Genomic DNA, 52,807 nt, shown 5'->3' on the forward strand with positions numbered 1-52,807 from the left:
ACGGCGATCGTCATCGGCAGGTCCTCGACCCGGCCGAAGCCGACCTTGAAGGCATCCTGCTGGCCGGTCTTGGTGCGGGCGTCCTTCAGGCGGTCGATGTAGCGCTTCTCGTCACGGAACTTGAGCGGATCGACCGCCACCTCCGGCAGGGCCACGTCGAGCCAGGTTCCGTTGTCGAACATGAGCTGCAGGCGCTGGGTAGCGGAGATCCGCATGTGGTGGTTGGAGCCGGGGATCACCCACTGGTTCGCCTCCACGTCCTTGTGGAACACCACCTGGCCCGTTTCCGGGCACTTGATCCAGAGATTGTCCGGCGTCTCGCGCTTGAAGAGCGTCTTGATCTTCGGACGGACGACTTCGGAAATCCAGTTCATCGCTTCAATCCTCTCGTCATGGCCGGGTCCTGCCCGGCCATCCACGTCTGACCACGCTGGAGGCGTGGATGCCTGCCATGGCAGGGATGACGTGCCTTATGTATTAGGCCGCCGCTCGTTTTGCCACCGAGCGCACGCCTTCGCTCAATTCCTTTACCAGCTTCGTCACCGCCTCGACGGAGCCTGCCGTCGCGCGATCCTCGGCGTCGAGGGTGCCCTTCAGCGCGTCGATGAGGGCGGAACCCACCACGACCCCGTCGGCGCCCTGGGCCACCGCCGCCGCATGCGCCCCGCTCTTGACGCCGAAGCCCACGACGACCGGGAGAGGCGTGTGACGCTTGATCCGCTCCACGGCGGTCGCGACCTTGCCGAAATCAGGCGTCGCCGCGCCGGTGATGCCGGTGATCGAGACGTAATAGACGAAGCCCGCCGTGTTCGCGAGCACCGCCGGCAGACGCCTGTCGTCCGTGGTCGGGGTGGCGAGCCGAATGAAGGCGAGGCCCGCCTCGAGGGCCGGCAGGCACAGCTCGTCGTCTTCCTCCGGAGGCAGGTCGACGACGATCAGGCCGTCGACGCCGGCCTCTTTGGCATCCGCCAGGAAGCGGTCGACGCCATAGACGAAGATCGGGTTGAAATAGCCCATGAGGATCACGGGCGTGTCCTGATCTCCGGTCCGGAAGCGGCGGATCAGGTCGAGGGTCTTGACCGTGTCCTGGCCCACTTTCAGGGCCCGCAGGCCCGCCGCCTGGATCGCCGGGCCGTCGGCCATGGGATCGGTGAAGGGCAGCCCGAACTCGACGATGTCGGCCCCGGCCCTCGGCAGGCTTTTCAGGATCTCCAAAGAGGTCTCCGGATCCGGATCGCCGGCCATCACATAGGTCACCAGGGCGGCGCGGCCCTCCTGGCGGCATTGTTGAAAACGGGCTTCGATGCGCTTTGTCATGGGCTGCGTCTTTAGCATGGGATTTGCGAGATGTGGACAGGGATATCGCATTTCCGCGAAGCCGCATGTAATGGTGTTTTCGGGCCCGCGGTAAGGCGAGGCTCACCCTCTTCGCGACGCGAGATCTCCGGGAGCCGGCTCTTGGCGAGAACCACCCAAATGAGCAAGCTGCGAGCCCCCTATCTCAAGCGGATATGGCTCGATGAGGACCGCGTCCCCGATCGGAACGTCTATCCCTTTTGCCTGCCGATCTTCAGCCGCGACGAATTCTCACTCGAGTTCGACAGCCCCATCACCATCATCGTGGGTGAGAACGGTGTCGGGAAATCGACCATCCTGGAGGGTATCGCCGCTCTGGCCGGCTACGATGAAGCCGGTGGCGGGAAAGGATACATGCCCGTCGATCACTCCCGCGCGGTGGAGGCGATGGGCGGGGATTTGAGCAAGGCTTTACGCGCAAGCTGGCTGCCAAAAATCACACGAGGCTGGTTTTTCAGAGCCGAGAGCTTCTTCTCCGTCTCCCGCTATCTCGACCAGGCCGCGATGGATGCGGGACAGGCTCCGCCAGATTTCCTCTCCCATTCCCATGGGGAGGGGTTTCTGCGCTTCTTCGAGGAACGTTGCAGAAATCAAGGTCTCTACATCTTCGACGAGCCGGAATCAGCTCTATCGCCATCGCGGCAGGTGGAGTTCCTCAAGCTTTTGCGCCGCATGGATGAGGCAGGTTTCAGCCAAGTCATCATGGCAACGCACTCGCCCATGCTGATGGCCTACCCTGGCGCAAGGCTGCTTGGGTTATCAAAACATGGATTGGAGCCGATCAAGCTCGAGGAAACGCAGCATTTCCGATTGCTGCGAGAGTTCTGCCTCGATCCCGAGCTTTTCATCCAGATGATGTTGGAGGATTGAAAGGGCCCTGCAGGCAGGGCCCTTCCATGACCATGCCTCAAACGATCTGGTTGCCCAGATGCTCGGCGATCTGGAACAGGTCCTTGTCGCCGCGGCCGCTGATATTGACCACCATCAGGTGATCCTTGGGCTTCTGCGGAGCCAGTTCCATGACCTTGGCGAGCGCATGGCTCGGCTCGAGCGCGGGCAGGATGCCCTCGAGCCGCGAGCAGAGCTGGAAGGCGTCCAGCGCCTCCTGGTCGGTAGCGGAGAGGTAGGTCACGCGCCCCATCTCGTGCAGCCAGGCGTGTTCCGGACCGATCCCCGGATAGTCGAGGCCCGCCGAAATCGAATGGGCGTCCTGGATCTGTCCGTCACGATCCATGAGCAGGTAGGTGCGGTTGCCGTGGAGCACGCCCGGGCGACCGCCGGAAAGGGAGGCCGCATGCAGCTTGTCGAGGCCGTGGCCGGCCGCCTCCACGCCGTAGATCTCGATGTCCTTGTCGTCCAGGAAGGGGTGGAAGAGGCCGATCGCGTTGGAGCCGCCGCCGATGCAGGCGACGAGCGAATCCGGCAGGCGGCCTTCGGCCTGCATCATCTGCTCGCGGGTCTCGGTTCCGATGACGCACTGGAAGTCGCGCACCATGGCCGGATAGGGGTGCGGGCCCGCCACCGTGCCGATGCAGTAGAAGGTATCGGCGACGTTCGTCACCCAGTCGCGCAGGGCCTCGTTCATGGCGTCCTTGAGCGTGCGGGTGCCGGACTGCACGGGCACGACCTTGGCGCCGAGCATGTTCATGCGGAACACGTTGGGCTTCTGCCGCTCCACGTCGACCGCGCCCATATAGACGATGCATTCCAGCCCGAAGCGTGCGCAGAGCGTCGCGGTGGCAACCCCGTGCTGGCCCGCGCCCGTCTCGGCGATGATGCGCTTCTTGCCCATGCGGCGGGCGAGAAGGATCTGGCCCAACACGTTGTTCACCTTGTGGGCGCCGGTGTGGTTCAGCTCTTCGCGCTTGAAGTAGATTTTTGCGCCGCCCGATAGGCCGGAGGCCGTCGAAACCTCACGGAGATGCTCGGTCATGCGTTCGGCGAAATAGAGCGGGCTCGGACGGCCGATGTAATGGGTCGAGTAGCTCGCCATGTCGGCGTGGAAGGCCGGATCGTTCCTCGCCTCCTCGTAGGCCTTTTCCAGCTCGAGGATGTTCGGCATCAGGGTCTCGGCCACGAAGCGGCCGCCGAACTGGCCGAAATGCCCGCGCTCGTCGGGACCGGTGCGGAAGGAATTGGGTTGGGCTTGAGCTGACACGGCCTGTCCTGCCTTGAAGGTCTGATAAGCACGCCCGAACAGACGTGCCGTCCTGGTCTAGTGATGGGCAGCAGCGAATGCTGACCGGGCGGCCCGGATGAAGGCCTCGATCCTGGCCGGATCCTTCAGACCCGGACCGCTTTCCACCCCGGACGACACGTCCACCGCCCTGGGCTTCGTAAGCCGGATGGCCTCCGCCACGTTGTCGGGGGTGAGGCCTCCTGACAGCATGAAGGAAACCTTACGGTCAAGCCCGTCGAGGAGCCGCCAGTCGAAGGAGATCCCGTTGCCGCCGGGCAGAGCCTCGGCCGTGCGGGGCGGCTTGGCGTCGAGCAGGATGTGGTCGACGCCGCCCGCATAGGGGCGAAGCGCCTGCAGATCGGAGGCTTGCTCGATGCCGACAGCCTTCATGACCGGCCGCCTGACCATGGCCCGGATCTCGGCCACGCGCTCGGGGCTCTCGTGGCCATGCAGCTGGATCAGGTCGGGGTTGAGCGCCTCGATGGCCTGCGCGATCGCCTCGTCGGCCGGATCGACCAGCAGCACCACGCGCTGGGCGCGGCCCCTGGCCTGCAGGGAGAGACGGTGCCCGAGATCCAGGCTGACGTGACGGGGGCTCCTGGGGAAGCGCACGAAGCCGACCATGTCCGCACCTGCGGCCAGGGCGGCATCGAGGGTCTCGGGCGTGGAGAGCCCGCAGATTTTCACCAGATTGTCCATGAGGGCACTTTTACAACGCTTTTGCCAGGGAGCGCCATACCAGCATCGCCGCAGCCAGATCCTCCAGCGCGGCACCCACCGATTTGAAGGCCGTGATGGCTTCAGGATCGCGACGGGGCGGGGCTTGGCACAGGTCCGTCAGGGTTCCGAGAACATGGCTCTCGGGGATCGCGCCGCTCTGGAGCGACACGGCCACGTCGCCGCCCTCTGACCTGGCGGCCGGCGTGTCGATATAGACCTGCGCCCGGCGCAGGGCTTCGTCATCGGCCTCGCGCATCTTGAGATTGAAGGCGCCGACGAGATCGAGATGCGCGCCCGCCTTGAGCCAGGCGCCCTTGACGATGGGGGCGGTCGAGAGCGTCGCGCAGGAGACGAGATCAGCCCCGCGCACTGCGTCTTCGAGATCCGTCACCGCCGTGACCGGCAGACCTTCGGCCCGGAGCGAGGCGGCAAGGCTCTCGGCCTTCCGGCCGTTATGGTTCCAGAGCGCCACCTCGCGGATTGGGCGTTGGCTCAGATGGGCGCGAATGAGGAAGGGCGCCAGTGCGCCGGATCCGATCATCACCATGCGGCTCGCATCCTCGCGGGCCAGATGGCGCGCCGCCAGGGCGGAGGCGGCGGCCGTGCGCCAGACTGTCAGGCGCGTGCCGTCGAGAACCGAGACGGGCTCGCCCGTCTCGCCGTCCATCAGAAGATAGGATCCCATCACGCTGGGCAGGCCCTTGGCACCATTCTCCGGGAAGACGGACACGACCTTTACGCCGACGAACCCGTCCCGCATGGCGGGACCGGTCCAGGACGGCATGAGCAGGAGCGTGCCGGGAGCGCGCGGACGCTCGATCTCGTGATGGTGCCGCGGGGGCGCGACCATGTCGCCGCGAAAGGCCTCGGCCAGGGCATCGATCAGGGCCGGAAAGGTGAGAACCCGATCGATCTCGGCGGAGGTCACGACACGCATGGAGTTTGCTTAGAACCGGGGGCCCGGGGAGGAGGAGACGGTGGCCGGCAAGGTGGTCGTGGCCGGGGCGTTCTGTGACTTGAGGCGCTCAGTCTCGTAGCGCAGCTGCCGCGTCTCGCGCCGGAGCTGGCGCCGCGACTTCCGGTTCTTGCCCTGCGCGAGCCAGCTTGCCGTGCCGCCGATCACCACGCCGAGCATGACGGCCGCGAAGATCACGGCGAACAGGGGCAGCTGCGTGGCGAATTCCGGCGCGTCCTGCGAGAACGGATCGAGCGACAGGGTCACCGGCGCCCGGTTCGCGACCGCGAGCAAGACGATCAGGATGGCCACCGGCAGGAGAATGAGCGCCTTCAGAAAACGAATCACGAACACCTCTCAAGAATGACTTCAAGGATCGGTGGCAAGGATTACTGGGCGGCAGCGGCCTTGAGCACCTTCGGAGCCGGGGCGTTGAGCCGCTGACGCATTTCCTTGCCCGTCTTGAAGACGGGAACGACCTTTTCGGAGATGGAAACGGATTCGCCCGTGCGCGGGTTGCGGCCCGTGCGAGCGTCCCGCTTCTTCACCGAGAACGCGCCGAAGCCGCGCAGCTCGACCCGATCGCCCCTGGCGAGGGCATCGGCGATGGTATCGAGGATCGCATTCACGATCTTTTCCACGTCTCGCTGGTAGAGATGCGGGTTCTGCTCGGCGATCTTGAGCACCAGTTCGGATTTGATCATGGAATGGCTATATCTTTGACGTTGCTTTATTTTTCCAAAGGTTGCCAGACGGCCAGGAGGCCGTCAAGTTGCGCAACCTCGGCCTGAGACGATGTCCGGCGCAACGCGTCGGCCACGCGCTCGAATCCGAAGAGATCGGCCATCGTGGCGCTCATGGCGAAGAGGGAAAGATCCCGGTCGCTGCTCGGCTTCCAGTCGCGAATCGGCAGGTCCTTGGCCACGCCCTTGTTCTGCTCGAGCCAGGCGACCGCGTCGCGCTCGCCGCCGATCTTGTCGACGAGCTTCAGGGGCACGCCCTGCCGGCCGCTGAAGACCTGGCCGGTGGAGGCGGCGGCCAGTTCGCTCTCGCTCAGGCGGCGGCGGTCGCGCACCAGCGTCTTGAACCAGTCATAGGTGTCGTTGACCACCGCCTGCATGGCCGCGCGGGCTTCCGGCGAGGTCGGCTTGAACGGGCTGGGCTCCGCCTTGAGCGGCGAGGACTTCACCTCCTCCAGCTTGACGCCGACCTGGCCCATGAGGCCCGACAAGTCGGGATATTGGAAGAGCACGCCAATGGAGCCCACGATCGAGGTCTCCCGGGCAACAATGTAATCGGTGGCGACCGCCGTGATGTAGCCGCCTGAGGCGGCCGTGCCGTCGACGAAGGTGACGACCGGCTTCTTCTCGCTCAGCCGGCGGATGTTGCGGAAGAGTTCCTCGGAGCCGGTGGTGGTGCCGCCGGGGCTGTTGATGGAGATCACGACCCCGGAGACGGCGCTCGAATCGCCCACCCGCTGCATCAGGTCGGCGAGACGCTGGTTGCCGGTGATCACGCCGTCGATGGAAATGCGCGCGATCTGGTTCTGGATCGCCCCGTATCCGGCCCGGTCGGCGGCGGCATAGCCGATGGCGGCGACGGCCGCGATGAGGCCTGAAAATCCGGCGACGCGCCAGAAGGACAGCTTGCGGCGCAGACGGCGGCGGTCGGCGATGGCTTCGGCGTCGATGGACATCGATTGGTCTCTTGCTGGTTCCAAGTCGGATGAGAAGGGCAGCACCCTAGAGCGCTTTCAACGCAATTTCCAGGTGGCGAACGTGAATCCGCCCCGGCCGAAAATGCGTCCAAGCCCAAGCAGATAGGGCAGCAGGCGAGCCGGCCAACAAAAAATCTCGCGCGACGGCCCACGGGTTCTGAAAACAAAAATCCCCGGGCCTGGGGCCCGGGGATCCATCAGACTCTCGAAGACCGAGAGACCGATTACTTCTTGTCGGTGCGGGCCTTGAGAGCCGCACCGAGGATGTCGCCGAGCGACGCGCCCGAATCGGCCGATCCGTACTGGGCCATGGCCTCCTTCTCCTCAGCGACCTCGAGGGCCTTGATGGAGACGGTGACGCGACGGGCCTTGCGGTCGAACTGCGTGACGCGGGCATCGAGCTTCTCGCCGGCGGCGAAGCGCTCGGGGCGCTGGTCGGCGCGGTCACGAGCAAGCTCGTTGCGCTTGATGAAGGTGGTGAGGTCCGTGTCGACGATCTTCACCTCCAGGCCGCCGTCCTTCACCTCGAGAACCTCGCAGGTGACGATCTGGCCCTTCTTGATCTCGCCGGCTTCGGCGAAGGGATCGCCTGCAAGCTGCTTGATGCCGAGCGAGATGCGCTCCTTCTCGACGTCCACGTCGAGAACCTGAGCACGGACGATGTCGCCCTTCTTGAAGTCGTCGATGACCTGCTCGCCCGGACGGTTCCAGTCGAGGTCCGAGAGGTGGACCATGCCGTCGACGTCGTTCTCGAGACCGATGAACAGACCGAACTCGGTCTTGTTCTTGACCTCGCCTTCGACTTCGGAGCCGACAGGGTGCTTCTCGGCAAAGGCCTCCCACGGGTTCTGAAGCGTCTGCTTCAGGCCGAGCGAGATGCGGCGCTTCACCTGATCGACCTCGAGGATCACAACCTCAACCTCCTGCGAGGTGGAGATGATCTTGCCGGGGTGGACGTTCTTCTTCGTCCAGGACATCTCGGAGACGTGGATCAGGCCTTCGATGCCGGGCTCGAGCTCAACGAACGCACCGTAATCGGTGATGTTCGTGACGCGGCCCTTCAGCTTGGCGCCGACCGGATAGCGGGCGGCGATGCCTTCCCACGGATCGGCGAGCAGCTGCTTGATGCCCAGCGAGATGCGGTGCGTCTCGTGGTTGATCTTGATGATCTTCACCTTCACCGTCTGGCCGATGGTTACGACCTCGGACGGATGGTTGACGCGGCGCCATGCCATGTCGGTGACGTGCAGCAGGCCGTCGATGCCGCCGAGGTCAACGAACGCACCGTACTCGGTGATGTTCTTGACCACGCCGTCGATGACCTGACCCTCTTCGAGGTTGGCCACGAGTTCGGAGCGCTGCTCGGCGCGGCTCTCCTCGAGAACCGTACGACGCGACACGACGATGTTGCCGCGGCGGCGGTCCATCTTGAGGATCTGGAACGGCTGAGCCACGCCCATGAGCGGGGTGACGTCGCGGACGGGACGGATGTCGACCTGCGAGCGCGGCAGGAACGCCACGGCGCCGTCGAGGTCGACCGTGTAGCCGCCCTTCACCTGGTTGAAGATCGTGCCGTTGACGCGCTCGCCGGCCTCGAAGGCCTTCTCGAGCTTCACCCACGACTCTTCGCGGCGGGCCTTGTCACGGGAGATGACGGCCTCGCCCAGCGCATTCTCGATGCGCTCGACATAGACCTCGACCTCGTCACCGACGACAACCGTCTGGTCGCGGTTCGGGCCGGCAAATTCTTTCAGGGCGACGCGACCTTCGGTCTTGGCGCCGATATCGATGACCGCGACGTCCTTTTCGATCGCGACCACCTTGCCCTTCACGACCGAGCCTTCGCTGATCTCGGAGGTGCGGAAGGATTCTTCGAGCAGGGCCGCGAAATCTTCACGGCTCGGCTGTTGCAAAGCTGCAGACATAGGTTCTCCTGAATGGCCCTCGTTCAAAGGGGCAACGCCGGCGGCTCGTGTTAACGGGCCGTTTCCAGCCGCCGCTGCCCGAGGACGCCCCTTTTAGGGCCATGTCCAGGGCATGCCGCTTCATCAGCGGGCCGGCGTATCATCGACGGATGGAAACGCTTGTACCGACAAGACTTTTCGGGACGCCACAAGGGCGCGGAACACGCGCCCTACGCTTAATAAACCGTCAATGTCTTGTCGGATGAAGGTTCTCTTATCCCAATTGGGCCCGGATCACAAGGCTTTCAAGGATTTAAGCAGATCCCCGCACAGGCCGCCCGGGCCCCGGCGCTCAGCCGGGGGCGGCTCCCTGCGTGTTCACGTAGACCGCGTAGAGCGACTGGCTCGCCGCCATGAACAGCCGGTTCCGCTTGGGCCCTCCGAAGCAGACATTGCCGCAGACTTCCGGCAGGCGAATGCGCCCGATGAGCTTGCCCTCGGGCGTCCAGACGGTCACGCCGCTGTAGCCGACCGCCCGGCCTGCATTGCTCGAAGCCCACAGGTTGCCGTCCACGTCGCAGCGCAGGCCGTCGGGGCCGCACTTCACCCCGTCGATCACGCAGTCGGTGAACACCCGGCGGTTGGAGAGCCTGTTGTCGGTGCCGACGTCGAAGACGTGGATGTCGCCCTTGCCGCCGGGGCCCGTGTCGCCCGGACCCTTGCCCGTGCTCGCCACGTAGAGCCGCTTGTAATCGGGCGAGAAGCACAGCCCGTTGGGATCGGGGACCTGGTCCTCCGTCACCACGAGGTCGACGCGGCCGCTGGGATCGACACGGTAGCAGTTGGTCGGCAGCTCCCGCCGCGCCGTGCCGATGCCGGCCGGCTGGCCGAGCCGGGGGTTGAGCCGCCCGCCCGCATTGCTCGGCCCACCCTGGACGTCCGGCGCGCCTTCGTAGAGCTGGCCGCCATAGGGCGGGTCCGTGAACCAGTAGCTGCCGTCGGGATGGGCGACCACGTCGTTGGGAGAGTTGAGGCGCTTGCCCTCGAAGGAATCGGCCAGCACCGTGACCGAGCCGTCGAGCTCGTAGCGGACGACGCGCCGGGTGAGATGCTCGCAGGAGAGCTGGCGGCCCTGGAAATCGAAGCTGTTGCCGTTGCTGTTGTTCGACGGCATGCGGAAGACCGTCACATGTCCATCGTCCTCGAGCCAGCGCATCTGCCGGTTGTTCGGGATGTCGCTCCAGACGAGATAGCGCCCTTGGGCGTTCCAGGCCGGCCCCTCGGCCCAGAGCGCTCCCGTCCACAGGCGGGTGATGGCGCTGTTGGGCTGGGCGTACTGGTTGAAGAGCGGATCGACCGTGAGAATGTCCGGATCGGTGAAATAGGTGGTGGGGGCACCGCCGGGGCCGAAGTCGCGCGGGGGATTCGTCACGGTGCTGGGCGGCTGGGCGGGAGCCTGTGCGAGGGCGCTGCCGGAGCTGGCGGCAAGAGCCCCGACGCCCATGGCCTTGATGAGGCTGCGTCTGGACAGGATATCAGGATACTCGACCGACGAACGGTGCTGCGAAGTCATGGACACCTCCCTGGTTCGGCATCTTTGTCGCCCGCCGGTCAGCCGACCGCGAGCCTCGCTGCTGGGGCAGAATCCCATTTCAGCGAAGCTTGAACTGCTCTTTAGAGGAATTCAGTCAAGAGCTGACTCGGAAGAGTTATCGCCGCGTCATCGCGCAGCACGATCGTCCTGACCCGACGGCTGGAAAAACATTCACCCCCGCTTTGCGCAAAGCGGGGGTGAGAAGGTTCGAGCGATGGCAGCGAAGAGGCCGCCGGTCTTCAGTCCTCGTGAATGAGGCTGTGCTCGCGGGTGTCCCTCATTCGCAGGTACACGATGAGCGACAGGCCGATCATGCCGGTCACATACCAGAAGAAGCCGTATTCGATGCCCGCCTGCTTGAACCACAGGGCCACGTATTCGGCCGTGCCGCCGAAGACCGTGTTGGCGATGGCGTAAGGCAGCGCGACGCCGAGCGCCCGGATATGGGCCGGGAACATCTCGGCTTTCACCACCGCGTTGATGGAGGTGTAGCCGGTGACGATCACGAGCGCCGCAAGGCAGAGGGCGAAGGCCATGGTCGGGTCCTTTGTGCCTGCGAGCGTCGAGAAGATCAGGTAGGTGAACAGCACGCCGAGGATGCCGAAGCCCACCATCAGCGGCTTGCGGCCGATCCTGTCCGACAGGGCGCCGGCCACGGGCTGCAGCAGCATGAAGACGAACAGCGCCGCGGCCGTGATCTGGCTTGCCGACTCCCGGGAGAAGCCCGAGGTGTTGACCAGGAACTTCTGCAGGTAGGTGGTATAGGCATAGAAGGCGAGCGTGCCGCCGGCGGTGAGCGCGATCACCGTGAAGGCCTCGCGCGGATATTGAGTGAAGAGCGCGAAGCCGCTGGAGCGCGGGGCGGTCGTGCCTTGCGCGTTCTTGTAGGATTGCGTCTCGGCAAGGCCGCGGCGGAGATAGAAGACGATCACCGCGAGCACGCCGCCGATGGCGAACGGGATGCGCCAGCCCCAGGCTTCGAGATCCCGCTCGGGCATGACCTGCTGCAGGATCAGAAGCACGGCGAGCGCGAGAAGCTGACCCGAGATCAGCGTCACGTACTGGAAGCTGGAGAAGAAGCCGCGGCGGCTCTTGCCGGCCATTTCGCTCAAGTAGGTGGCGCTGGCGCCGTACTCGCCGCCGACGCTGATGCCCTGGAGCAGGCGCGCCAGAACCAGGACGATCGGCGCAAGCACGCCGATGCTCTCGTAGCCGGGCGTGACGGCGATCATCAGCGAGCCCGTGCACATGAGCGTGACCGAGAGGGTCAGGCCTGCCTTGCGGCCCCGGCGATCCGCGTAGATGCCCATGATCCAGGCGCCGATGGGGCGCATGAGGAAGCCGACCGCGAAGACGGCGGCGGCGTTCAGGAGCTGGGCGGTCTGATCTCCCTTGGGAAAGAAGATCGGCGCGAAATAGAGGGTGAAGGCGGAATAGACGTACCAGTCGTACCACTCGACCATGTTGCCGGCCGATCCGCCGAGGATCGACTTGAGGCGGCCCTTCTGGTCGGCGACACTGTTTTTCATCAACATCATGCGTTTCGTTTTCCAACGGGGGCACGCGCCCCGGCGAGGGAGCGCATGGCTTTACGGAGAGGATGGAAGGATGTCGGAGGGGGCGGCAGCGATTGGCGTCCCGCTGCGGCCTTATATGTTTGCGCCCGACATAGGGCCCGCTTGACCTTGGGTCAAACCGGCCAGTCCGAGCGCCGCGCCTGGGCGACGGCCCAGTCGAGGGCCTGTTCGAGCCGGTCGTTGCCCCAGAACATCTCCCCATCCTCGGTGAAGAAGGTGGGCGCGCCGAAGAGACCGCGGGATTGGATCTCGTCGCCCATCCGGCGCAGGCGCATCTTGTTGGCATCCGCCTGCGCCTCCGCGAGGATCGCTTCGGCCTCGAGCCCCAGCCCCGTCAGGATCCCGGACAGCACCGCCGGATCGGCGATGTCGCGGCATTCGCCGAATTCGGCCGTGTAGACCGCCTTGGTGAAAGCCGGGGTCCAGCCGCGCTCGACGCCGAGGAGCGCGACGCGTGCCGCCAGAAGTCCGTTCTGGGGAAAGGTCTTGGGGCGGTAGAAGGGCAGCCCGAGCCGGGCCGTCTCCCGCTCCATGTCCCGCCACATGTAGCGGCCCTTGACCGGATAGGCCGCGAAGGGCGACGTCTCCATCCCCTGGGCCTTGAAGATCGGCCCGAGCAGGAACGGGCGCCACAGGAGCGCCACGCCGGCCTCGGCGGCCGCCTTTTCGATGCGCATGGCGGCGAGATAGGAATAGGTGGAGGCGAATTCGTACCAGAATTCGAGATGCGGCTGACGGATCATGAGCGCCTTTCACTGCCGGCGACCTGGAGGAAGGAACGGGCCAACTCCCAAAGCCGGCTTTCGCTCCATGATGCGGCCTATCCTATTCCATAGGGTTATGGCAGTTCCTGGCTTTCCGATCAGGAATGCAAGGGAAGCATGCCCTTCGATCCAAGCGAAAGTGGCTTCCCCTTTCGGGTCCGATGTTCTAAGTCGCGAGCACCCTTATCTACGGAACCCTTGCTATGGCTGAGAAGCGCGTGAACAAGGTCGTGCTCGCCTATTCCGGCGGCCTCGACACCTCGATCATCCTCAAATGGCTGCAGACCACCTATGGCTGCGAGGTGGTGACCTTCACGGCCGATCTCGGCCAGGGCGAGGAGCTCGAGCCGGCGCGCAAGAAGGCCGAGCTTCTGGGCATCAAGCCCGAAAACATCTTCATCGAGGACCTGCGCGACGAGTTCGTGCGCGACTACGTGTTCCCGATGTTCCGCGCCAACGCGCAGTACGAGGGCCTTTATCTCCTCGGCACCTCCATCGCCCGCCCGCTGATCGCCAAGAAGCAGATCGAGATCGCCGAGAAGGTGGGCGCCGACGCCGTCGCCCACGGGGCCACCGGCAAGGGCAACGACCAGGTCCGCTTCGAGCTCGGCTATTATGCCCTGAAGCCCGACGTGACCGTGATCGCCCCCTGGCGCGAATGGGACCTGCGCTCCCGCGAGCAGCTCATCGCCTTCGCCGAGCAGCACCAGATCCCGATCGCCAAGGACAAGCGCGGCGAGGCGCCGTTCTCCGTCGACGCCAACCTCCTGCACGCCTCCTCGGAGGGCAAGGTGCTGGAGGACCCGGCCATGGAAGTGCCGGACTACGTTTATTCGCGCACCGACGGCCCGGAGACAGCCCCCGACAAGCCGACGGTGATCAAGATCGAGTTCCAGAAGGGCGACCCGGTCGCCATCGACGGCAAGAAGCTCGGGCCCGCCGACCTGCTGGCGAAGCTCAACGAGCTCGGCAAGGTCAACGGCATCGGCCGCCTCGACCTCGTCGAGAACCGCTTCGTCGGCATGAAGAGCCGCGGCATGTACGAGACGCCCGGCGGCACGATCCTTCACCTCGCCCATCGCGGCATCGAGTCGATCACCCTCGATCGCGGCGCGGCTCACCTGAAGGACGAGCTGATGCCGAAATACGCCGAGCTCATCTATAACGGCTTCTGGTTCTCGCCCGAGCGCGAGATGCTCCAGGCGCTGATCGACAGGTCGCAGGAATTCGTCACCGGCGAGGTGACGCTCAAGCTCTACAAGGGCGGCGTCCACCTCATCGGCCGCACCAGCCCCTACACGCTCTACGACCAGGACCTCGTGACCTTCGAGGAAGGCGCCGTCGCCTACGACCACCGCGACGCCGCAGGCTTCATCAAGCTCAACGCGCTTCGCCTACGCACGCTCGCCCAGCGCAAGAAGAAGTTGGGGCTGTAAGCGAACAGAAGAAAAGCAGCTGCATCATGGCCGGGCATGTCCCGGCCATTTTCCTTTTCGGCAAGCGCCTCCCGCGTGCAGCCAATCCCGATCGTCTCGCGTTGATGTGAGGCTGCCCTTTGGAGGAGAATGGGGAACTTAAGGGAAACTCAGCCGTAGAGATAAAAATCTCAACGTCCGACGGAGGCCCGATGCCGTTGCCCCATGTTCCGTACGCACCATCGAAAGCCGCGATCGCCGGGCATACGATCCACCGGCTGCTCGCGTCGTTTCCCGTCGCATGCTTCACGCTCGCGCTCGCAACCGACATCGCTTATTGGCGCACGTCGAACCTGATGTGGCTGGAATTCTCCGCCTGGCTCCTGCTGGCGGGCATCACCGTCGGCGTGGCGGCCGCCCTGTTCGGCGCGATCTATTTCCTGGTTCGCTTCGGGATCCGCGCCGTGAGGTTCGGCTGGCCCGCCGCCCTCGGAACCCTCGTCGTTTTGATCCTGGCTTTCTTCAACAACCTGGCCCATGCGGTGGACGGCTGGACGGCCGTCATGCCCTGGGGGTTGACCCTGTCGGCCCTGACGGTGCTGGCCATGCTCGTCACGCTGTGGCTCGGCGCTTCGTTCGCCTATGGTCCTGCCTTGGGAGTGCGCAATCATGTCTGACCGCTTTCGCCTGCAACGGGCCTCGGCTTTGACGGGAACCTGCCTCCTGGCCCTTGCGCTCGCCGGCTGCACCGACAGCGACACGGGCTTCGACATCTCCAGCCAGATCGGCCCCGATCCGGTTCTGCCGGAGCCCAGCACGGAACTCATGCCCGATCTGAAGGTCGCCGAGGTCGTCGGCTGGAAGGACGGTCAGACGCCGAAGGTCCCGCAGGGCCTGACGGTGACGCTCTACGCCAAGGACCTCGTCAGCCCGCGCATGGTGCGCACGCTGCCGAACGGCGACGTGCTCGTCGTCCAGTCGCGCGCCCCGGAGGGCAAGCCGCTGCCGCGGCCCAAGGACGTCATCCGCCAATGGGTCATGGCGATGGCCAAGGGCGACACCGGCGGGCCGCAGAAGGAAAGCAACCTGATCACGCTGCTGCGCGACACGAACCGCGACGGCACGGTCGACGAGCGCCACGATCTGCTCAAAGGACTCAACTCGCCCTTCGGTGTCGTCTGGCACGAGGGAACGCTGTACGTGGCGGCGGCCGATGCGATCCTGGCCTATCCCTACCGGCTCGGAGAGACGGCGATCGCGGCCGCGCCCAAGATGCTGGCGCCGCTGCCGGGCGGGCCGATCAACCACCACTGGACCAAGGATCTGGCGCTGAGCCCGGACGGCCGGTTCCTCTATGCCTCGGTCGGCTCCAACTCGAACGCCGCAGAGCGCGGGCTCGAGGCCGAGAAGGGCCGGGCCGCGATCTGGCAGGTGGATCGGGCGACCGGCATGTCCCGCCTCTACGCCTCGGGCCTGCGCAATCCCAACGGCCTGACGTTCCATCCCGAAACCGGCGTTCTCTGGACCGTGGTGAACGAGCGCGACGAACTCGGCCCCAATCTCGTGCCGGACTACCTGACCTCGGTGCAGGAGAACGGCTTCTACGGCTGGCCGTGGAGCTATTTCGGCAATCACGTGGACGAGCGCGTGCACCCGCCGCGCCCGGAGATGGTGCAGAAGGCGATCAAGCCCGACTACGCGCTCTCGAGCCACGTGGCGGCGCTCGGCCTGACCTTCTCGATGAACGCGTCGCTGCCTGAGCAATACAGGAGAGGCGCGTTCATCGGCCAGCACGGCAGCTGGAACCGCAATGCCTTCAACGGGTACAACGTGGTCTATGTCCCGTTCGAGAACGGCCGGCCTGCCGGCAAGGCTCAGGAGGTTGTCACCGGGTTCCTGGAGGGCGACCAGGCCCGCGGCCGGCCAGTCGGCGTCACCATCGACGGCACCGGCGCGCTCCTCATCGCGGACGATGCGGGCAACGCCGTGTGGCGCGTGGCGGCGAGCGGCCCGGTTCCGCCGAGCCAGTGACGACAGGATGAACCAGCAAGGAAGGACCGGCCGATGGCCGGTCCTTCCTTGCTGTCGGAAATCATCGATGTCTTACGATCAGCTCTTCGGGGTCATCTGAAGGCGCTCGCTTGCAGCCCTTTCCACCGCCTCCCGGGAGTAGAGCAGCGGCACGTAATCGCCGGTCGCCCAGAGCGGCGCGAGGTCGCGGTAATGCGGGCTGTAGGGATTGCCGGACTGGCCCGGCGTGTTGATCGCGCGGCTATCGTCCCAGTTGCCGACATCAAGCACCATGCGGAACGACGCACCGGACGTCACCTTGAACGTGGTCGGGCTGTAGCCCGCCGCGTGGGGCACGTTGTTGCCGCCGCCCATCACGAGCGGCCCGACGGTCATCTGCGCCTGGGTCGCCTTGTCGGCGAGGGGCTTCAGGGCATGGTTGAACTCCGCCTGGTGCAGGTTGCCCCATTTCCATTGCGCCATGTCGTCGCCCAGCAACTTGCCCACCTCGTCGGCCGCGGCCGAGAGGCTCTGGAGCAGGATCCTGTCCCGCGCGGCCGCCTGATCGGCGCCCAGCGCCTGGTCGGGCTTCTCGAGGTAGTCGACCACGGCCGAGAGGCTGCCGTTGCCGATGATAGCGCGCGCTGCCTCTGGCGCCGTCGCGGCCACCGTCGCCCGGCCCAGATGCTTGCTGGTCCAGACTTCGAAGAGCGCGGCGCCGGCGCTGTCGGCGGTCTCCCGCGCGTCCCAATTCTGCAGCAGTTCGAGCGCGGCCCGCTGCTTCGGATCCTCCGAGCGGAGCGGCTTGAGCAGGGCGATGAGCCGGCGGCCGAGCATGCTCGTGTCGTCGTTCTGCAGGTCCATGGCATCGGCCAGGGTGAACTTCGGCTTCGATTGCAGCACCTCCGTGATGCGCTGGAACCGCGAAGGATCGGCCCATTGGTCGAAGCCGATCTTGCGCTCGTTCACCGGATAGCCGGGAGGCAGGTTGTTCTGGTTCGCGGTCGCGAAGAAACCCTGGGACGGATTGTACTCCCGCGGCAGGTCCGACATGGGGATGAACCCCTCCCACTCGTAGCGTCCGTCGCCGGGCACGGGCGTCAGGCCGTCATAGCTCACCCGCCTGGGCGTAAGCCCGCCCGGGATCCAGCCGATATTGCCGTCGGTATCTGCGTAGACCTGGTTCTCGGAGGGGGCGCCCCAGCGGTCCATGGCCTGCGAGAACTCGTTCCAGCTCTTGGCCGTCATGTAGTCCGACGAGCCGAAATAGGCGGAGGTGCCGGGATCGAACCAGACCGAGCGCATGGCGAAGGCCCGTCGCCCGGCGTCATCCTTGGACAGCACCGGCCCATGACGGGTGAAGAGCAGGTCGACGTTGCGCGGCTCTCCGCCTTTGACCTCGATGGTCTCCCGCACGACCCTCATGTCTTCCCAGCCGTCGCGGAACCGGTACTGGTTGGGGTTGCTCGGATTGAGCTCGTAGACATAGAGGTCCTCCTGGTCGATCGCGAAGATCGTCAGGCCGAAGGCGATCCGCCCGTTGTGCCCGATGGAGATGCCCGGCAGGGCCGGCTCGCCCGCTCCGATCACCGACATGCCGGGCGCATTCAGATGCACGATGTAGCGTAAGGACGGCACGCCGTGGGCCCGGTGCGGATCGTTCGCCAGGATCGGCCGGCCCGTCGCCGTCCGGGAGCCGGCGACCACCCAGTTGTTCGATCCGATCCGGTCGATATTGGCCATGGCCTCGTTGAGGAAGTCCTCGTGCGTGTCCAGGGAGGCTTTCTTCTGCGGCGCCGTGAACGAGACGTCCTTCGTGCCGAGCTCGTAATCCTTCAGAACATCCTTCGGGATCGAGCATGGGTCGAGGCCGGCCGGAACCTTCGTCTGCCATTCGGGCTCGAACTTGGTGCGCAGGCGGTCGGCATCGAGACCGGCCGCGCACGCGACCTGCGCGCGCCGGACTTCGGACGCCACGTTGCGGGTCAGGCCATGGCTGCGGATGCGCACCACATCCTCCGGCTTCCACAAGTCGGGCTGCGTCCCGGCGATCTTGAACTCCGCCGGTGCGGGACGGGTGCCGTCCCGCACCTCCTGCACGAACGCATTCACGCCCTCGACGAAGGCTTCCGTGTAGGTCTTGGCGTTGGGTCCATAGGCGGCCCATTCCTTGTCCATGTCGCCGCGATAGAGGAACATGCGGGCGGCGCGGTCCTGCTCCGCGTAATCGGGGCCGAAATCCTTCGCGAGCAGGCCGAGGCCGCGCTTGCGCCAAAGGTCGATCTGCCAGAGCCGGTCGCGGGCCGCATTGTAGCCCTGCATGAAGAAGGCATCGTGCTGGTTGGCCGTGTAGATATGCGGAATGCCCCAGTGATCGACGATGATTTCAGCCGGAGCCTGCAGCCCCTTCACCGGCTGCGACGCGGTTCGAACGGCACTCGACATGTCGGCGGAGGCCGGAATGGCCGTGCTTGCGAGCAGAGCACCCACATATGGCACCCATCGTGCGGTTCTGGACAAAGCTCTCATCGCGTTCTCCTCCCTTGGCGAATGCGATCATTCCCTTGTTCTCCAGGATCGGAGTGGCGTTCGGGAATCGATCTCACCCGATGCTCGGTCTTTCGTCGGGCGATGGACAATTGCATTCCTGACGGGGCAGCCATCAGGTGGCGGAACTTGTCGCCTCGGGCGTCCACGCTATCTGTGCGCGCTTGCGAACCGCATCGACCACAAGGCCAGGCCTCATCGGGATGAAGGCTGCAGCCGTTGCGATCCAGATTCCGGAAGACGAAGGGTTGCGCGATGCGTCGGTTACGTCGCCGCTGCGGCGGGCTCCCGCGCATCGTCCGCATCGCCCAGCGGAATGTCCATCAGGCACACGACGCCGGCGGGCGCATAGGTGAGCTGAACGTCGCCTCCGATATCCTGCGCCAGGCTGCGCTCGATCAGCCGCGTGCCGAAGCCCCTGCGGGTCGGCACGGTCACCAGAGGGCCGTCCTGCTCCTGCCATTTCAGCACCAGGCGCGGAACGTTGCCGTGTATCACCGTCCAGGTGATGACGACGCATCCCGAGGGGACGGAGAGCGCTCCATATTTTGCCGCATTGGTTGCGAGTTCGTGGACCGCCATCGCAATGGCCAAGGCCGTTCGCGGAATGAGGCGAAGACGTGGTCCTTCGATCTCGAGGTGCTTCGTCTTCTGCCTGAGATAGGGCTCGACGACTTCGTCGATGATCTCCCGAAGCTCCGCTCCCTCCCAGTTCTCGCGCGTGAGCACGTCATGGGCGCGGGCCAGGGCGAACAGACGGTCCTCGAAAGCCTGGAGCTTGGGACGGCTCTCCTCGTTCACCTGTCGCAGGCTTTGGGCCGCCATCGACTGGACGATGGTCAGCGTGTTCTTCACCCGGTGATTCAGCTCGTTGATGAGAAGCTCCCGGTGCTCCTCCCATTCCTTGCGCTCGTGGATGTCCACGCTGACGCCGAACCATTTCTCGATGGCGCCTTCCGGGCCGACATGCGGCAGGGCGCGAAAGGCGTGCCAGCGATACTCCCCGTCCTGCCGGCGGTAGCGCACCTCGCCCTCATAGATGTCGCCCGTCTCACGGCAATGCTGCCAGTAGGGCAGGATGCGTTTGGAATCCTCGGGATGCATCGTGCTCGCCCAGCCGAAACCGAGCGCCTCCTCGACGGTCTGTCCGGTGAACTCGTGCCAGCGCTCGTTCATGTAGATGATGCGGCCGTCGTTCGCGCAGGCCCAAACGAGCGCGGGCGCTGCATTGGTGACGGTCTGGAACTCCGCCACGCTTGCGCTCAGGCGCTCCTCGATCTGCTTGCGCTCGGTGATGTCGAGAACGGAGCCGACATAGCCGAGGAAGGTGCCGTCTTCGCCGATGCGCGGCGCGGCCGCATCGATGGCCCAGCGGTAAGTGCCGTCGGCCCGACGGAGGCGGTATTCGAGCCGGAACGGCTCCCGCCTGGCATTGGCGGCGCGAAACATCTCGCCCGACCAGCCGCGGTCGTCGGGATGGGTGGCGTCGAGCCAGCCGAAACCCAATCCGGTCTCTGGAGTCTGGCCGGTGAACTCGTACCAGGAGCGTGACAGGTAGGAGCAGGTCCCGTCGGGCTCCGTGACCCAGACCATCACGGGAGCGTTGTCGGCCAGATTGCGGAACCGTGCCTCGCTCTCGCGCAGGCTCTCCTCCGCCTGGACCCGCTCGGTGACGTCATAGCCCTCGGCGAAGATGCCCGTGACCGTGCCCTCGCCGTCGGTGACTGGCTGGTAGACCAGGTCGACGAAGCGGTCCTCGACGGGACTGCCCGGCTTTCGTTGAAGCCCGACCCGCAGACTGCGTCCGACGAAGGGCTCTCCCGTCGTGTAGACCTTATCGAGCAGCTCGAAGAAGCCCTGGCCGGCGACCTCGGGGAGAACGTCTTGGACGGGCTTGCCCAGGATGTCGCGACGATGGCCCACCAGTTGCAGATAGGCATCGTTCGCCAGCTCGAAGACATGGTCGCGGCCGCGCAGCATCGCCATGAAGCCCGGCGCCTGCTGGAAGAGCTCGCGCAGCCGGTCCTGCTCCGCTCTCAGGGCTGCACGCAGCTTGACCTCCTGCGTGGTCTCCGTGCAGGCGCAGAACATGCCGCCGATACCGCCCGTCTCATCGCGGACGGGCGAGTAGGAGAAGGTGTACCAGGTATCTTCCGGGTAGCCGTTGCGCTCCATTACCAGGTGCAAGTCTTCGTGAAAGGTCGCCTCCCCGGCGAGCGCTTTCGTGACCAAAGGCTCGATGTCAGACCAGATTTCCGACCACACCTCCCGGAACGGCAGACCCAGGGCATGCGGGTGCTTCGCGCCGAAAATGGGCCGGTAGCCGTCGTTGTACAGGAAAGCGAGATGCGGCCCCCAGGCGACGAACATGGGAAACTTGGAGGTGAGCATCAGGCTCACCACGGTCCGAAGGCTCTGCGGCCAGCCTTCCGGCAGACCGAGGGGCGACGTGGTCCAGTCATGGGCGCGCATGAGCGCCCCCATCTCGCCGCCGTCGCTCAGGAAGTCGAGGTTGGGAGCGACCTTACCGTGCATCGTGACCGCCCGGAGATGGCTTGGTCCTGCATTCATGAGGCGAGTCGGGCCTAGCTGGAAACCGAAGAGGGATGGACGGGACGGCACAGGCTATGCCTGCGCCGCGAGAGTGAACCTTGACTTTCACGTGAGCCTAAACGCGGGCGGCCGCGGAATGTTCAAGGTTGTTCTAGTGGGCATGCCAGTTTTCGGAAGGCAGAGGATCTCCTGCCATTTAGGCCGCCGCTACGTTCCTTCAATGTTTCCCATGATGGGATGTGAGCGGCAGGATCCGGTATGACAATCGCCCCACGCATCATTCCGGGCGGATCGGAAGAGTCGATGGTGGAATGGCATTGTTCCGGTTCACAGCTTGCTTGTCATGATAATGGGCCATGGTCCGGGAAGCGGCCCGATCCTGACGCCCACCTCTACGCCGTCATGGCCGTCCCGGACTTGATCCGGGGATCAGTCCCGGCCATCCCGATCCGTAGAGCACGGCGCTTCACAAGATCGGGATCACCGGCACGAGGCCGGTGATGACGTGGGAGGGTGGGAGCGGGGTGGCACTGCTGTGATGCAACGCTATGTTCTCACTTTGTTCTTGACACAGAGTTACACCTGAGCTAGGGTGGTGCCCAGATCGGTTCCTGCGAGGGGCGCGCTCGCGAGGCGTCGCAGTGACGGGAGCCGGCACGGTCCTGCGGCAGGCCTCGCACGCCTGGGAGCGCAGGAGGCCGACCTTGGGTGTCGTCCCAGCTGGTCCGCCTGAAAAGAACCGTGCGCGAGGTGCCGTCCGGCTCTTCCATCTCCCACCATCATCATCGAGCCGGGCTGCCACTCGCGCCACCCTCGATCATCCTTCCGGCTCAGGGCTCACCGGCCCTGGGCCTGAAGGTGCTGGCCGCTTTGCCCAGAAAGGTGTCACCCTGCCCTATTGCCGCCGCTCTCTTATCATTATATTGCAGCGCATCAGATTTCGCCCGGTACGAGCCAGGGGCGCGGCGACGCTTGCCGCGTGCCGGGCCGCTTTGCTTTGAAAGACCCCTTATGAAACTACGCAATATCGCCATCATCGCCCACGTCGACCACGGCAAGACCACCCTCGTCGACAAGCTGCTCCAGCAATCCGGCAGCTTCCGCGAGAACCAGCGCGTGGAAGAGCGCGCCATGGACTCGAACGACCTGGAGAAGGAGCGCGGCATCACCATCCTGGCGAAGGCCACCTCGGTGGTCTGGAAGGACACCCGGATCAACATCGTCGACACCCCCGGTCACGCCGATTTCGGCGGCGAGGTGGAGCGCATCCTGAGCATGGTCGACGGCGCCATCGTGCTCGTGGACGCGGCCGAAGGCCCGATGCCGCAGACCAAGTTCGTGGTCTCCAAGGCCCTCAAGATCGGCCTCAAGCCCATCGTGGCGATCAACAAGATCGACCGTCCCGATGCCCGCCACACGGAGGTCATCAACGAAGTGTTCGACCTGTTCGCGGCGCTCGACGCCACCGACGAGCAGCTCGACTTCCCGATTCTCTACGGATCGGGCCGCAACGGCTGGATGGCCAAATCCCCGGAAGGTCCGAGCGACGAGGGCCTGGCGCCTCTGTTCGACCTGGTGCTCGAGCACGTGCCGCCGGCGAAGACCGAGGACGGCCCGTTCCGCATGCTCGGAACGCTGCTCGAAGCCAACCCCTTCCTGGGCCGCATCGTCACCGGCCGAATCGCCTCCGGCACGGTGAGGCCGAACCAGTCGATCAAGGTGCTCGACCGTGAGGGCAAGGTGGTCGAGACCGGCCGCGTGTCCAAGATCCTCGCGTTCCGCGGCCTGGAGCGCCAGCCGATCGAGGTCGGCGAGGCGGGCGACATCGTGTCTATCGCGGGACTCGTGAAGGGCTCGGTGGCCGATACCTTTTGCGCGCCCGAGAACGACATCCCGATCCAGGCGCAGCCCATCGATCCGCCGACCGTGACCATGTCCTTCATCGTCAACGACTCACCCCTGGCCGGCACCGAGGGCGACAAGGTGACGAGCCGCATGATCCGCGACCGCCTGTTCAAGGAAGCGGAAGGCAACGTGACCCTCAAGATCGAGGAAGCGGCCGACAAGGATTCGTTCTACGTCTCCGGTCGCGGCGAGCTGCAGCTCGCGATCCTGATCGAGACCATGCGCCGCGAGGGCTTCGAGCTCGCCGTGTCGCGTCCCCGCGTGGTGTTCGAGAAGGACGAGAACGGTCAACTTCTCGAGCCCATCGAGGAAGTGGTCATCGACGTGGACGAGGAGCATTCCGGCGTCGTGGTGCAGAAGATGTCCGAGCGCCGCGCCGATATGATCGAGATGAAGCCGTCGGGCGGCAACCGCCAGCGCCTCGTGTTCTACGCTCCGACCCGCGGCCTCATCGGCTACCAGAGCGAGCTTCTGACCGACACCCGCGGCACTGCGATCATGAACCGGCTGTTCCACGCCTATGAGCCCTACAAGGGCGAGATCGCGGGACGGCGTAACGGCGTGCTGATTTCCAACGACTCGGGCGAGGCCGTGGCCTACGCCCTGTGGAACCTGGAGGATCGCGGCCCGATGATGATCGAGCCCGGCTGGAAGGTCTATCAGGGTATGATCATCGGCGAGCACAACCGCGAGAACGATCTCGAGGTGAATGTGCTCAAGGGCAAGAAGCTCACCAATATCCGCACGACCTCCAAGGACGAAGCGGTGCGCCTGACGCCGCCGATCCGCATGACGCTCGAGCGTTCGCTCGCCTGGATCGAAGACGACGAGCTCGTGGAAGTCACGCCGAAGTCGATCCGCATCCGCAAGGCGATCCTCGACCCGAACGACCGCAAGCGCGCCGAGAAGCAGAAGGAAGCGCTGAGCGCTTAAAGGCAGTGCCTTATGCCGATGATGAAAGGCCGCCCTTCGGGGCGGCCTTTTCCGTCTTGATGGCCTGCTTCGTCATGGTCGGTGATGAGGAGGCCTATCCTTCAGCCTTGCTGCTCTGGCCTTTCTTCGCCCCTTCCCCCATCGGGTTCGTCGAATCCTCGCCCGAGGCTTCGGGGTTCTCGCGGCCCTGCGGGGTTAGCCGGGGAGCGCTGATATCCTCTTCCGTCGCCTGCTTGGACTTGTCGTCGGATTTTGCCATCGCTGTCATTCCTTTGCTGCTTCAGGTGGGACCGCCGGAGCCGCCGGTCGGCCCGGAGCCGGAATCGGAGCCCGCGTCGCCCTCATTGCCGAGAGAGCGCGAGCCGCTCGGATCGGTGAGCCCGGTCGCACGGCCTCCGGCATCGGTGCCGCTCGCGGGGCTGCCCTTCGGGCCGCCGGGGATGGTGCCGGAGCCCACCTGAGTCTTGTTGGAGGGATCCACCGCACCGCCGAGATCGAAGCCGGGGCGGTCCTGGGCGCCGGGACCGGGGTCGCGCCCGGCCTCTTCAGGATCGGGACGTTCCGTCGGGACGCGGGGTCCCTCATTCTTGTTCCGGGTCATGGTGCTCATCGTCCTTACGAGCTTGTCGAATCCGTCGCGTCGCGGTCGCCGGCGTCCGGCAGGGCCCCCGTGCCGGGGGTCGAATCCGGATTGGTCAGCGACGGCTTGCTATGGGGACCCGCCGCCGGCTGCTTGTCGCCAGCCTGCTTTTGGGAGGAATCCTGCGGATTGCCCTGCGGGTCGAGACGCTTGGACTCGACGTCTTTCTTCGTATCGTCGGTGTGGTTGCCGTAGCCTGCATTGCCCATCGCGCTCTCCTCTCAACCCTGCTGCTTGCCGTTCACGGCGGTTGCCCGGTCAATGGCCTCGGCGGTCGCATCCTTGTCCTCGGGCGAAAGGGTCGCGTCGCTCAGGTGCTTGGTGGCCTCTGGCGTCTCGGCGGCCGTGAGCTCGTCATGACCGTCCATGCCGGCCTTGCTGGTCTGGCCGGTCTGCCCCTGGCGGTAATTGTAGGCCTCGCCGCCGGGCTCGCTCCACACCCGCCGCAGGGTGGCGTTGCCCTCGATGCCGCCGTCCCGGTTCGGATCGACGGGGCTGTCGGTGCCGCCGCGCTGCTCGTTGCGGATCTGATCCGCCGTTTGGTCCTTCAACGAATGAGGCGCCTTGCGTTCCGCCATGATGAACTCCTTGAAACATCGTTCGAATTTCGGGCGTGCAAGGAGAACCCAGCGGGCGGGGCGAAGTTCTGGCCACGCTTGGGGCGGCCGCAAACAAAAAGGGCGGCCGTGACGCCGCCCTCGGGTCGATGGGTGCGATGAAACGATCAGAGGCCTTCGAACAACGCGCTCGAGATGTAGCGCTCGGCGAAGGAGGGCGCGACCGTGATGATGCGCTTGCCCCTGAACTCGGGGCGCGCGGCTACTTCCAGGGCCGCCGCCACATTGGCGCCGGTGGAGATGCCGCCGGGGATGCCATCGAGCTTGGCGAGCTGGCGCGCCGTATCGAACGCCGTCTGGTTGCCTACCGTCACCACGTCGTCGATCAGCGACCGGTCGAGGACATCCGGCACGAAGCCGGCGCCGATGCCCTGGATCTTGTGCGGGCCGGGCTGGCCGCCGGAGAGGACGGGAGAATCCTCCGGCTCCACGGCGATGACCTTCATGTTCGGCAGGCGCGGCTTGATCACCTGAGCGACGCCCGTGATCGTGCCGCCGGTGCCGACACCCGCCACGAAGGCGTCGAACTGGCCGTTGGTGTCGTTCCAGATTTCCTCCGCCGTGGTCTTGCGATGGATTTCCGGATTGGCCGGGTTCTTGAACTGCTGCGGAATGACGGAGTTCGGGATCTCGTTCAGGAGTTCCTCGGCCTTGGCCACGGCACCCTTCATCCCCATGGGGCCAGGGGTCAGGATGAGTTCCGCACCGAGATAGGCCAGCATCTTGCGGCGCTCGATCGACATGGTTTCGGGCATCACCAGGATCAGGCGGTAGCCGCGCGCTGCGGCCACGAAGGCGAGCGCGATGCCGGTGTTGCCGGAGGTCGGCTCGATCAGAGTCGTGTCGGGGTTGATCCTGCCGGCCGCCTCCATGGCTTCGATCATGCTGACGCCGATGCGGTCCTTCACGCTCGAAATCGGATTGAAGAACTCGAGCTTGACGAGGATCTCGGCGTCGATCCCGCGCTCCTTGGGCAGCCGGTTGAGGCGCACGAGCGGGGTATTGCCGATGGTTTCCGTGATTGAGCCGTAGATGCGGCCGCGGCCGGGCTTTGTCTCGGAACCCGACAGATGGGCAGTGTCAGCCATAGGTTTCCTCCTTCAGATCAGCGAAAACTTAGCCTTTTCCCCGCAGAGTGTCGATATTTACCTCAATTCACACGTCAGATCGTAAAATCAACGGTAGGCACCGTGTCGACGGCCGATTCCGCCTGCGCCTTCTGGCACAAATCCTCCACCGTCACTTTGTCGAGCTCGGCCAGGAAGGCCTCGGTTCCGCGCTGGACCAGGGGAGACACGACGGCCTCGGCGAGGCGCGATTCCGGCACCGGCGACGAGCCGTCTTCCTCCAAGGCCGACATGGCGATGCGCACGATGTCGCCTGCTGTGATCCGACGCCGCTCGCGGGCCAGCTCATAGCCGCCGCGGGGGCCGCGCACACCCTTCAGGATCCCCTGGCGGACCAGGGCCTGCAGGACCGGCTCCAGGTAGCGCGGGGGCAGGTTGTGCCGGGCGGCGAGCGCCTTGGCCGAGACCGGCATGGGCCTGGCATGAAGGGCGATGTCGGTGACGGCAGCGATGGCGAGAAGCGAGCGGCGCGAGAGAAAGTTCATGCGAGTGCTCCCTTACCCCAGTCCCGTCGACCCGAAGCCGCCTGCAGCGCGGTCCGTCTCGTCGACTTGGCGCACCTCGACCGGTTCTACCATAGTGACCGGTGCAATCACCATTTGGGCGATGCGCATGCCGCGGGCGACGGTGAAGGGCTCGGCCCCGAGATTGACGAGAAGCACCTGCACCTCGCCGCGGAAATCCGCATCGATCGTGCCCGGCGCATTGAGCACGGTCACCCCATGTTTGAAGGCAAGCCCCGAGCGGGGCCGCACCTGCGCTTCGAAGCCGGGTTCGAGCTGGAGCACGAGACCGGTTGGTACGAGAGCCCGCTGCATCGGCTGCAGGATGATCGGCGCGTCGCCTGGATTGGCCGCGACGAGATCCATTCCCGCCGCTCCGGCGGTCTCATAGCGCGGCAGAGGCAGATCGGCCGCGTGGGCGAGACGCTGGATGCGCAAGGAGCGACTCATGGCTTCGCGCCTTCCACCATGGTGCTCAAGCGCTCGACGAGCTTTTTGGCCACGTCGGTTTTCGACAGGGTCGGCCAAGTCTCCACATCCTCGGCGGTGACGAGATGCACGGTATTGCTGTCTCCTCCCATGACGCCGCCTTCGGTCGACACATCGTTGGCGATGATGAGATCGCAGCCCTTCTTGGCGAGCTTCTGCTTGGCATGCTCGATCACATGCTCGGTTTCGGCCGCGAAGCCCACCATGAGCGGCGGGCGGTTCTCGGTGCGATGCGCGATGGTGGCGAGAATATCGGGATTTTCAGCAAGCGACAGGTTCGGCAGCGCACCGTCCTTCTTCTTGATCTTCTGCTCGCCCGCATTGGCCACGCGCCAATCGGCGACGGCGGCCGCAAAGATCCCGATATCGGCCGGCAAGGCGCTCTCCACGGCCTGCAGCATCTCGCGGGCGCTTTCCACGTGCACGGTGGTCACGCCGACAGGATCGGGCAGCGTCACGGGACCCGTGATCAGCGTGACGCGTGCGCCCGCTTCGGCAGCTGCTTTTGCGATCGCATGGCCCTGCTTGCCGGAGGAGCGATTGGCGATGTAACGCACCGGATCGATGGGCTCGTGCGTCGGTCCAGACGTCACGATCACATGCCTGCCGGCAAGCGGTCCCGACGGTGCGAGCAAGCGTTCGACCGCAGCCGCAATCTCGAGCGGCTCGGCCATGCGGCCCGGACCGAACTCGGCCTCCGCCATGGCGCCGTCGTTGGGCCCGACCACATGAATGCCGTCTGCCTTGAGCGTCTCCAGATTGCGCTGCGTCGCCGGATGCAGCCACATGCGCACGTTCATGGCCGGCGCGATCAGGATCGGCAGCGTGGTGGCGAGCAGCACCGTGGAGGCGAGATCGTCCGCATGTCCTCCCGCCATCTTCGCCATGAGATTGGCCGTGGCCGGCGCGACGACCACGAGATCCGCGTCACGGGCCAGGCGGATATGGCCGATATCCGCCTCGTCCTCGCGGTCGAAGAGGTCCGTGTGCGAGCGCTGGCCCGTGAGGGCCGAGGCGGCAAGCGGCGTGATGAATGCTTGAGCGCCAGCCGTCAGGATGCAGCGGACGGAGGCACCGCGCTCGCGCAGGCGGCGGACAAGGTCGAGCGATTTGTAGGCCGCGATGCCGCCGCCGATGACGAGGAGGATGCGTTTGCCTGAAAGCGCCGTCATGCGAAGCCCCTGAACAGCATGATCATCAGCGAGGCGGCGATGATCCACAAGGCCGCCACGCCCCAGCGGTTACCCCGCGCCTCGGCCCGGCCGATGGCCGCGACGCTGTCCTGATCGAGCGCGACGCCCCGTGCCGTTACGTCCTCAAGCTGGTTGAGCACCCGCTCGGCCCGAAGCGCCAGCTCCGGCAAGTCGCCGATCACGCCGGCGAGCGTCCACAGGCCGCGTCCCGCCTGCTCGGCGCGGCCGAGAGGCCCCAGGTTGCGCTCGATCCAGTCGCGCACCACAGGCTCGGACGTGGTCCACATGTCGAGCTTCGGATCGAGGTTACGGGCAACGCCTTCCACCACCACCATGGTCTTCTGCAGCATGACGAGCTCGATGCGCGTCGCCATGTCGAACAGGGCCGTGATCTCGAAGAGCAGCGTGAGCAGCTTCGCCATGGAGATCTCGTCGGCACGGCGGTCGTGGATCGGCTCCCCGATGGCCCGAATAGCCTGCGCGAAATCCTCCACCGAATGATGCGGTGGCACGTAGCCGGCCTCGAAATGCACCTGCGCCACCCGCAGATAATCGCGGCGGATGAAGCCTAAGAGAATTTCAGCCAGGAAGCGCCGCTCCTTCATGCCGAGCCGGCCCATGATGCCGAAATCGACGGCCACGAGACGGCCTTGCGCATCCACGAACAGGTTGCCGGGATGCATGTCGGCATGAAAATAGCCGTCACGGATGGCATGGCGCAGGAAGGACTGGATCACCGTGCGCCCGAGCGCGACCCGGTCGAGGCCCGCCGCCTCGATTCCCGCCAGATCGCTGAGGCGGATGCCTTCGATCCAGGTGGTGGTGAGCACATCGCGGGCGGTGAGATCCCATTCCGGCTTCGGCACGCGAAAATCCGGGTCGTCCTTGGTGTTCTCCGCCAGCTCCGAGACCGCAGCGGCTTCCAGGCGCAGATCCATCTCGACGGAGACGGAGCGGGCCAGCGCCTCCACGATTTCCAGCGGCTTGAGGCGGCGCGCGTCGGGAACGACCCGCTCGAACAGGCGGGCCGCGGCGCGCATGGCCTGGAGATCACGGGCGAAGCCCTCGCGCACGCCGGGCCGGACGACCTTGACGGCGATCGTTTCCTCGCCCTCCGCCGTGCGGATGCGGGCTTTGTGGACCTGCGCGATGGAGGCTGCCGCGATCGGCTCGCTGAACTCCAGGAACAGCTCGTCGATGGGACGGCCGAGCGCGATCTCGACCATGCGCACCGCTTCCGCCCGCGGGAAGGGCGGCATGCGATCCTGCAGACGCTCCAGATCGCGTGCCGCCGCCACGCCGACGATGTCGGGACGGGTCGCCAGGAACTGGCCGAACTTCACGTAGGATGGCCCGAGCCGCGTCAGCGCCTTGGAGAGCCGCGCCGCGCCGTCGCCGGCCTGCGGCCGCTCGATGAGCCGTGCCATCCGCAGACCGAAGCGGGCGGCAGGCGGCAGGGCGCTCGGATCGACGAGTGCAAGCGCGCCTTCACGGGCCAGGACGAAACCGGCGCGCAGGTTGCGGGCGAGATGAACAAGGCTTCCGATCACGGGTCAGATCTTCCAGCCCGAGTGAATGGCCACGACACCTGCCGTGAGCGTGCGGTGGGTGACACGCTTGAAACCCGCCTCCTCGATCATCCGTGCGAAGGCGGCCGGCGTCGGGAAGCGGCGGATCGATTCCACCAGATACTGGTAGGATTCCGCGTCGCCTGTCACCATGGCCCCGAGCCTCGGGATGACGTTGAAGGAATAGGCGTCATAGACTTTGTCGAGGACCGGCACGTCCACCTTCGAGAATTCGAGGCAGAGGAAGCGGCCGCCGGGTTTGAGCACCCGGTGCGCCTCGCGAAGCGCCGCATCGATGCGCGGCACGTTCCGGATGCCGAAGGCGATGGTGTAGGCATCGTAGGTCTTGGATTCGAGCGGCAGCTCCTCCGCGTTGGCCTCGACGAAGTCGATGCGTCCCTCGTAGCGATGGCCGGCCCGCTCGGCGCCGACTTTGAGCATCTCGCCATTGATGTCGAGCACGGTCACACGGGTCTGCGGGCCGCTCTCGTCCAGGATCCGGAAGGCCACGTCGCCGGTGCCACCGGCGACGTCGAGATGACGGAACGGCCGGTCCCGAGGCGGCCGCAGGGTCGACACGAGGGCGTCCTTCCAGAGGCGGTGGAGCCCGGCCGACATGAGGTCGTTCATCAGGTCGTAGCGGCTCGCTACCGAACGGAAGACCTCGTTGACCTTGCCCTGCTTCTCGCCGAGCGGCACGGACTGGAACCCGAAATGGGTGTTCTCGTCGGTCATGATCTTCACCAAACCTCTCGTCATTTTAGAGCACCGGACCCGAAGGGCCGCGTCAGCGAAAACCGGATCCCCTTTTCCGCACGATGCGCCAGTGTCGCGATCCATAGCGGAAGCGGGACCGGATGGCTATGTAAGAGGTCTCAAGAAGCCGAGAGATGGTTGATGCCCGAACTGCCCGAAGTCGAAACCGTGCGCCGCGGCCTGGAGCCCGCCATGGTCGGCGCCCGGTTCACCAAGGTGACCCAGCGCCGGCCCGACCTGCGCTTTCCCTTTCCGGAGCGGTTCACCGAGCGGCTGGAAGGCCAGGAGGTGACGGCCCTGGGCCGGCGGGCCAAATATCTCCTCGCCGATCTCTCGTCCGGAGAGGTGCTCGTCATGCATCTGGGCATGTCCGGCCGGTTTCTGGTGACCCAGGGCGGGACCACCCGCATGCCGGGGGAGTTCCACCACGAGCACGGTGGCCTGGGAGCCCACGACCATGTGGTGTTCCAGCTCTCCAACGGGGCCGCCGTCACCTATAACGATGCCCGCCGCTTCGGCTTCATGGATCTGGTGCCCCGGTCGGCCATCGAGACGTCGAAGCATTTTGCCGGTATGGGGATCGAGCCTCTGGGCAACGAGCTCTCGGGGGAGACCATCGCGAGGCTTTTCGCCGGCAAGCGCACGCCCTTGAAAGCCGCCCTCCTCGACCAGCGCCTCATTGCAGGCCTCGGCAACATCTATGTTTGTGAGGCTTTGTTTCGCACCGGACTCCACCCGGAGGCCCCGGCCGGCTCGCTCGTGACAAAGAAAGGGGAGCCAACCGACAAGGCCTACCAATTGGCCGATGTCATCCGGGACGTGCTCACCGAGGCGGTCGAGGCTGGCGGCTCGACCCTGCGCGATCACGCACAGGTGGACGGTTCGCTCGGTTATTTCCAGCATTCCTTCCGGGTCTACGACCGGGAGGGAGAGCCCTGCGCGACCCCCGCCTGCACCGGCACGGTGGCCCGGCTCGTCCAGTCCGGACGCTCCACCTTCTATTGTCCGGAATGCCAGAAGCGCTCGCGCACCTGAGATGCCCCATGCTCTGCCGAAAGGTGAAGGCAGGGCTGCCGGATTTGCTCTTGCCGCGTCGCCCGCCCTCGCCTACCGGTGTCTCATCGGAGCGCTGAGGAGACGCCGGCATGGCTTTTGAGACGATTCTCGTTGAGACGCGCGGCAAGGTGGGACTGATCACCCTCAACCGGCCCCAGGCCCTGAACGCCCTCAATTCGGCGCTGCTGAACGAGGTGAACCAGGCGCTCGACGCCTTCGAGGCGGATCAGACCATCGGCTGCATCGTCATCACCGGCTCGGACAAAGCCTTTGCCGCAGGCGCCGACATCAAGGAGATGGCCGAGCTCACCTACCCGCACACCTACATGGCCGATTTCTTCTCCGGCTGGGAGAAGGTGTCCAGCCGGCGCAAGCCCATGATCGCCGCGGTGGCGGGCTTTGCGCTCGGCGGCGGCTGCGAGTTCGCCATGATGTGCGACTTCATCATCGCGGCGGACAACGCCAAGTTCGGTCAGCCGGAGATCAAGCTCGGCGTCATGCCGGGCATGGGCGGCACCCAGCGCCTGACCCGGCTCATCGGCAAGGCCAAAGCCATGGAGATGTGCCTGACGGGCCGGACGATGGGAGCCGAGGAGGCCGAGCGCTCCGGTCTCGTGGCCCGGGTGGTGCCGCTCGCCGATCTTCTCACCGAGGCCTTGAAGACGGCCGAGACCATCGCGTCCATGTCGCTGCCCATCGCCATGATGACGAAAGAAACCATCAACCGCGCCGACGAGGTATCCCTGTCCGAGGGCATCCGGTTCGAGCGGCGCCTGTTCCACGCCATGTTCGCCACGGCCGACCAGAAGGAAGGCATGTCGGCCTTCGTCGGGAAGCGCGCAGCCGAGTTCAAGAACCAGTAGACCGTGATCGATATCGGCTTCGACATGATCGCGGCTCTTGCCGCGGTCTCCTTTCTCGCGGGCTTTGTGGACGCCATCGCCGGAGGCGGAGGGCTCCTGACTGTGCCGGCGCTCCTGCTCGCAGGGCTCGACCCGGCCCAGGCGATCGCCACCAACAAGGTGCAGGGCTCTTTCGCGGCCGCCTCCGCGACCTACAGCTTCGCGCGCAAAGGCTTGATCGATTGGCGCAAGGCCGGGGGCTTCACCCTGGTGGCCTTTCTCAGCAGCATCGCGGGGGCGCTCTGCGTGCAATTTCTGCCGCGCTCCGTGCTCGAGGCGCTGATCCCGATCCTGCTGATCGCCATCGCGCTCTTCTTCGCCTTGTCGCGCAGGATGAAGGACGAGGATGCCCAGGCTCGGATGACGGCGCTCGGCTTCGGGCTCACCGCGCCGGTCGCCATCGGCTTCTATGACGGCATCTTCGGGCCGGGCGCCGGCTCCTTCTATATGCTCGCCTTCGTGACGCTCCTCGGCTACGGGGTGGTGAAGGCGACCGCCCATACCAAGCTTGTCAATTTCGCCAGCAATTTCGGCAGCCTCCTTCTCTACGCGACGACGGGTGCCGTGGTCTGGCCTGTCGGGCTCATCATGGCGGGCACCTCGTTTCTCGGCGCCCAGATCGGCTCCCGGCTGGCCATGCGGCTGGGCTCCCGGGTCATCCGCCCGCTCCTGGTCGTGGTGTCGAGCCTCATGGCGCTGAGGCTCCTTCTCGACCCCGCAAACCCGTGGCGCCAAGCCCTTCAGGCGCTTTTTTGACGCGCAAAGGCCCATGGACGTTGACGTTCGCAGGCATCGCGTCTATAAGCCGCCTCACATGAGCCCGCGCGTCCCGCGGGCTCTTCGGTTTCCATGCAATCAACCGATCGCTGCCGGAGCTCACGACGGGCTCGAGCTTGGCGCATCGGGATTTTGAAAAGAACGAGGATGGGCCATGGCCAACACCGTGTCCGCCAAGAAGATGACCCGCAAGATCGCGAAGCGCACCGCGATCAACAAGTCGCGTCGCAGCCGGATGCGGACCTTCGTCCGCAAGGTTGAAGAGGCGATCGCCGCTGGCAATCAGACCGAGGCAGTCGCCGCCCTGCGCGCCGCCGAGCCGGAGATGATGCGCGCGGCTCAGAAGGGCATCGTGCACAAGAACACCGCGTCTCGGAAGGTCTCGCGCCTCGCGAGCCGCATCAAGACGCTGAGCGCTTAAAAGCAGCTTCCAGAGCTGACTTTTCATCGTTGATCAGACCCGGCCGCGAGGCCGGGTTTTTTCGTTTCTGAGCTGGAATTCCGGCTTCAAATTTTATCCACACGACAGCTTGACTTTATCCTCGGCTGACCGGTTGAAAGCTCCACAGACCGGATTCAAACCGCACATAAAACATTTAGTTTCTTCAACAGCTTAGCAGGCAAAGCATCGCGAAGCATCAGAATCACCTCCCGAGTCGAGGCGAATCGGTTCTGAATCAAGGTTGCGAAAAGACTCTTTTTTCGCCCCTGCGGACAGGCTGTGGTGGAACAGTGAATCAGTTGAAGAGTCAGGACTTTAAAGCCCAGATTCAAAAGCTGTGGACGAGGCTGTGAACGCAGCAAGAGGCTTGCAAGCGCCTGCAAGCCGACTCGGCCGTATTGCACCCCGTCCTGCACCCTGTGTAAGGTCAATGTGCTTCAACGGCTCGCCGTGAAGTCATTCACTCAAAGCTCGAACTAAAACCACCATGTGCGGGGATCAGTCGTTGTTTCACTCTCTCAGGAAGCAAGCGAAGGCTCGTCCATTACCGAGAGGTAAACTTGATAGACCTTGAGTGAAGACAAAGGGGACGACAGTCAGCGATCGTCTCCACTTAAAAGCGTTAAAATAATCTTTAGTACAATTGGGGGCGCCACGTTTTGGATAACCTGTGAGGCCTTTGTGCCCTGGTGTTCGGAACGGGTCATGCGTGGGGGTTTCCGACCTTAAAGGAGGCGGAACCTCGTGGAGGAACATTGATGTATCGCAGCGAAGATCACCGCACCTTTGCCGCTCCCAGCGAGAACGGCATGGAGGCCCCGGGCGAACAATCGGCATCGGATGTGTGGGCGCGGGTCAAGCGCCGTCTCCGGGCCGAACTGGGGGAGGACATCTTCGCGAGCTGGTTCGGTCGCCTGGAGCTGGATTCGGTGGTCGAGGGCTGCGCCTATCTCACCGTTCCGACCCGCTTCCTGAAGAGCTGGATCGAATCCCATTACGCCGACCGGGTGCTGGCGGTTTACCGCTCGGAGGCTGGCGACGTGGAGCGCGTGTCCATCGGCGTGCGCAGCACCCTCGGGCGCGATCCTGCGGCCCAGCGCCGGGCGAGCGAAGCGCCCCGTCCGGCTCCAACCGCATCCATGGCGATGCCGAGCATGGCCGGGGAGATCAAAACTCCCTCGGCGGCCGCTCCTCAGGAGGAGCGCGGCGAGAATGGCGATCTCGGCGGTGCGCCGCTCGATTCCCGCCTCACCTTCGAGAGCTTCATCGTCGGACGCTCCAACGCTCTCGCCCATGCGGCGGCGGACCGAGTGGCGCATGCGCAGAACGGCCAGGCGATCTACAACCCGCTTTATCTCCACGCGGGCGTGGGGCTCGGCAAGACGCACCTTCTTCATGCCATCGGCCATGAGGTCCGTGCCCAAGGCCGCCGCGTCATCTACCTGACGGCCGATCGCTTCATGTACGGCTTCGTCGCTTCCCTGAAAGCCCAGACGTCGCTCGCCTTCAAGGAACGCCTTCGAGGCATCGACCTGCTCATCATCGACGACGTGCAGTTCATCCAAGGCAAGCAGATTCAGCAGGAATTCGGCCATACGCTGAACGCCCTCATCGATGCGGGCCGCCAGATCGTGATCGCCGCCGACCGTCCGCCGGCGGATCTGGAGAACCTGGACGAGCGCGTGCGCTCGCGCCTCGCCGGCGGCCTCGTGGTCGAGGTCAGCGCTCTCGACGAAGCGCTGCGCACCTCGATCCTCACCACCCGGATCGAGGCCCTGAGGACGATCCATCCCACCTTCGAGGTGGGCCCGAACGTGATCGCCTACGTGGCCCGCGCCATCACGGCCAACGGACGCGACCTCGAAGGCGCCGTGAACCGCCTGCTCGCCCATGCGACACTCACCAGCTCGGCCATCACGCTGGAAACCGCCGAGACAGCCATCCGCGACCTGGTGCGCAACCGGGAGCCCAAACGGGTCAAGATCGAGGACATCCAGAAGCTGGTGGCCTCCCGCTACAACGTCTCCCGCTCCGACATCCTCTCGGAGCGCCGCACCGCCGCCGTGGTGCGCCCGCGCCAGATCGCCATGTACCTGTCCAAGGTGCTGACGCTGCGTTCCCTGCCGGAGATCGGCCGCCGCTTCGGCGGGCGCGATCACACCACGGTGCTCCATGCCGTGCGCAAGATCGAGAAAGCCCTGGGCGAGGACCACGCCCTCTCCGATGAGGTCGAACTCCTCAAGCGGATGCTGCAGGAGTAAGCCCTCCGGGCCGGGTCACCCCCGGCCTTGCTTTCTCTGGCGACAAAAGCCAACATTGCTGCCCTGCTTGTCCCGCTCGAGGCTCGTCCTGAGCGGGATCGGGCCAAGAATTTCACCGAAACCGGGTGCTAGGTTATGAGAGTTACCGTTGAGCGCGCCGCTCTGCTGAAGGCGCTGGGGCATGTGCACCGCGTCGTCGAGCGCCGCAACACCATTCCGATCCTGTCGAACGTCCTGCTGCGCGCGGACGAAAGGTCGCTTCGTCTCAAGGCCACGGATCTCGACATCGAGGTGACGGAAACCATCCCCGCCGAGATCACGGAGGCCGGTTCGACCACGGTGCCGGCCTACATGATCTACGACATCGTGCGCAAGCTCTCGGACGGCGCCCAGGTCTCGCTCGAAATGACCGCCGATATGGGCCAGATGCAGATCCGCTCCGGCCGCTCGCGCTTCATGCTGCAGGCCCTGCCGGAAAGCGACTTCCCGGATCTCGCCGCCGGCGACCTGCCGCACCGCTTCACGCTGGCAGCCGCCGATCTCAAGCGCCTGATCGAGAAGACGCAATTCGCCATCTCGACGGAAGAGACGCGCTATTACCTCAACGGCATCTATCTCCACACGATCGATGCGGGCGGCTCCATCGTCATGCGGGCGGTCGCCACGGACGGTCACCGCCTCGCCCGCGTCGAGATCCCGGCGCCGACCGGTTCGGAGGGCATGCCCGGCGTGATCGTGCCGCGCAAGGCTGTGGCCGAGATCGTCAAGCTCGTGGAGGACGGCTCCGAAAACATCACCATCGAGTTGTCCTCCGCCAAGGTACGGCTGACCTTCGACGGCGTGGTGCTGACCTCCAAGCTCATCGACGGCACCTTCCCCGATTATCAGCGCGTCATCCCCGCCGGGAACGACAAGGTTCTCGTGGTGGAACGCAACGACTTCTCCAAGGCCGTGGATCGCGTCTCCACGATCTCGTCCGAGCGTGGTCGCGCGGTGAAGCTCGCGCTCAATGACGGCCGCCTGACGCTCACCGTCAACAACCCGGATTCGGGCAGTGCGACCGAGGAGATCGAGGTCGATTACGATGCGACGCCGATCGATATCGGCTTCAACGCCCGCTATCTTCTCGACATCACAGCCCAGCTCGACGGCGACACCGCCCTGTTCAAGCTCGCCGATCCCGGCTCCCCCACCATCGTGCAGGACCGCGAAGGCGCTTCCGCGCTCTACGTTCTGATGCCGATGCGGGTGTAAGCGACCACACGTATCCAGGGGCTGCAAAACAGCACCTGGAATCGTTTTCAGAACGAAACCTCACCTCATCACCGGCCTTGTGCCGGTGATGAGGTGAGGCACAACGCTCTTTATGATCGAGATGGCCGGGACAAGCCCGGCCATGACAAAGAGTGAGCTGGATGCATGGCCAGCATAGCAATCCAAATGCGCTTGGGCCGCAGCAACCCTTGATCTTTCGCGCCCGCTCCTGAATGAAGGGGGCGCATGTCCTCCTCGCCCGTTGCCGCGTCCCGAATCGCCCGTCTGATCCTCCAGGATTTCCGCACCTATGCGAGCCTGGATCTCGCCGTCTCGCGCCCGCTCGTGGCGCTGGTGGGCGAGAACGGAGCCGGCAAGACCAATGTGCTGGAGGCGATCTCGCTCTTCATGCCCGGTCGGGGTTTGCGACGCGCGGAGCTTGGAGAGATGGCACGCAACGAGGGGCCGGGCTCGTTCGCCATTTCCGTGACCCTCGACGCGCCCTACGGCGAGCATCGCCTCGGGACGGGAATCGAGCATCAGAATGAAGGCTCCCGCGCCTCGCGCGTCTGCCGCATTGACGGCATGCCCGCCTCGTCGCCGACGGCCTTTGCCGAGTACCTGCGCATCGTATGGCTCACCCCCGACCTTGATGCTCTGTTCCGAGGCCCGGCCGGCGACCGGCGCCGCTTCCTCGACCGGCTCGTGCTCGCGGTCGATGCGGAGCACGGCACGCGGGTGAATGCGCTGGAGCGGGCGTTGCGCTCGCGCAACCGCGTGCTCGAGGAAAACCCGGACGACCGCCTGTGGCTCGATGCGCTCGAACGCGAGGTGGCGGAGCTCGCCATCGCGGTCGCCGCCGCCCGACGCGAAACCGTGGAGCGACTGGCCAGCCTCATCCTCGAAACGCGCAAGGAGGAATCCCCCTTCCCCTTCGCCACGATGGGGATTGAGGGCGAACTCGATAGGCTCGTCGCCACCCTGCCGGCCGTCGATGCCGAGGATCGCTATCGCGCGATCCTGCGCGACCACCGTGCCCGCGACCGGGCAGCCGGGCGCACCCTCGTGGGGCCTCAGGCCTCGGATCTTCTCGTGCGCCACGGGCCCAAGGACATTCCGGCCAACACGGCCTCCACGGGCGAGCAGAAGGCGCTGCTGATCGGGCTCGTGCTCGCCCATGCCCGGCTCGTCGCCAGCATGAGCGGGATCGCCCCCTTCGTGCTCCTCGACGAGGTGGCCGCCCATCTCGATCCCCGCCGCCGGGCCGGCCTCTATGCGGCGCTGGAATCGCTGGGCGGGCAGGTCTGGATGACGGGGGCGGACCCAGGCCTGTTTCAGGAGCTGGACGGAAGGGCCGATCTCTTGCATGTTTCTCCTAGTCATATTGTTACAGTTCAGGGGCGCCCATGAAGATATTGAATTTCCCTTTCAGCACGACGGACTGGTCTTGCGTCGAGCCTGTTCTCCACCCGGGTGAGACGGGTCAGGCGACTTCGCGACATCAGCAATTCAACGATATTCGGGTCCGTCTTGTCGAATATTCGCCGAATTACCTGGCCGATCATTGGTGCAGCAAAGGTCATATCGTGCTTGTTCTCGAAGGTGAGTTCATCACCGAGCTCGAGGACGGGCGCGTCATCACGCTCAAGACAGGTCAAAGTCTTCAAGTGGCCGACCAGGCTGAACCACATCGAACCCGATCAGCCAATGGCGCGAAACTTTTTATCGTTGATTGATCTCGGCTGAGAAATGGAGCCGTCCTTGGGGCCCAAGGATCCAAAATCCAACGGATGCCACAACCGATCCACATGGGCTTCCGAATGGCTCCTGAGCCTTCGAGTCAGCTCTGAATTCAGCCGCATAGCCTGCGCCCGATCATGCCTCGTGAAGCGGACCGGCTGCAGGTGTCAGCGGGCGTGATCGAACCCATCACAACTCCTTGATGGCTCTCGAAGCCGCTCCGGCTTATGCTGGCGAACATTGTCTCTTCCGGGTGAAAACCATGGACCTCGCAGGCCTGCTTCTCTTCTCCTCGGCCCTCTTCATCGCCGCGGCCTCGCCGGGGCCGGGCATCGCCGCCATCGTGGCACGGGTTCTGGGAAGGGGACCGAAGGAGGCAGTGGTCTTCAGCCTCGGCGTGGCGATCGGGGACGTGGTCTGGCTGACCTTCGCGATCCTCGGGCTCGCCGCCCTGGCTCAGGCCTTCCACGGGGTGTTCCTGGTCGTCAAATATGCCGGTGCGGCCTATCTGCTCTACATCGCCTACAGGATCTGGACGGCCCCTGCTCTGGCCCAGGACGTGAAGGCGGAAAGACGGGCCGAGCACCCGGCCAAGCTTCTGCTCGGCGGACTTGCGCTGACCCTAGGCAACCCGAAGACCATCGTTTTCTATCTCGCCCTCCTGCCCACCATCCTCGATCTCACCCGGATCACGATGCTGGGTTTTGTGGAGCTGGCAGCGGCGACCCTCGCCGTGCTGGGGGTGGTCTTTGCCGGCTATATCGTGCTCGCCGCCCGTGCCCGGCAGCTTTTCACCACCCCGAGGGCGATCCGGATCCTCAATCGCACCACGGGTGCCCTGCTGGCCGGCGCGGCGGCCGCCGTTGCGTCACGGTGAGGGCCGCTCTGCCTGAGGCAATGAACCGCCCCTGAAACCACCCGATTCGGCAGTTTTTGGTGGATTTTTCCGCCCCAATCCGCGCGCGCGTAGGCGCGTGGGGGTGAAATTTCAACCATTCGCCCCTAAATAACTGATCTGACGAATCAAAACCCGGGCGCCCCTGTTCCTTTCCGCGCGTCTTGAAGGATCCCAAATGGCCGAACCTGCTATCAACGTGAATGCCGACGCCTATGGTGCGGAATCGATCAAGGTGCTCAAGGGCCTTGATGCGGTGCGCAAGCGGCCGGGCATGTATATCGGCGATACCGATGACGGCTCGGGCCTGCACCACATGGTCTACGAGGTGGTGGATAACGCCATCGACGAAGCCCTCGCCGGTCACGCAACGGAAGTCACCGTCACGCTCAACGCGGACGGCTCGGTGACCGTCACCGACAACGGCCGCGGCATCCCCACCGACATCCATCCGGGCGAGGGCGTCTCGGCGGCCGAGGTCATCATGACCCAGCTGCACGCGGGCGGTAAGTTCGACCAGAATTCCTACAAGGTCTCGGGTGGCCTGCACGGCGTGGGCGTGTCCGTGGTGAACGCGCTCTCTACCTCGCTGAAGCTGCGCATCTACCGCAACGGCAAGGAACACTTCATGGAGTTCCGCCACGGTGATGCGGTGGCTCCGCTCGCCGTCGTGGGCGATGCGCCGGACAAGCGCGGCACGGAAGTGACCTTCACGCCCTCGACTGAAACCTTCACCATGGTGGAGTTCGATTACGCGACCCTCGAGCACCGCCTGCGCGAGCTGGCCTTCCTGAACTCGGGCGTGCGCATCATCCTCACCGACAAGCGCCACGCGGAGCACAAGCGCGAGGAGCTGATGTACGAGGGCGGCGTCGAAGCTTTCGTGCGCTATCTCGACCGCGCCAAGACCCCGCTGATCCAGCGGCCGATCATGATCAACTCCGAGAAGGACGGCATCGGCGTCGAGGTCGCCCTGTGGTGGAACGACTCGTACCACGAGAACGTGCTCTGCTTCACCAACAACATCCCGCAGCGGGATGGCGGCACGCACCTCGCAGGCTTTCGTGCGGCCCTGACGCGCCAGGTGAACGGCTATGCGGAATCCTCCGGCCTGACGAAGAAGGAGAAGGTTTCCCTCACCGGCGACGATTGCCGCGAGGGCCTGACCGCCGTCGTGTCCGTGAAGGTGCCCGATCCGAAGTTCTCGTCGCAGACGAAGGACAAGCTCGTCTCGTCGGAGGTCCGTCCCGCCGTCGAGAACGTGGTCAACGAGGCTCTCAACAACTGGCTCGAGGAGCATCCGCAGGAGGCCCGCACCCTCGTCGGTAAGGTGGTGGAAGCCGCCGCCGCTCGCGAGGCCGCCCGCAAGGCGCGCGAGCTCACCCGCCGGAAAGGCGCGCTCGACATCGCGTCTCTGCCCGGCAAGCTCGCCGACTGCCAGGAGCGCGATCCGTCGAAGTGCGAACTGCTTCTCGTGGAGGGCGATTCCGCCGGCGGCTCCGCCAAGCAGGGTCGCGACCGCTCTTTCCAGGCCGTCCTCCCCTTGCGCGGCAAGATCCTGAACGTCGAGCGCGCGCGCTTCGACAAGATGCTGTCGTCGCAGGAGATCGGCACGCTGATCACCGCGCTCGGCACAGGCATCGGCCGCGAGGAATTCAACCTCGACAAGCTGCGCTACCACCGCATCATCATCATGACCGACGCGGATGTGGACGGCTCGCACATCCGCACCCTGCTGCTGACCTTCTTCTTCCGGCAGATGCCGGAGCTGATCGAGCGCGGCCATCTCTACATCGCGCAGCCGCCGCTCTACAAGGCGACTCGCGGCAAGCAGGCGATCTACCTGAAGGACGAGCGAGCGCTGGAGGACTTCCTGATCGATGCCGGCATCGAGAGCGCCTCCCTGCAGCTCGAAACCGGCGTGTCGTTCCAGGGCGATCAGCTGAAAGGTCTGATTGACGAGGCGCGCCTCGTGCGGCAGGTGCTCAACAGCCTGCATACGCGCTACGACCGGAAGGTCGTGGAGCAGGCGGCGATTGCCGGCGCGCTTCGTCCCGATGTGGCGGAAGACCCGCAGAAGGGTCCGGCCGCCGCGGCCTATATCGCCCAGCGCCTCGACGCGATCTCGGAGGAACTCGAGCGTGGCTGGACCGGCGAGGCTCATGACGGCGGCTACGTCTTTTCACGCACCGTGCGCGGCGTGAAGCAGACCGCAACCCTCGATCAGGCCCTCATTGCCAGCCAGGAAGCCAAGAAGCTGGATGAGCGTGCCACCACCTTGCAGGACGTCTATGCGAAGCCTGCGAAGCTTGTGCGCAAGAACGACGAGATGCAGATCGACGGTCCGCTCTCGCTGTTCCAGTCTGTGCTGTCCGCGGGCCGCAAGGGCCTGCAGCTCCAGCGCTACAAGGGACTTGGTGAGATGACCGCCCAGCAGCTCTGGGAAACGACGCTCGACCGCGACGTGCGCTCGCTGCTGCAGGTGAAGGTGAAGGACACCACCGACGCCGACGATCTTTTCGTCAAGCTCATGGGCGACGTGGTGGAGCCTCGCCGCGAGTTCATCCAGGAGAACGCCCTCTCGGTGGCGAACCTGGACGTCTGATCGTTAATGTAGCTGAAACCATAAAGACCCGCTGATTGTGTCTTTACATCCTAACCCGTCGAGGCGCGCACCTTTCCGGTGCGACCTTTTCTATTGCGTTCCAGTGCACTTCCAACTGAGTTCGAGCGACCAGCAGCATGTTCCTGTTGACGGGATCGCATTGGAGGCTCACCGCACAAGCCTATGCAATGGCGTCAGCGGGGAAGCAGCGGGCTTGGCGCGAGTGCTGGCACCATGAGTTCCACACTGACCCTCGCACGGCTCAGCGCCACGTAGGCAAGGCGACGGCCACGTTCGTCAGCAAAGTGCCCAGCGCTGAAGTTTCCCACCAACACATGGTCATACTCCAAGCCCTTGGCCTTGTGGATGGTGCCAATGCTTCGAGCAGGCTGTGGGGACGATAGCTTGCGGGCACTGATGGCGGCATCGAGTGCCTCCAAGGCATCGTCCGGCGCCGAAGGACGGATGCGTCCAAGGATGCGCAGGCACTCAGGCTGACGCAGGCGCAGCCAGTCCGGGGGGCACCGCGCGATGCCCGCGATGGCGGCGCAGAAACTCGCAAGATCGGGACAGGAGTAAACCGACGCGAAGGTCGCCAGAAGCGGTGCGAGGGCACGGCTACGTCCAGCTTGGATACTTTGGCCAGTCAGCGCGCGGCCAAGGGTCTCACGATAAGCCGCCGTCAACCCCGTTGCCACCTCACCGAGCAGATCAAGGATGATCAAGCATAGATCCCGTGGACGGCCGACCGCTGCGATGGCGCGCTCCAGCGCAGAATAAGCGTGCTCGAAATCCGCTCCCTCATTGAACGTGAGACGGCCGCGTCCCCAGCCATAAAGCCCAACGGACAAGTGCCTGCTGGCGGCGAGCACCGAAACCGTACCCTGTCGATGACGGTTGAGAAAGGCCTGCAGCAGCTGTGCCAAGAAGCGAGGACTCCCCCTCCCGAAGCCCGCATCGGGCATTCCGGCTACATAAGTGACGCGCACCCTCGCGGGCCGCCCAGACACGGGCAGCGGCGCGCCGGCCTTGAGCGCGTTGCGAGCCCTGAGGATCCACTCGCCCAGTTCAGGCGCCTGGGACCAGCGCTGCGGAGTATCAAGCGCGACCCAGACATCAGCTTCGTACTCCAACTGGCGCCACGAGATCGCATCTCCGTCGTCGTAGATCGCCTGAAGAGGGTCCCCAAATATCCGCAGCCGCCCGGAACCGGCCTCAGCGAGAATGCGTGCCACCCGATGTTGGTCGCGGCGTGCGTCCTGGTGCTCGTCGGCGATGATGACCGGATATCGGGCCGCAACCATGCGCGCGAGCGAAGGGCTGCGCGACAGGAGTTCCACCGCCTTCCCGGCGAGAGTGTCAAAGGGTACGCGGCCGCGGCCTGGCCCGACCTGACGACGCAGGTCGGACGGCAAACCGAGCACACTCGCGTAGGGACTTAGGAGGTCAAGGCAAAACGCATCGATGGTGGTGACCCGCACGGACCCGCGCACACCTCGCGTCCTTGCCCAGAATGCCTGCACAGCAGCGTTGGTATGGGCCAAGACCAGAACCTCGCGCCCCGGATCCAGCGTCGGTGCGAGGTCTGCAGCGAGGGCGGCGGCCTCATGCGTCTTTCCGCAGCCGGCCGGCGCCTCCGTGAGCACCACTGGAGCCGATGAACGCAGAATCTCGCGGCAGCGGGCGAGGGTCACGTCGCGGTCCGAAGCACAGTCGCGAAGGGCTCAACCTGCCTCCTGATGGCTTCTGGCAAGCCCGCATCCAGAAGGCGCTGCCCGAGAAGACGGCCAGCATCAACGGTCTTGAACCAAGTATGTTTGCTCATGCACGTTGCCAAAGCCTGCCGAACAGCTTCCGCGCCGAACTCATCGACCAATTCGGCAATGGTTCCGCCCGTGGCTTGGAAGAACCGCCCACGGACCTGGTCCACGTATGAACGCTCCCGGCCATCCCTTGCCTCGGCCGCCCAGGCTGGGACGTCTACGAGCCGCTCCTCGGGCAACCACTTGGCGACGGCCTCCTCGATGTTGCAGGCGTCTTCCCAGACAAAAAGATGACAGCCTGCGCTGACGCGTGCGCGTCTTTCCGGAGACGACACCTCGTTGTCGAGGAAGGCGGCGCATCGAAGGTTGGCCGCAGCGAACGCTTCCACCTTCGCGAACACCTGCGGCTGCCCTCGGCCATCAATGAGATGAATGCCGAAACGGTCCAGGGAGCCACCCAAGAACGGAGGCGGCAGGACCGACAGAAGCCCAATCTCTGTCGGCCCTTCACAGAACAGAGGCAGGGGGCAAAGAAGCGCCTCCGGGTCAGTTGCGAGAACCTTGTGCAGGTCGGGGCTGTCCAGAGCCACGATTTCCATGCTCGGATCCATGCGCCAGACGGATCCTGTTGGCATCCGCGACAGGACAGCTGGTGCGTGGTGAGGAAGGCGTGGCCGCGCTCACCTGAAAGCTCGACAATGCGCTCAGCCGCGATACGCTGCCGGTACGGCTCAAGCCCGCGTTCAGGCTCGTCAACGACGATCACTGGCTGGTCGAGTGCAAGTGCGGAAGACATCTCCAGCAAGGCGAGGTGACGGGTGCCGGTTCCAGACAATGCAATTGGCACGGCCTCGGCGGCATCGGCTCCGTGCAAGAGCGTCACCATTCCGGGCAGCGTCGTGCCGCCCGCCGGCGGCACGATGCCAAGGTGCAGATCTGTCGGAAGATTGGCCCGCTCAAAGAGCGCGGCCATGCTCGCCACGCCCTCCTGTACGCTCGCGGGCAGTTCGAGACTGCGCGAGGCGACAGCCACCGCCTGATGCAGCGCTGGACGGAATTCAGTCCGTCCGAGATATCTATCGAGGAGGCTGCCTGGCCCGACCCGCAGGTCACGTGGAGCTCGGTCCTCATCCGGGAGTGGAGCTATTTGCCCGTTTCGCCAGCCCTGGAGCAAAGGCGGGAAGCGATCCGTTGCGAGAAGCCTCGGATCCGGCACACTGATGACCGCGGTAATCTCAAAACCGTTGCCGACCCGGCGCTTATGGTAATCAAATTCGCTGCAAGGCCCTGCCGGGTATGGTGCCAAGAGGAGCGAGATGGCGGCGAGCACCGTGCTCTTCCCGCTATCGCCTGTGCCGATTAGACAGTTGACCCCGGGTTTCGGGTCCCATGTGAAATCGCTGAGACCACGGTAGTTTCTGATGGTGAGTCGCAGGATGATTCTTTGGAGATACTTCGGTATCACCAACGAAGGACGAGTATGGGCTTTACATTGCTACGGCTGCCGCACTGCGCTCCGTCGATCTTTCACGTCAGGTGGGCGCCGCCATCTTCAGCAAGCGTGGCGAGGTGATTTCCCTCGGGTGCAATGAGGTTCCAAAAGCAGACGGCGGTACATATTGGTCTGACGATGACCAGCCTCCTGTCCGGGACATTGAATGGGGCAGAGATCCGAACCAGGAACGCAAGAACGAGATTATCTATGACTTGCTGGACCGCATGTTCGATGAAGGGCTCCTATCCGACAAGCTCGGATCGATGGAGGATGGACAGAAGAGAGTAGATACGCTTCTCGCAAGCAAGAAGATCAAAGATGCTCAGCTTCTCGACATCATTGAGTTCGGGAGAATCATCCACGCCGAAATGCCTGCGATCTCAGACGCCGCACGTCTGGGACGAGCAACGGCAGGCGCAAGCCTCTACTGCACGACCTTTCCGTGTCACTTGTGTGCAAAGCATATCGTAGCGGCGGGTATGGATCGCGTCGTCTTTCTCGAACCATACCCAAAGAGCAATAACTGGAGTAATAAACTTCAGCTCGTGCGACGGCAAAGCAATCGAAAAGTTCACCATCTTCCCAGAAGAAACATCTAGCTTCTTGGCTCTCGTATTGATTGATTTCTTCTCGAAAGAACTAAACTGCCGATAAATCTCGCGATAAACTGGCCCGAACTCCCAGGCTTCTGCTTTCTCTCGAAGCCAAAGGTTTATTGAAATGCGCTAAGAAGTGTCCGTGCGCAAAATATAGAATCTTGTTGATAGACAAGTTGGTGACGCTGATGCCGAGGTGCTCCGCTCGGTCAAGCACAACGTTCGCAATTGCGCGCACGTCGTACGCCATAACAACTCCTAGAATTCAGCAATTTGATTCGAAGATAGTCCCATCCATGGTCAGAGCAACCGGTAAGCGCGTTTGGCGTCCAAAGATCCTTAACAAACGGGGTGCGCTCAATAGGTAGCTGACCCCAAGACGCCGTCAGCACTCCTGCAAGTCTCAGTGCGTCCCGTGGAGGCACTTGTCGTGGTCGGCGAGCACCTCGATGATCCGGCACTCGGCCACCTTACCGTTGTCACAGGCAACCATGTTCTGGAGCTCGTCCCGCAAGGCGGCCAGACGAGCGATCTTGTCGTTGACATCTTCCAGATGGGCCTTCGTGATCTCATGCGCTTCGCCACAAGAGCGATCCGGATGGCTCGCGAGACTCAGGAGCTGACGGATCGCGTCGACCTCGAACCCAAGTTCGCGAGCGTGACGGATGAAGTTGAGCCTCCGGACGTCCTCGGGACGGTACCGCCGCTGCTGCCCCTCAGTCCGGACCGGCTCAGCCAGCAATCCGATCTGCTCGTAGTACCGGATAGTCGGGATCTTCACCTCGGTTTTCCGGGACAGCTCGCCAATCGTCAGGGACATTAAAAAACCTGTTGAACCTCTAACTGCTAGAGGTTGTAGCCTTCGGACGAATCAAAGTGAAGAGGTTTGTGAGGTTTGTGATGTGTGAGGCATGCAACATGCCCGGCGCTCCCGAGGAGAAGCTCGAAGCCATACCGGCAAATGGACAGCGCACCCGCTACAGAGTTTCAGGCATGGATTGTGCGTCATGCGCGACCAAGATCGACAATGCCTTGCGGCGTGTGCCAGGCGTGGCGGAGGTGAACGTTTCAGTTCCCGCAGGAACGGTGACCGTTGCCCATGACGACACGGTCATCCCTGCAGCCCTTGCCAAGCAAATTGGAACCCTCGGTTTCAAGGTCACTGGGCAGGGCCCCGCCGATGCCAAGCCGGCCCGCCCGAACGAGGAGCATTCGGATCACGACCATGGTCCCGGCGGTCACAATCACAAGCACGACCATGATGAGGTGTCTGCAGGCCTGCACGGTCACCTGCACGACCATGGCCCCAGCGACGGTCCGTGGTGGCGGAGCCCCCGCGGCCTCCTGACCATCTTCTGCGGCCTGGCGCTCGTCGCCGCTTACGGGATCGGCCAGCTCTTTCCGCAGACCGGCCATTGGGCCTTTGTGCTCGCCATGGCCGTCGGCCTCGTCCCGATTGCCCGGCGCGCCTTCGTGGCGGCCCGCTTCGGCACGCCGTTCTCCATCGAGATGCTGATGACCATCGCAGCCGTCGGCGCGGTGATCGTCGGCGCCACCGAAGAGGCCGCCATGGTGGTCTTCCTGTTCCTCGTCGGCGAGCTTCTGGAGGGTGTCGCCGCCGGACGGGCCCGGGCCAGCATCCAGGGGCTGACCAAACTCGTGCCCAAGACGGCCCTGCTCGAACGCGGCGGCAGGACTGAGGAGGTCCAAGCTGAAACCCTCACCGTCGGCTCGACCATCCTGGTCCGCCCCGGCGACCGTGTTCCCGCCGACGGTGTGATCGTCGACGGCGAGAGCGCCATCGACGAGGCCCCTGTCACCGGCGAGAGCATGCCGAAGCGCAAGGGCACCGACGACACCGTCTTCGCCGGCACCATCAACGGCGACAGCGCGCTGCGCGTGCGCGTCACGGCGGCCGCGCAGGACAACACCATCGCCCGCATCGTGCGCCTCGTGGAGGAGGCGCAGGAGAGCAAGGCGCCAACGGAGCGCTTCATCGACCGCTTCTCGCGCTACTACACGCCCGCCGTCCTTCTCGTCGGTGCCCTCGTCGCCATCCTGCCGCCGCTGCTCTTCGGCGCCTCCTGGGGCGCGTGGGTCTACAAGGGCTTGGCCATCCTGCTGATCGGCTGCCCCTGCGCCCTGGTGATCTCGACCCCGGCCGCCATCGCCGCCGGCCTGTCGGCGGGCGCCCGCCGCGGCCTGCTGATGAAGGGCGGGGCCGTGCTGGAGAGCCTCGGCAAGATCACCATGGCGGCCTTCGACAAGACCGGCACGCTGACCGAGGGCAAACCCAAGGTCACCGGCGTGATCCCGGTCGGGCGCTCCGAGCGGGAGGTGCTGTCGCTGGCCGCCGCCCTGGAGACCGGATCGAGCCATCCACTCGCCACGGCCATCCTCGCGAAAGCGGCCGAGGCCAAGGCCCCGGTTCCACCGGCCGCGAATGCGGGTGCCGTCGGCGGCAAGGGTGTGACCGGCAGGGTCGGCGGCGTGTCGCTGTTCCTCGGTTCGCCGAAGGCTGCTGCGGAGAAGGTGCCTCTCACGCCGGAGCAGACCGCCCAGATCACGGCCCTGAACGACGAGGGCAAGACGGTCTCCGTGCTCCTGGCAGGGGACCAGATCGCCGGATTGATCGCCATGCGCGACGAGCCGAGGCCGGATGCCAAGGAAGGCCTCGAAGCCCTCAAGAGCGCCGGCGTGAGTGCCCTGATGGTCACCGGCGACAACCGCCGCACGGCGCAGGCCATCGCCACCGGCCTCGGCATCGAGCCTCGGGCCGAGCTGCTGCCGCAGGACAAGCAGGCCATCATCCGTGAGTTCCAGGCCAAGGGGCAGGTGGTCGCCAAGATCGGCGACGGCATCAACGACGCTCCGGGGCTGGCCGCCGCCGACGTCGGCATCGCCATGGGCGGCGGCACCGACGTGGCGCTAGAAACGGCGGACGCCGCCGTGCTGCACGGTCGCGTCCTCGATGTCGCCCGCATGGTGCGCCTGTCGCGCGACACGATGGCCAACATCCGCCAGAACATCACCATCGCGCTCGGCCTCAAGGCGGTGTTCCTGGTCACCACCATCATTGGCGTGACCGGGCTCTGGCCCGCAATCCTGGCCGACACCGGTGCGACGGTGCTGGTCACGGCCAACGCCATGCGCCTGCTCGGGGCCGGGGGACGGACGTGATGCCTTCGCCCGGGCTGCCGGTCGTGATCCTTGTCGTCGTCGGCACCGCCTTCGCGGCGCTGACACGGTGGGTGGGACAACGCATCGGGCGTTCGGCCAACCGGTTCGGCACGGGCGACACCGTGCACGACTTCGTGGGCCGGGCGTACCGCGTCAGTGGCGCGATCCTGTTCGTCTTCCTAATCGCCCGAGCCATCGCGCCGGAGCTCGACACGGCCGCTGGCCTGATCCCCACGCTTGCCCGTCCGCGCGTCGCATGGCTGGGCCTGACGGTCATGCTCATTGGCAGCGCCGTCATCCTTGCCGCCCAGGCACAGATGGGCGCGTCCTGGCGCATCGGCCTTGATCAGGAGCGGACCGGGCTCGTGACGTCGGGCCTGTTTGGCTGGTCACGCAACCCGACCTTCCTGGGCATGGTGACCGTGCTGCTCGGGGCCTTCCTCGCGGCTCCGACCGCCGTCACGGCCATCGTGCTCGCAGCCGCCTGGATCACCTTCTCGGTCCAGATCCGCATGGAGGAGGAGCACCTGCTCCGCATGCACGGGCCGACCTATGACCGGTACCGTGCTGCGGTGCCGCGCTGGATTGGCCTTCGTGGACACTCGCCCCAGGCATCCTACGTACACGGCTAGCCTGTGGATCACAGGTGAACCAAGGTCAGCGCCTCAATCCTGCCGGACTTGGCGGCAACCTCTGGGTTGGATCGGCCGGGCCTGCGGCAAGCAGGCTTGAAGCCGACGATCAAGGGAAACGGGGAACTGTCCGGCGCAAGGTTCGGGCAGACAGAATGCGAGGATCCCCACGATGAAGCGTATCGCATTGGCTGCGGGCCTCGTGCTCGCGCTCGCCGCCTGTCAGGGCGAGAACCGGTCCACGCGTCACCTGGCGCCGATCCCGCCGGCCACCATGGCGCTGATGGCCAGCAAGGGCATGTCGCAGAACGATCCGATCCTGATGCGGGCCTACAAGAAGGAATCCGAGATTGAGGTCTGGAAGCGCGGCCCCGACGGCCGGTACGCGCTGCTCAAGACCTACCCGATGTGCCGCTGGTCGGGCCAGCTCGGCCCCAAGACCCGCGAGGGTGACCGCCAGGCGCCGGAGGGCTTCTACACGGTCGCCCCAGCCCAAATGAACCCGAATTCCAGCTTCCACCTCTCGTTCGATCTTGGGTATCCGAACGCATACGACCGCGCCCATGGCCGGACGGGGGCGCACCTGATGGTGCATGGCTCGTGCTCGTCGAGCGGCTGTTTCGCGATGACAGACGAGGCCATCTCGGAGGTCTATGCCCTGGCCCGCGAGTCCTTCGCCAGCGGCCAGCGCAGCTTTCAGTTCCAGTCGTATCCGTTCCGGATGACGGCGGAGAACCTGGCCAAGCACCGCCTTGACCCGAACATCGCGTTCTGGAGGAACCTCAAGGAAGGCTCGGACTACTTCGAGCTCGCCAAGCAGGAGCCGCAGGTGTCCGTGGCCAACCAGCAGTATGCCTTCAGTGGTGATGCTTCGGTGATGGCGGCCGTCGCGCGGAAGCGGCAGAGCGACGACCAGCAGGTCGCCGGATTGGCGGCCAAGGGCGTGCAGCCCGTCAGTTTGGTCTACTCCGACGGCGGGCAGCACCAGATTTTTCGGCAGGCTCTGGCCGGGGAAGATGGCTCGCTTGCCGTCGATGCCAGCGCCCGCAATCGGCTCGGCGACGTGAGCCGGCCCGAGGCGTTGGCCGCCGGGCCGCAGGAGGTCGTCCTCGGCGCGAACGGCAAGCCACGGCAGGGATCATCGTCGACGCTCGCCTACACGTCGCAGAAGCCGCAGGAAGGCCGGGTTCCGTCCGGCAAACCGAGCAGTCAGGTTACTCCGGCAGCAGCGGCGCCTGCGCCGGCAGCCCGGGAGGGAGGCGTCGGGGGTTCTGTCCTTGAGCGCTTTCGAGGGCTCTTCGGCGGTTAGGGCTGCGGAGCGGCGACGGGAAGGCTCCACGTCGGCCTGAGTTCGGCTTGCGGGTATGGTGGTCAAGAGGCACATCCGCCAAGAAGTACGACACAGTCTACTCGCGTGCGGAGGGATTTAATGACGGTCCCGCAATGGGCGCTCCTCGGCTTTGCCGTCTGGACGCTGCTGGTGCTCTTCGGAACGGTTGGTGTCTACCGATGGTCCAGGATTCTCACCGGGCGGGTGAGGATTTCCGAATGGCAGGCTGGCTCGCCTCAAGGCAGCGACTGGTACCAGCGCGCCATGAGGGCCCACATGAACTGCGTCGAGAACCTGCCGGTCTTCGCCGCCATCGTCCTTTGCGCAACGGCAGCCGGTGCGGACAGCCGCCTCCTGGACCTGCTTGCCGGAGCCATTTTGGTCGCACGCATCTGTCAGACGACGGTCCACCTCACCTTTACACCGTCCGATCTCGCCGCCTCGGTCCGGTTCGCGTTCTTCTTCGTGCAGGCGATCTGCATGCTTGCAATGGCCACATCCGTTGCAGTCTCAGCCGCAGAATGAAGGCTGCCTTCGATGGTCGAGAATGTGCTTCGTCAGCTTGATCGGACCCAGGCGATCCATCGACGCCTGGCACGAAGCAGACGAAAGCCGAGCTTCCGCAATCATGGGGTAAGCTGACCTTCATAAGGCCACGCCCAACTGCTTAGTTCGACCCAAAGGGGTCCTTCATGCTGGAGCATACGTTCCCTAGGATCCCATAATTCACATGTGAAGTTCTTCAGCGCCCCCGCAGTCGTTTGGCGGAGTGCCCCGATAAGTCCCTCTGCTGCGGCATAGTGTGATACACTGGTGTAAGGCCCACTCCTGTGACGTGCGCCTTGTGGGCCGACAAA

46 protein-coding genes and 2 pseudogenes (1 of these 48 running past the window's edge) are annotated in these 52,807 nt (G+C 64.9%); 20 read left to right on the forward strand and 28 right to left on the reverse strand.

Going from position 1 to position 52,807, the window contains the following annotated elements; genetic code table 11:
• Together accD and trpA are read right to left on the reverse strand one after the other, a co-directional pair.
• Nucleotides 1–374, reverse strand: partial view of an acetyl-CoA carboxylase, carboxyltransferase subunit beta gene (accD, locus tag VB672_RS14120; RefSeq protein ID WP_329784828.1) — the start only. 517 nt of this gene lie to the left of the window's left edge; 374 of the gene's 891 nt are visible here — the first part of the coding sequence; its start codon is at nucleotides 372–374; the stop codon falls past the left edge of the window.
• Nucleotides 375–477: 103 nt separating this feature from the next.
• Nucleotides 478–1,317 (reverse strand): tryptophan synthase subunit alpha, encoded by an 840-nt coding sequence (trpA, locus tag VB672_RS14125; RefSeq protein WP_329784829.1) that lies wholly within the window; start codon nucleotides 1,315–1,317, stop codon nucleotides 478–480.
• Nucleotides 1,318–1,476: 159 nt separating this feature from the next.
• Here trpA and VB672_RS14130 point away from each other — a divergent pair, with 159 nt between their 5' ends.
• On the forward strand, nucleotides 1,477–2,226 hold the full coding sequence (locus VB672_RS14130) for an AAA family ATPase (RefSeq protein WP_442932039.1): 750 nt from the start codon (nucleotides 1,477–1,479) through the stop codon (nucleotides 2,224–2,226).
• Between the two features lie 37 nt (nucleotides 2,227–2,263).
• Here the strand turns inward: VB672_RS14130 and trpB are convergent, their stop codons facing one another.
• The 10 genes from trpB to VB672_RS14180 form a co-directional block, all read right to left on the reverse strand.
• Entirely contained in the window at nucleotides 2,264–3,514 is a 1,251-nt protein-coding gene (trpB, locus tag VB672_RS14135) for a tryptophan synthase subunit beta (RefSeq protein WP_329784831.1), read from the reverse strand.
• Between the two features lie 57 nt (nucleotides 3,515–3,571).
• Nucleotides 3,572–4,234: a phosphoribosylanthranilate isomerase gene (locus tag VB672_RS14140; RefSeq protein WP_329784832.1), complete on the reverse strand. Its 663-nt coding sequence runs from the start codon at nucleotides 4,232–4,234 to the stop codon at nucleotides 3,572–3,574.
• 10 nt (nucleotides 4,235–4,244) lie between these two features.
• Nucleotides 4,245–5,192: an ornithine cyclodeaminase family protein gene (locus tag VB672_RS14145; protein ID WP_329784833.1), complete on the reverse strand. Its 948-nt coding sequence runs from the start codon at nucleotides 5,190–5,192 to the stop codon at nucleotides 4,245–4,247.
• A gap of 9 nt (nucleotides 5,193–5,201) precedes the next feature.
• A complete protein-coding gene (locus tag VB672_RS14150) occupies nucleotides 5,202–5,558 on the reverse strand; it encodes a LapA family protein (RefSeq protein WP_329784834.1) in 357 nt (118 codons plus the stop codon).
• Between the two features lie 41 nt (nucleotides 5,559–5,599).
• Nucleotides 5,600–5,914 carry an integration host factor subunit beta gene (gene ihfB, locus VB672_RS14155; RefSeq protein ID WP_036360924.1) on the reverse strand — a complete coding sequence of 105 codons (315 nt, stop codon included), beginning with the start codon at nucleotides 5,912–5,914 and terminating at the stop codon, nucleotides 5,600–5,602.
• Nucleotides 5,915–5,940: 26 nt separating this feature from the next.
• Entirely contained in the window at nucleotides 5,941–6,906 is a 966-nt protein-coding gene (gene sppA / locus VB672_RS14160; RefSeq protein ID WP_329784835.1) for a signal peptide peptidase SppA, read from the reverse strand.
• A gap of 245 nt (nucleotides 6,907–7,151) precedes the next feature.
• Nucleotides 7,152–8,852, reverse strand: coding sequence for a 30S ribosomal protein S1 (gene rpsA, locus VB672_RS14165; protein WP_329784836.1), 1,701 nt, complete (start codon nucleotides 8,850–8,852; stop codon nucleotides 7,152–7,154).
• Between the two features lie 331 nt (nucleotides 8,853–9,183).
• Nucleotides 9,184–10,404 (reverse strand): SMP-30/gluconolactonase/LRE family protein, encoded by a 1,221-nt coding sequence (locus VB672_RS14170; RefSeq protein WP_329784837.1) that lies wholly within the window; start codon nucleotides 10,402–10,404, stop codon nucleotides 9,184–9,186.
• 260 nt (nucleotides 10,405–10,664) lie between these two features.
• Nucleotides 10,665–11,960, reverse strand: coding sequence for an MFS transporter (locus tag VB672_RS14175; RefSeq protein ID WP_329784876.1), 1,296 nt, complete (start codon nucleotides 11,958–11,960; stop codon nucleotides 10,665–10,667).
• A gap of 155 nt (nucleotides 11,961–12,115) precedes the next feature.
• On the reverse strand, nucleotides 12,116–12,745 hold the full coding sequence (locus VB672_RS14180; RefSeq protein ID WP_329784838.1) for a 2-hydroxychromene-2-carboxylate isomerase: 630 nt from the start codon (nucleotides 12,743–12,745) through the stop codon (nucleotides 12,116–12,118).
• 224 nt (nucleotides 12,746–12,969) lie between these two features.
• Here VB672_RS14180 and VB672_RS14185 point away from each other — a divergent pair, with 224 nt between their 5' ends.
• From VB672_RS14185 to VB672_RS14195, 3 genes and pseudogenes are all read left to right on the forward strand, one after another.
• Nucleotides 12,970–14,202 carry an argininosuccinate synthase gene (locus tag VB672_RS14185; protein ID WP_329784839.1) on the forward strand — a complete coding sequence of 411 codons (1,233 nt, stop codon included), beginning with the start codon at nucleotides 12,970–12,972 and terminating at the stop codon, nucleotides 14,200–14,202.
• A 191-nt stretch (nucleotides 14,203–14,393) separates the two neighbouring features.
• Entirely contained in the window at nucleotides 14,394–14,858 is a 465-nt protein-coding gene (locus VB672_RS14190; RefSeq protein ID WP_329784840.1) for a DUF2231 domain-containing protein, read from the forward strand.
• A pseudogene (locus tag VB672_RS14195) lies at nucleotides 14,851–16,203 on the forward strand (PQQ-dependent sugar dehydrogenase); the annotation flags it as partial. The gene VB672_RS14190 and the pseudogene VB672_RS14195, both read left to right, overlap by 8 nt.
• Nucleotides 16,204–16,290: 87 nt before the next feature.
• Here VB672_RS14195 and VB672_RS14200 read toward each other — a convergent pair.
• Nucleotides 16,291–18,720, reverse strand: coding sequence for a penicillin acylase family protein (locus VB672_RS14200; RefSeq protein ID WP_329784842.1), 2,430 nt, complete (start codon nucleotides 18,718–18,720; stop codon nucleotides 16,291–16,293).
• Nucleotides 18,721–19,002: 282 nt separating this feature from the next.
• The gene (locus VB672_RS14205) at nucleotides 19,003–21,273 is read right to left on the reverse strand and encodes a PAS domain S-box protein (protein WP_329784843.1); all 2,271 of its coding nucleotides are present in this window, start codon (nucleotides 21,271–21,273) and stop codon (nucleotides 19,003–19,005) included.
• 1,029 nt (nucleotides 21,274–22,302) lie between these two features.
• Here VB672_RS14205 and typA point away from each other — a divergent pair.
• A complete protein-coding gene (gene typA, locus VB672_RS14210) occupies nucleotides 22,303–24,129 on the forward strand; it encodes a translational GTPase TypA (RefSeq protein ID WP_329784844.1) in 1,827 nt (608 codons plus the stop codon).
• 94 nt (nucleotides 24,130–24,223) lie between these two features.
• Here the strand turns inward: typA and VB672_RS14215 are convergent, their stop codons facing one another.
• From VB672_RS14215 to ubiE, 10 genes are all read right to left on the reverse strand, one after another.
• A complete protein-coding gene (locus VB672_RS14215) occupies nucleotides 24,224–24,388 on the reverse strand; it encodes a hypothetical protein (protein ID WP_329784845.1) in 165 nt (54 codons plus the stop codon).
• 21 nt (nucleotides 24,389–24,409) lie between these two features.
• A complete protein-coding gene (locus VB672_RS14220) occupies nucleotides 24,410–24,730 on the reverse strand; it encodes a hypothetical protein (protein WP_329784846.1) in 321 nt (106 codons plus the stop codon).
• A 14-nt stretch (nucleotides 24,731–24,744) separates the two neighbouring features.
• A complete protein-coding gene (locus VB672_RS14225; protein WP_329784847.1) occupies nucleotides 24,745–24,978 on the reverse strand; it encodes a hypothetical protein in 234 nt (77 codons plus the stop codon).
• A 12-nt stretch (nucleotides 24,979–24,990) separates the two neighbouring features.
• On the reverse strand, nucleotides 24,991–25,347 hold the full coding sequence (locus VB672_RS14230; protein ID WP_329784848.1) for a hypothetical protein: 357 nt from the start codon (nucleotides 25,345–25,347) through the stop codon (nucleotides 24,991–24,993).
• A gap of 146 nt (nucleotides 25,348–25,493) precedes the next feature.
• Nucleotides 25,494–26,474 (reverse strand): cysteine synthase A, encoded by a 981-nt coding sequence (gene cysK / locus VB672_RS14235; RefSeq protein WP_329784849.1) that lies wholly within the window; start codon nucleotides 26,472–26,474, stop codon nucleotides 25,494–25,496.
• 74 nt (nucleotides 26,475–26,548) lie between these two features.
• The gene (locus VB672_RS14240; protein ID WP_329784850.1) at nucleotides 26,549–26,998 is read right to left on the reverse strand and encodes an RrF2 family transcriptional regulator; all 450 of its coding nucleotides are present in this window, start codon (nucleotides 26,996–26,998) and stop codon (nucleotides 26,549–26,551) included.
• Between the two features lie 12 nt (nucleotides 26,999–27,010).
• The gene (gene dut / locus VB672_RS14245) at nucleotides 27,011–27,466 is read right to left on the reverse strand and encodes a dUTP diphosphatase (protein ID WP_329784851.1); all 456 of its coding nucleotides are present in this window, start codon (nucleotides 27,464–27,466) and stop codon (nucleotides 27,011–27,013) included.
• Nucleotides 27,463–28,677, reverse strand: a complete 1,215-nt coding sequence (gene coaBC / locus VB672_RS14250; RefSeq protein WP_329784852.1) for a bifunctional phosphopantothenoylcysteine decarboxylase/phosphopantothenate--cysteine ligase CoaBC — start codon at nucleotides 28,675–28,677, stop codon at nucleotides 27,463–27,465. The genes dut and coaBC overlap by 4 nt, the downstream gene beginning before the upstream one ends.
• Entirely contained in the window at nucleotides 28,674–30,248 is a 1,575-nt protein-coding gene (gene ubiB / locus VB672_RS14255; RefSeq protein ID WP_329784853.1) for a 2-polyprenylphenol 6-hydroxylase, read from the reverse strand. The genes coaBC and ubiB overlap by 4 nt, the downstream gene beginning before the upstream one ends.
• Nucleotides 30,249–30,251: 3 nt before the next feature.
• Nucleotides 30,252–31,001 (reverse strand): bifunctional demethylmenaquinone methyltransferase/2-methoxy-6-polyprenyl-1,4-benzoquinol methylase UbiE, encoded by a 750-nt coding sequence (gene ubiE / locus VB672_RS14260; protein WP_329784854.1) that lies wholly within the window; start codon nucleotides 30,999–31,001, stop codon nucleotides 30,252–30,254.
• A gap of 162 nt (nucleotides 31,002–31,163) precedes the next feature.
• Here ubiE and mutM point away from each other — a divergent pair, with 162 nt between their 5' ends.
• From mutM to gyrB, 10 genes are all read left to right on the forward strand, one after another.
• Entirely contained in the window at nucleotides 31,164–32,057 is an 894-nt protein-coding gene (gene mutM / locus VB672_RS14265) for a bifunctional DNA-formamidopyrimidine glycosylase/DNA-(apurinic or apyrimidinic site) lyase (protein WP_329784855.1), read from the forward strand.
• A 110-nt stretch (nucleotides 32,058–32,167) separates the two neighbouring features.
• Complete coding sequence (locus VB672_RS14270) at nucleotides 32,168–32,941, forward strand: enoyl-CoA hydratase (protein ID WP_329784856.1); 774 nt, start codon at nucleotides 32,168–32,170, stop codon at nucleotides 32,939–32,941.
• 24 nt (nucleotides 32,942–32,965) lie between these two features.
• Nucleotides 32,966–33,736: a TSUP family transporter gene (locus VB672_RS14275; protein ID WP_442932042.1), complete on the forward strand. Its 771-nt coding sequence runs from the start codon at nucleotides 32,966–32,968 to the stop codon at nucleotides 33,734–33,736.
• Between the two features lie 175 nt (nucleotides 33,737–33,911).
• A complete protein-coding gene (gene rpsT / locus VB672_RS14280) occupies nucleotides 33,912–34,178 on the forward strand; it encodes a 30S ribosomal protein S20 (protein WP_114947025.1) in 267 nt (88 codons plus the stop codon).
• Between the two features lie 830 nt (nucleotides 34,179–35,008).
• On the forward strand, nucleotides 35,009–36,460 hold the full coding sequence (dnaA, locus tag VB672_RS14285) for a chromosomal replication initiator protein DnaA (protein WP_329784878.1): 1,452 nt from the start codon (nucleotides 35,009–35,011) through the stop codon (nucleotides 36,458–36,460).
• Nucleotides 36,461–36,595: 135 nt separating this feature from the next.
• On the forward strand, nucleotides 36,596–37,714 hold the full coding sequence (gene dnaN / locus VB672_RS14290; RefSeq protein WP_329784857.1) for a DNA polymerase III subunit beta: 1,119 nt from the start codon (nucleotides 36,596–36,598) through the stop codon (nucleotides 37,712–37,714).
• A gap of 246 nt (nucleotides 37,715–37,960) precedes the next feature.
• The gene (gene recF, locus VB672_RS14295) at nucleotides 37,961–39,124 is read left to right on the forward strand and encodes a DNA replication/repair protein RecF (RefSeq protein WP_329784858.1); all 1,164 of its coding nucleotides are present in this window, start codon (nucleotides 37,961–37,963) and stop codon (nucleotides 39,122–39,124) included.
• Nucleotides 39,121–39,450: a DHCW motif cupin fold protein gene (locus VB672_RS14300; RefSeq protein ID WP_329784859.1), complete on the forward strand. Its 330-nt coding sequence runs from the start codon at nucleotides 39,121–39,123 to the stop codon at nucleotides 39,448–39,450. The genes recF and VB672_RS14300 overlap by 4 nt, the downstream gene beginning before the upstream one ends.
• Before the next feature lie 266 nt (nucleotides 39,451–39,716).
• Nucleotides 39,717–40,331, forward strand: a complete 615-nt coding sequence (locus VB672_RS14305) for a LysE family translocator (protein ID WP_329784860.1) — start codon at nucleotides 39,717–39,719, stop codon at nucleotides 40,329–40,331.
• 196 nt (nucleotides 40,332–40,527) lie between these two features.
• Nucleotides 40,528–42,954: a DNA topoisomerase (ATP-hydrolyzing) subunit B gene (gyrB, locus tag VB672_RS14310; RefSeq protein ID WP_329784861.1), complete on the forward strand. Its 2,427-nt coding sequence runs from the start codon at nucleotides 40,528–40,530 to the stop codon at nucleotides 42,952–42,954.
• Between the two features lie 194 nt (nucleotides 42,955–43,148).
• On the opposite strand, the gene VB672_RS14315 is transcribed toward gyrB, so the two are convergent.
• From VB672_RS14315 to VB672_RS22625, 3 genes and pseudogenes are all read right to left on the reverse strand, one after another.
• Nucleotides 43,149–44,648 (reverse strand): UvrD-helicase domain-containing protein, encoded by a 1,500-nt coding sequence (locus tag VB672_RS14315; protein WP_329784862.1) that lies wholly within the window; start codon nucleotides 44,646–44,648, stop codon nucleotides 43,149–43,151.
• Complete coding sequence (locus VB672_RS14320) at nucleotides 44,645–45,307, reverse strand: hypothetical protein (protein ID WP_329784879.1); 663 nt, start codon at nucleotides 45,305–45,307, stop codon at nucleotides 44,645–44,647. The genes VB672_RS14315 and VB672_RS14320 overlap by 4 nt, the downstream gene beginning before the upstream one ends.
• Nucleotides 45,308–45,378: 71 nt before the next feature.
• Nucleotides 45,379–46,182, reverse strand: a pseudogene (locus VB672_RS22625) (ATP-dependent nuclease); the annotation flags it as partial.
• A 44-nt stretch (nucleotides 46,183–46,226) separates the two neighbouring features.
• Between VB672_RS22625 and VB672_RS14330 the strand changes: the two are divergent.
• Nucleotides 46,227–46,811 carry a deaminase gene (locus VB672_RS14330; RefSeq protein WP_442932043.1) on the forward strand — a complete coding sequence of 195 codons (585 nt, stop codon included), beginning with the start codon at nucleotides 46,227–46,229 and terminating at the stop codon, nucleotides 46,809–46,811.
• 400 nt (nucleotides 46,812–47,211) lie between these two features.
• Here VB672_RS14330 and VB672_RS14335 read toward each other — a convergent pair whose 3' ends face one another.
• Nucleotides 47,212–47,628, reverse strand: coding sequence for a MerR family transcriptional regulator (locus tag VB672_RS14335; RefSeq protein WP_329784863.1), 417 nt, complete (start codon nucleotides 47,626–47,628; stop codon nucleotides 47,212–47,214).
• A gap of 98 nt (nucleotides 47,629–47,726) precedes the next feature.
• On the opposite strand from VB672_RS14335, the gene VB672_RS14340 reads away from it, so the two are divergent.
• The 4 genes from VB672_RS14340 (at nucleotide 47,727) to VB672_RS14355 (ending at nucleotide 52,475) form a co-directional block, all read left to right on the forward strand.
• Nucleotides 47,727–49,988, forward strand: a complete 2,262-nt coding sequence (locus VB672_RS14340) for a heavy metal translocating P-type ATPase (protein ID WP_329784864.1) — start codon at nucleotides 47,727–47,729, stop codon at nucleotides 49,986–49,988.
• Nucleotides 49,988–50,620, forward strand: coding sequence for a methyltransferase family protein (locus VB672_RS14345; protein WP_329784865.1), 633 nt, complete (start codon nucleotides 49,988–49,990; stop codon nucleotides 50,618–50,620). Before VB672_RS14340 ends, VB672_RS14345 begins: the two co-directional genes overlap by 1 nt.
• A gap of 172 nt (nucleotides 50,621–50,792) precedes the next feature.
• Nucleotides 50,793–51,929: a murein L,D-transpeptidase family protein gene (locus VB672_RS14350; RefSeq protein WP_329784866.1), complete on the forward strand. Its 1,137-nt coding sequence runs from the start codon at nucleotides 50,793–50,795 to the stop codon at nucleotides 51,927–51,929.
• A gap of 120 nt (nucleotides 51,930–52,049) precedes the next feature.
• A complete protein-coding gene (locus tag VB672_RS14355) occupies nucleotides 52,050–52,475 on the forward strand; it encodes an MAPEG family protein (protein WP_329784867.1) in 426 nt (141 codons plus the stop codon).
• Nucleotides 52,476–52,807 lie beyond the last annotated feature (332 nt).

Origin of the sequence: Microvirga sp. CF3016 (assembly GCF_036314085.1) — a bacterium.
Taxonomy (GTDB): Bacteria; Pseudomonadota; Alphaproteobacteria; order Rhizobiales; family Beijerinckiaceae; genus Microvirga.

What these genes read in the sequence shown, in the direction of transcription:
- trpA (WP_329784829.1), bottom strand. Translation starts at nt 1,317, where the DNA reads ATGACAAAGCGCATCGAAGCCCGTTTTCAACAATGCCGCCAGGAGGGC.
- VB672_RS14130 (WP_442932039.1), top strand. Translation starts at nt 1,477, where the DNA reads ATGAGCAAGCTGCGAGCCCCCTATCTCAAGCGGATATGGCTCGATGAG.
- VB672_RS14140 (WP_329784832.1), bottom strand. Translation starts at nt 4,234, where the DNA reads ATGGACAATCTGGTGAAAATCTGCGGGCTCTCCACGCCCGAGACCCTC.
- VB672_RS14145 (WP_329784833.1), bottom strand. Translation starts at nt 5,192, where the DNA reads ATGCGTGTCGTGACCTCCGCCGAGATCGATCGGGTTCTCACCTTTCCG.
- ihfB (WP_036360924.1), bottom strand. Translation starts at nt 5,914, where the DNA reads ATGATCAAATCCGAACTGGTGCTCAAGATCGCCGAGCAGAACCCGCAT.
- sppA (WP_329784835.1), bottom strand. Translation starts at nt 6,906, where the DNA reads ATGTCCATCGACGCCGAAGCCATCGCCGACCGCCGCCGTCTGCGCCGC.
- rpsA (WP_329784836.1), bottom strand. Translation starts at nt 8,852, where the DNA reads ATGTCTGCAGCTTTGCAACAGCCGAGCCGTGAAGATTTCGCGGCCCTG.
- VB672_RS14170 (WP_329784837.1), bottom strand. Translation starts at nt 10,404, where the DNA reads ATGACTTCGCAGCACCGTTCGTCGGTCGAGTATCCTGATATCCTGTCC.
- VB672_RS14175 (WP_329784876.1), bottom strand. Translation starts at nt 11,960, where the DNA reads ATGTTGATGAAAAACAGTGTCGCCGACCAGAAGGGCCGCCTCAAGTCG.
- VB672_RS14180 (WP_329784838.1), bottom strand. Translation starts at nt 12,745, where the DNA reads ATGATCCGTCAGCCGCATCTCGAATTCTGGTACGAATTCGCCTCCACC.
- VB672_RS14185 (WP_329784839.1), top strand. Translation starts at nt 12,970, where the DNA reads ATGGCTGAGAAGCGCGTGAACAAGGTCGTGCTCGCCTATTCCGGCGGC.
- VB672_RS14190 (WP_329784840.1), top strand. Translation starts at nt 14,394, where the DNA reads ATGCCGTTGCCCCATGTTCCGTACGCACCATCGAAAGCCGCGATCGCC.
- VB672_RS14200 (WP_329784842.1), bottom strand. Translation starts at nt 18,720, where the DNA reads ATGAGAGCTTTGTCCAGAACCGCACGATGGGTGCCATATGTGGGTGCT.
- VB672_RS14205 (WP_329784843.1), bottom strand. Translation starts at nt 21,273, where the DNA reads ATGCACGGTAAGGTCGCTCCCAACCTCGACTTCCTGAGCGACGGCGGC.
- typA (WP_329784844.1), top strand. Translation starts at nt 22,303, where the DNA reads ATGAAACTACGCAATATCGCCATCATCGCCCACGTCGACCACGGCAAG.
- VB672_RS14215 (WP_329784845.1), bottom strand. Translation starts at nt 24,388, where the DNA reads ATGGCAAAATCCGACGACAAGTCCAAGCAGGCGACGGAAGAGGATATC.
- VB672_RS14220 (WP_329784846.1), bottom strand. Translation starts at nt 24,730, where the DNA reads ATGACCCGGAACAAGAATGAGGGACCCCGCGTCCCGACGGAACGTCCC.
- VB672_RS14225 (WP_329784847.1), bottom strand. Translation starts at nt 24,978, where the DNA reads ATGGGCAATGCAGGCTACGGCAACCACACCGACGATACGAAGAAAGAC.
- VB672_RS14230 (WP_329784848.1), bottom strand. Translation starts at nt 25,347, where the DNA reads ATGGCGGAACGCAAGGCGCCTCATTCGTTGAAGGACCAAACGGCGGAT.
- cysK (WP_329784849.1), bottom strand. Translation starts at nt 26,474, where the DNA reads ATGGCTGACACTGCCCATCTGTCGGGTTCCGAGACAAAGCCCGGCCGC.
- VB672_RS14240 (WP_329784850.1), bottom strand. Translation starts at nt 26,998, where the DNA reads ATGAACTTTCTCTCGCGCCGCTCGCTTCTCGCCATCGCTGCCGTCACC.
- dut (WP_329784851.1), bottom strand. Translation starts at nt 27,466, where the DNA reads ATGAGTCGCTCCTTGCGCATCCAGCGTCTCGCCCACGCGGCCGATCTG.
- coaBC (WP_329784852.1), bottom strand. Translation starts at nt 28,677, where the DNA reads ATGACGGCGCTTTCAGGCAAACGCATCCTCCTCGTCATCGGCGGCGGC.
- ubiE (WP_329784854.1), bottom strand. Translation starts at nt 31,001, where the DNA reads ATGACCGACGAGAACACCCATTTCGGGTTCCAGTCCGTGCCGCTCGGC.
- mutM (WP_329784855.1), top strand. Translation starts at nt 31,164, where the DNA reads ATGCCCGAACTGCCCGAAGTCGAAACCGTGCGCCGCGGCCTGGAGCCC.
- VB672_RS14270 (WP_329784856.1), top strand. Translation starts at nt 32,168, where the DNA reads ATGGCTTTTGAGACGATTCTCGTTGAGACGCGCGGCAAGGTGGGACTG.
- VB672_RS14275 (WP_442932042.1), top strand. Translation starts at nt 32,966, where the DNA reads ATGATCGCGGCTCTTGCCGCGGTCTCCTTTCTCGCGGGCTTTGTGGAC.
- rpsT (WP_114947025.1), top strand. Translation starts at nt 33,912, where the DNA reads ATGGCCAACACCGTGTCCGCCAAGAAGATGACCCGCAAGATCGCGAAG.
- dnaA (WP_329784878.1), top strand. Translation starts at nt 35,009, where the DNA reads ATGGAGGCCCCGGGCGAACAATCGGCATCGGATGTGTGGGCGCGGGTC.
- dnaN (WP_329784857.1), top strand. Translation starts at nt 36,596, where the DNA reads ATGAGAGTTACCGTTGAGCGCGCCGCTCTGCTGAAGGCGCTGGGGCAT.
- recF (WP_329784858.1), top strand. Translation starts at nt 37,961, where the DNA reads ATGTCCTCCTCGCCCGTTGCCGCGTCCCGAATCGCCCGTCTGATCCTC.
- VB672_RS14300 (WP_329784859.1), top strand. Translation starts at nt 39,121, where the DNA reads ATGAAGATATTGAATTTCCCTTTCAGCACGACGGACTGGTCTTGCGTC.
- VB672_RS14305 (WP_329784860.1), top strand. Translation starts at nt 39,717, where the DNA reads ATGGACCTCGCAGGCCTGCTTCTCTTCTCCTCGGCCCTCTTCATCGCC.
- gyrB (WP_329784861.1), top strand. Translation starts at nt 40,528, where the DNA reads ATGGCCGAACCTGCTATCAACGTGAATGCCGACGCCTATGGTGCGGAA.
- VB672_RS14335 (WP_329784863.1), bottom strand. Translation starts at nt 47,628, where the DNA reads ATGTCCCTGACGATTGGCGAGCTGTCCCGGAAAACCGAGGTGAAGATC.
- VB672_RS14340 (WP_329784864.1), top strand. Translation starts at nt 47,727, where the DNA reads ATGCCCGGCGCTCCCGAGGAGAAGCTCGAAGCCATACCGGCAAATGGA.
- VB672_RS14345 (WP_329784865.1), top strand. Translation starts at nt 49,988, where the DNA reads ATGCCTTCGCCCGGGCTGCCGGTCGTGATCCTTGTCGTCGTCGGCACC.
- VB672_RS14350 (WP_329784866.1), top strand. Translation starts at nt 50,793, where the DNA reads ATGAAGCGTATCGCATTGGCTGCGGGCCTCGTGCTCGCGCTCGCCGCC.
- VB672_RS14355 (WP_329784867.1), top strand. Translation starts at nt 52,050, where the DNA reads ATGACGGTCCCGCAATGGGCGCTCCTCGGCTTTGCCGTCTGGACGCTG.